This window comes from Thermoanaerobacter wiegelii Rt8.B1, from assembly GCF_000147695.2.
Taxonomy (GTDB): domain Bacteria; phylum Bacillota; class Thermoanaerobacteria; order Thermoanaerobacterales; family Thermoanaerobacteraceae; genus Thermoanaerobacter; species Thermoanaerobacter ethanolicus.
This window is the reverse complement of record NC_015958.1, coordinates 1-57,671: the sequence shown is the minus strand read 5'-3', so window position 1 is coordinate 57,671 and position 57,671 is coordinate 1. Positions and strand designations below refer to the sequence as shown.

52 protein-coding genes, 5 tRNA genes, 1 other RNA gene, 3 pseudogenes, 1 riboswitch and 2 other annotated features (1 of these 64 running past the window's edge) are annotated in these 57,671 nt (G+C 34.6%); of the genes and pseudogenes, 8 read left to right on the top strand and 53 right to left on the bottom strand.

Annotated elements, in window-relative coordinates:
• The 11 genes and pseudogenes from ffs to THEWI_RS00240 all read right to left on the bottom strand — a co-directional run.
• An RNA gene (gene ffs / locus THEWI_RS13705) (signal recognition particle sRNA large type) lies at window positions 1-115 on the bottom strand; it reaches 152 nt to the left of the window's first position.
• A 19-nt stretch (window positions 116-134) separates the two neighbouring features.
• A tRNA-Ser gene (locus THEWI_RS00280) sits at window positions 135-228 on the bottom strand.
• Window positions 229-283: 55 nt separating this feature from the next.
• Window positions 284-374 (bottom strand) — tRNA-Ser (locus THEWI_RS00275).
• 4 nt (window positions 375-378) lie between these two features.
• Window positions 379-825: a tRNA adenosine(34) deaminase TadA gene (gene tadA / locus THEWI_RS00270; RefSeq protein WP_004399459.1), complete on the bottom strand. Its 447-nt coding sequence runs from the start codon at window positions 823-825 to the stop codon at window positions 379-381.
• Between the two features lie 121 nt (window positions 826-946).
• Window positions 947-1,969 (bottom strand): DUF1646 domain-containing protein, encoded by a 1,023-nt coding sequence (locus THEWI_RS00265; protein ID WP_014062011.1) that lies wholly within the window; start codon window positions 1,967-1,969, stop codon window positions 947-949.
• Window positions 1,970-2,643: 674 nt separating this feature from the next.
• A pseudogene (locus THEWI_RS14505) lies at window positions 2,644-2,847 on the bottom strand (UPF0236 family transposase-like protein); the annotation flags it as partial.
• 187 nt (window positions 2,848-3,034) lie between these two features.
• A pseudogene (locus THEWI_RS00260) lies at window positions 3,035-4,080 on the bottom strand (IS30 family transposase).
• A gap of 126 nt (window positions 4,081-4,206) precedes the next feature.
• Window positions 4,207-4,470 (bottom strand): hypothetical protein, encoded by a 264-nt coding sequence (locus THEWI_RS00255; RefSeq protein ID WP_014062010.1) that lies wholly within the window; start codon window positions 4,468-4,470, stop codon window positions 4,207-4,209.
• A gap of 113 nt (window positions 4,471-4,583) precedes the next feature.
• A complete protein-coding gene (gene ltrA, locus THEWI_RS00250; RefSeq protein WP_014062009.1) occupies window positions 4,584-5,996 on the bottom strand; it encodes a group II intron reverse transcriptase/maturase in 1,413 nt (470 codons plus the stop codon).
• A 475-nt stretch (window positions 5,997-6,471) separates the two neighbouring features.
• Window positions 6,472-8,106: a carbon starvation CstA family protein gene (locus THEWI_RS00245; protein WP_014062008.1), complete on the bottom strand. Its 1,635-nt coding sequence runs from the start codon at window positions 8,104-8,106 to the stop codon at window positions 6,472-6,474.
• A 34-nt stretch (window positions 8,107-8,140) separates the two neighbouring features.
• Window positions 8,141-8,509, bottom strand: coding sequence for a hypothetical protein (locus THEWI_RS00240; RefSeq protein WP_006569865.1), 369 nt, complete (start codon window positions 8,507-8,509; stop codon window positions 8,141-8,143).
• Between the two features lie 267 nt (window positions 8,510-8,776).
• Between THEWI_RS00240 and THEWI_RS15195 the strand changes: the two genes are divergently transcribed.
• Entirely contained in the window at window positions 8,777-8,905 is a 129-nt protein-coding gene (locus tag THEWI_RS15195; protein WP_279624988.1) for a hypothetical protein, read from the top strand.
• A gap of 434 nt (window positions 8,906-9,339) precedes the next feature.
• Here THEWI_RS15195 and THEWI_RS00235 read toward each other — a convergent pair whose 3' ends face one another.
• From THEWI_RS00235 to THEWI_RS00155, 18 genes and pseudogenes are all read right to left on the bottom strand, one after another.
• Window positions 9,340-10,356, bottom strand: a complete 1,017-nt coding sequence (locus tag THEWI_RS00235; RefSeq protein WP_014062007.1) for a DUF1646 domain-containing protein — start codon at window positions 10,354-10,356, stop codon at window positions 9,340-9,342.
• Between the two features lie 55 nt (window positions 10,357-10,411).
• Window positions 10,412-10,900, bottom strand: coding sequence for a 4Fe-4S binding protein (locus tag THEWI_RS00230; RefSeq protein WP_014062006.1), 489 nt, complete (start codon window positions 10,898-10,900; stop codon window positions 10,412-10,414).
• Between the two features lie 15 nt (window positions 10,901-10,915).
• On the bottom strand, window positions 10,916-12,064 hold the full coding sequence (locus THEWI_RS00225; protein ID WP_003869954.1) for an NADH-quinone oxidoreductase subunit D: 1,149 nt from the start codon (window positions 12,062-12,064) through the stop codon (window positions 10,916-10,918).
• A 3-nt stretch (window positions 12,065-12,067) separates the two neighbouring features.
• Entirely contained in the window at window positions 12,068-12,544 is a 477-nt protein-coding gene (locus THEWI_RS00220) for an NADH-quinone oxidoreductase subunit C (protein ID WP_003869955.1), read from the bottom strand.
• Window positions 12,534-13,130: a NuoB/complex I 20 kDa subunit family protein gene (locus tag THEWI_RS00215; RefSeq protein WP_014062005.1), complete on the bottom strand. Its 597-nt coding sequence runs from the start codon at window positions 13,128-13,130 to the stop codon at window positions 12,534-12,536. Before THEWI_RS00215 ends, THEWI_RS00220 begins: the two co-directional genes overlap by 11 nt.
• A gap of 23 nt (window positions 13,131-13,153) precedes the next feature.
• A complete protein-coding gene (locus tag THEWI_RS00210; protein WP_014062004.1) occupies window positions 13,154-14,038 on the bottom strand; it encodes a respiratory chain complex I subunit 1 family protein in 885 nt (294 codons plus the stop codon).
• Window positions 14,035-15,909: an NADH-quinone oxidoreductase subunit M gene (locus THEWI_RS00205; RefSeq protein ID WP_014062003.1), complete on the bottom strand. Its 1,875-nt coding sequence runs from the start codon at window positions 15,907-15,909 to the stop codon at window positions 14,035-14,037. The genes THEWI_RS00210 and THEWI_RS00205 overlap by 4 nt, the downstream gene beginning before the upstream one ends.
• A gap of 10 nt (window positions 15,910-15,919) precedes the next feature.
• The gene (locus THEWI_RS00200) at window positions 15,920-17,383 is read right to left on the bottom strand and encodes a complex I subunit 5 family protein (RefSeq protein ID WP_014062002.1); all 1,464 of its coding nucleotides are present in this window, start codon (window positions 17,381-17,383) and stop codon (window positions 15,920-15,922) included.
• Entirely contained in the window at window positions 17,380-17,742 is a 363-nt protein-coding gene (locus tag THEWI_RS00195; RefSeq protein ID WP_014062001.1) for a sodium:proton antiporter, read from the bottom strand. Before THEWI_RS00195 ends, THEWI_RS00200 begins: the two co-directional genes overlap by 4 nt.
• Window positions 17,743-17,746: 4 nt before the next feature.
• The gene (locus THEWI_RS00190; RefSeq protein ID WP_014062000.1) at window positions 17,747-18,487 is read right to left on the bottom strand and encodes an MnhB domain-containing protein; all 741 of its coding nucleotides are present in this window, start codon (window positions 18,485-18,487) and stop codon (window positions 17,747-17,749) included.
• Entirely contained in the window at window positions 18,477-18,719 is a 243-nt protein-coding gene (locus tag THEWI_RS00185; RefSeq protein ID WP_003869962.1) for a Na(+)/H(+) antiporter subunit B, read from the bottom strand. Before THEWI_RS00185 ends, THEWI_RS00190 begins: the two co-directional genes overlap by 11 nt.
• 1 nt (window position 18,720) lies before the next feature.
• Window positions 18,721-19,035, bottom strand: coding sequence for a monovalent cation/H(+) antiporter subunit G (gene mnhG, locus THEWI_RS00180; RefSeq protein ID WP_004399470.1), 315 nt, complete (start codon window positions 19,033-19,035; stop codon window positions 18,721-18,723).
• Window positions 18,987-19,280: a monovalent cation/H+ antiporter complex subunit F gene (locus THEWI_RS00175; protein WP_014061999.1), complete on the bottom strand. Its 294-nt coding sequence runs from the start codon at window positions 19,278-19,280 to the stop codon at window positions 18,987-18,989. Before THEWI_RS00175 ends, mnhG begins: the two co-directional genes overlap by 49 nt.
• Window positions 19,277-19,558 carry a Na+/H+ antiporter subunit E gene (locus THEWI_RS14500; RefSeq protein ID WP_244262262.1) on the bottom strand — a complete coding sequence of 94 codons (282 nt, stop codon included), beginning with the start codon at window positions 19,556-19,558 and terminating at the stop codon, window positions 19,277-19,279. Before THEWI_RS14500 ends, THEWI_RS00175 begins: the two co-directional genes overlap by 4 nt.
• 14 nt (window positions 19,559-19,572) lie before the next feature.
• Window positions 19,573-19,749 (bottom strand): hypothetical protein, encoded by a 177-nt coding sequence (locus THEWI_RS14495; protein ID WP_244262261.1) that lies wholly within the window; start codon window positions 19,747-19,749, stop codon window positions 19,573-19,575.
• A 312-nt stretch (window positions 19,750-20,061) separates the two neighbouring features.
• Complete coding sequence (locus THEWI_RS00165) at window positions 20,062-20,787, bottom strand: SGNH/GDSL hydrolase family protein (RefSeq protein ID WP_004399473.1); 726 nt, start codon at window positions 20,785-20,787, stop codon at window positions 20,062-20,064.
• 591 nt (window positions 20,788-21,378) lie between these two features.
• Window positions 21,379-21,455: transfer RNA gene (locus THEWI_RS00160), tRNA-Arg, on the bottom strand.
• A 76-nt stretch (window positions 21,456-21,531) separates the two neighbouring features.
• A pseudogene (locus THEWI_RS00155) lies at window positions 21,532-24,259 on the bottom strand (UPF0182 family membrane protein).
• A gap of 206 nt (window positions 24,260-24,465) precedes the next feature.
• Between THEWI_RS00155 and THEWI_RS00150 the strand changes: the two are divergent.
• On the top strand, window positions 24,466-25,683 hold the full coding sequence (locus tag THEWI_RS00150) for an LCP family protein (protein WP_014061996.1): 1,218 nt from the start codon (window positions 24,466-24,468) through the stop codon (window positions 25,681-25,683).
• 61 nt (window positions 25,684-25,744) lie between these two features.
• On the opposite strand, the gene THEWI_RS00145 is transcribed toward THEWI_RS00150, so the two are convergent.
• From THEWI_RS00145 to lepB, 4 genes are all read right to left on the bottom strand, one after another.
• Window positions 25,745-25,838: transfer RNA gene (locus THEWI_RS00145), tRNA-Ser, on the bottom strand.
• 33 nt (window positions 25,839-25,871) lie between these two features.
• Window positions 25,872-25,961 (bottom strand) — tRNA-Ser (locus THEWI_RS00140).
• 82 nt (window positions 25,962-26,043) lie between these two features.
• Window positions 26,044-27,315 (bottom strand): serine--tRNA ligase, encoded by a 1,272-nt coding sequence (gene serS / locus THEWI_RS00135; protein WP_014061995.1) that lies wholly within the window; start codon window positions 27,313-27,315, stop codon window positions 26,044-26,046.
• A 36-nt stretch (window positions 27,316-27,351) separates the two neighbouring features.
• Window positions 27,352-27,542: a binding site (T-box leader), on the bottom strand.
• A 48-nt stretch (window positions 27,543-27,590) separates the two neighbouring features.
• Window positions 27,591-28,121 (bottom strand): signal peptidase I, encoded by a 531-nt coding sequence (gene lepB / locus THEWI_RS00130; protein WP_003869970.1) that lies wholly within the window; start codon window positions 28,119-28,121, stop codon window positions 27,591-27,593.
• Window positions 28,122-28,258: 137 nt separating this feature from the next.
• Here lepB and THEWI_RS14320 point away from each other — a divergent pair, with 137 nt between their 5' ends.
• A complete protein-coding gene (locus tag THEWI_RS14320) occupies window positions 28,259-28,429 on the top strand; it encodes a hypothetical protein (protein ID WP_003869971.1) in 171 nt (56 codons plus the stop codon).
• Between the two features lie 103 nt (window positions 28,430-28,532).
• On the top strand, window positions 28,533-29,597 hold the full coding sequence (gene ytvI / locus THEWI_RS00125; protein ID WP_003869972.1) for a sporulation integral membrane protein YtvI: 1,065 nt from the start codon (window positions 28,533-28,535) through the stop codon (window positions 29,595-29,597).
• Between the two features lie 18 nt (window positions 29,598-29,615).
• On the opposite strand, the gene ribH is transcribed toward ytvI, so the two are convergent.
• From ribH to ilvN, 12 genes are all read right to left on the bottom strand, one after another.
• The gene (gene ribH, locus THEWI_RS00120; protein WP_003869973.1) at window positions 29,616-30,080 is read right to left on the bottom strand and encodes a 6,7-dimethyl-8-ribityllumazine synthase; all 465 of its coding nucleotides are present in this window, start codon (window positions 30,078-30,080) and stop codon (window positions 29,616-29,618) included.
• 73 nt (window positions 30,081-30,153) lie between these two features.
• Window positions 30,154-31,344 (bottom strand): bifunctional 3,4-dihydroxy-2-butanone-4-phosphate synthase/GTP cyclohydrolase II, encoded by a 1,191-nt coding sequence (locus THEWI_RS00115; RefSeq protein ID WP_014061994.1) that lies wholly within the window; start codon window positions 31,342-31,344, stop codon window positions 30,154-30,156.
• A gap of 37 nt (window positions 31,345-31,381) precedes the next feature.
• Complete coding sequence (locus THEWI_RS00110; RefSeq protein WP_014061993.1) at window positions 31,382-32,005, bottom strand: riboflavin synthase; 624 nt, start codon at window positions 32,003-32,005, stop codon at window positions 31,382-31,384.
• A gap of 10 nt (window positions 32,006-32,015) precedes the next feature.
• On the bottom strand, window positions 32,016-33,098 hold the full coding sequence (ribD, locus tag THEWI_RS00105) for a bifunctional diaminohydroxyphosphoribosylaminopyrimidine deaminase/5-amino-6-(5-phosphoribosylamino)uracil reductase RibD (protein ID WP_014061992.1): 1,083 nt from the start codon (window positions 33,096-33,098) through the stop codon (window positions 32,016-32,018).
• Between the two features lie 84 nt (window positions 33,099-33,182).
• Window positions 33,183-33,297, bottom strand: a riboswitch (FMN riboswitch).
• Window positions 33,295-34,959 carry a biosynthetic-type acetolactate synthase large subunit gene (gene ilvB / locus THEWI_RS00100; protein ID WP_014061991.1) on the bottom strand — a complete coding sequence of 555 codons (1,665 nt, stop codon included), beginning with the start codon at window positions 34,957-34,959 and terminating at the stop codon, window positions 33,295-33,297. (Overlaps the previous riboswitch by 3 nt.)
• The gene (gene ilvD, locus THEWI_RS00095; protein ID WP_041589165.1) at window positions 34,956-36,626 is read right to left on the bottom strand and encodes a dihydroxy-acid dehydratase; all 1,671 of its coding nucleotides are present in this window, start codon (window positions 36,624-36,626) and stop codon (window positions 34,956-34,958) included. Before ilvD ends, ilvB begins: the two co-directional genes overlap by 4 nt.
• A 5-nt stretch (window positions 36,627-36,631) precedes the next feature.
• Entirely contained in the window at window positions 36,632-37,699 is a 1,068-nt protein-coding gene (leuB, locus tag THEWI_RS00090; protein WP_014061989.1) for a 3-isopropylmalate dehydrogenase, read from the bottom strand.
• A 2-nt stretch (window positions 37,700-37,701) separates the two neighbouring features.
• Window positions 37,702-38,184, bottom strand: a complete 483-nt coding sequence (gene leuD, locus THEWI_RS00085; RefSeq protein ID WP_014061988.1) for a 3-isopropylmalate dehydratase small subunit — start codon at window positions 38,182-38,184, stop codon at window positions 37,702-37,704.
• Window positions 38,184-39,440, bottom strand: coding sequence for a 3-isopropylmalate dehydratase large subunit (gene leuC, locus THEWI_RS00080; RefSeq protein ID WP_014061987.1), 1,257 nt, complete (start codon window positions 39,438-39,440; stop codon window positions 38,184-38,186). The genes leuD and leuC overlap by 1 nt, the downstream gene beginning before the upstream one ends.
• Entirely contained in the window at window positions 39,431-40,627 is a 1,197-nt protein-coding gene (locus tag THEWI_RS00075; protein ID WP_014061986.1) for a 2-isopropylmalate synthase, read from the bottom strand. The genes leuC and THEWI_RS00075 overlap by 10 nt, the downstream gene beginning before the upstream one ends.
• A 20-nt stretch (window positions 40,628-40,647) precedes the next feature.
• On the bottom strand, window positions 40,648-41,643 hold the full coding sequence (ilvC, locus tag THEWI_RS00070; protein ID WP_014061985.1) for a ketol-acid reductoisomerase: 996 nt from the start codon (window positions 41,641-41,643) through the stop codon (window positions 40,648-40,650).
• Window positions 41,643-42,146: an acetolactate synthase small subunit gene (ilvN, locus tag THEWI_RS00065; RefSeq protein ID WP_041589276.1), complete on the bottom strand. Its 504-nt coding sequence runs from the start codon at window positions 42,144-42,146 to the stop codon at window positions 41,643-41,645. The genes ilvC and ilvN overlap by 1 nt, the downstream gene beginning before the upstream one ends.
• Before the next feature lie 38 nt (window positions 42,147-42,184).
• Window positions 42,185-42,423 (bottom strand) — a binding site (T-box leader).
• 275 nt (window positions 42,424-42,698) lie between these two features.
• On the opposite strand from ilvN, the gene namA reads away from it, so the two are divergent.
• On the top strand, window positions 42,699-43,712 hold the full coding sequence (namA, locus tag THEWI_RS00060; RefSeq protein ID WP_014061983.1) for an NADPH dehydrogenase NamA: 1,014 nt from the start codon (window positions 42,699-42,701) through the stop codon (window positions 43,710-43,712).
• 25 nt (window positions 43,713-43,737) lie between these two features.
• Here namA and gyrA read toward each other — a convergent pair whose 3' ends face one another.
• Together gyrA and gyrB are read right to left on the bottom strand one after the other, a co-directional pair.
• On the bottom strand, window positions 43,738-46,161 hold the full coding sequence (gene gyrA, locus THEWI_RS00055; protein WP_004399495.1) for a DNA gyrase subunit A: 2,424 nt from the start codon (window positions 46,159-46,161) through the stop codon (window positions 43,738-43,740).
• Window positions 46,162-46,175: 14 nt separating this feature from the next.
• Window positions 46,176-48,077, bottom strand: coding sequence for a DNA topoisomerase (ATP-hydrolyzing) subunit B (gene gyrB / locus THEWI_RS00050; RefSeq protein WP_014061982.1), 1,902 nt, complete (start codon window positions 48,075-48,077; stop codon window positions 46,176-46,178).
• Between the two features lie 192 nt (window positions 48,078-48,269).
• Here gyrB and THEWI_RS00045 point away from each other — a divergent pair, with 192 nt between their 5' ends.
• The 3 genes from THEWI_RS00045 to THEWI_RS00035 are packed head-to-tail and all read left to right on the top strand — an operon-like array spanning window position 48,270 to window position 50,714.
• Entirely contained in the window at window positions 48,270-48,599 is a 330-nt protein-coding gene (locus THEWI_RS00045) for a tRNA-binding protein (RefSeq protein ID WP_014061981.1), read from the top strand.
• A gap of 31 nt (window positions 48,600-48,630) precedes the next feature.
• The gene (locus tag THEWI_RS00040; RefSeq protein WP_014061980.1) at window positions 48,631-49,986 is read left to right on the top strand and encodes a Mur ligase family protein; all 1,356 of its coding nucleotides are present in this window, start codon (window positions 48,631-48,633) and stop codon (window positions 49,984-49,986) included.
• Entirely contained in the window at window positions 49,983-50,714 is a 732-nt protein-coding gene (locus THEWI_RS00035) for a type 1 glutamine amidotransferase (RefSeq protein WP_014061979.1), read from the top strand. The genes THEWI_RS00040 and THEWI_RS00035 overlap by 4 nt, the downstream gene beginning before the upstream one ends.
• A gap of 298 nt (window positions 50,715-51,012) precedes the next feature.
• Here the strand turns inward: THEWI_RS00035 and THEWI_RS00030 are convergent, their stop codons facing one another.
• The 6 genes from THEWI_RS00030 to dnaA all read right to left on the bottom strand — a co-directional run bounded on the left by THEWI_RS00030 (window position 51,013) and on the right by dnaA (window position 57,558).
• The gene (locus THEWI_RS00030; RefSeq protein WP_014061978.1) at window positions 51,013-53,271 is read right to left on the bottom strand and encodes a glycoside hydrolase family 31 protein; all 2,259 of its coding nucleotides are present in this window, start codon (window positions 53,269-53,271) and stop codon (window positions 51,013-51,015) included.
• A 12-nt stretch (window positions 53,272-53,283) separates the two neighbouring features.
• Entirely contained in the window at window positions 53,284-53,541 is a 258-nt protein-coding gene (gene remB, locus THEWI_RS00025) for an extracellular matrix regulator RemB (RefSeq protein WP_003869991.1), read from the bottom strand.
• Window positions 53,542-53,552: 11 nt separating this feature from the next.
• Window positions 53,553-54,641: a DNA replication/repair protein RecF gene (gene recF, locus THEWI_RS00020; protein ID WP_014061977.1), complete on the bottom strand. Its 1,089-nt coding sequence runs from the start codon at window positions 54,639-54,641 to the stop codon at window positions 53,553-53,555.
• A 10-nt stretch (window positions 54,642-54,651) separates the two neighbouring features.
• Window positions 54,652-54,858: a S4 domain-containing protein YaaA gene (yaaA, locus tag THEWI_RS00015; protein WP_014061976.1), complete on the bottom strand. Its 207-nt coding sequence runs from the start codon at window positions 54,856-54,858 to the stop codon at window positions 54,652-54,654.
• 20 nt (window positions 54,859-54,878) lie between these two features.
• Window positions 54,879-55,991: a DNA polymerase III subunit beta gene (gene dnaN / locus THEWI_RS00010; RefSeq protein ID WP_014061975.1), complete on the bottom strand. Its 1,113-nt coding sequence runs from the start codon at window positions 55,989-55,991 to the stop codon at window positions 54,879-54,881.
• A 235-nt stretch (window positions 55,992-56,226) separates the two neighbouring features.
• Window positions 56,227-57,558: a chromosomal replication initiator protein DnaA gene (gene dnaA, locus THEWI_RS00005; RefSeq protein WP_014061974.1), complete on the bottom strand. Its 1,332-nt coding sequence runs from the start codon at window positions 57,556-57,558 to the stop codon at window positions 56,227-56,229.
• Window positions 57,559-57,671: the final 113 nt, after the last annotated feature.

Genomic DNA, 57,671 nt, shown 5'->3' with positions numbered 1-57,671 from the left:
TCAACGCCACTTACTTATGCCAGACCTTACAATGGTAAGGCCTCAGCCTGGGAATTCGACCCTGCTATAGCGGGTTGCAGGTTACAGGGCACCGCTACCTCCCCATCTAGTACGGCCAAGAATTACCTTTTTCATGGCGGAGAGAGAGGGATTCGAACCCTCGGTACCCCTTTTAAAGGGTACACACGATTTCCAGTCGTGCACCTTCGTCCACTCGGTCATCTCTCCACGTTTTACTGGACTTCAACCCATGTAATTACTCCACCTTTTTATTCAATTTTCATGGCGGAGAGAGTGAGATTCGAACTCACGAGGCGAAAAATTCGCCCACTCGCTTTCGAGGCGAGCGCTTTCGACCACTCAGCCATCTCTCCGCACTTATCCCCTTAAATTTTCAAAGAAATCTTTTAAAAGAGTTTTGCATTCCTCTTCCATTATTCCAAAATACACTTCTGTTTTACTTCCTAAATAGCTGTTATTTAAAATATCAACTACTGTACCTGCAGCACCTGTTCTTTCACTTTCCGCTCCTATATATACCCTCTTTATGCGGGATTCTAAAATAGCTCCAGCGCACATAGGGCAAGGCTCTAAAGTCACATACATGCTACAGTCATCAAGTCTCCAACTGCCAAGAGTTTTACAAGCTTCTTTTATCGCTAATATTTCCGCATGAGCTGTTGCATCATTTGATGATTCTTTTTGATTGAATCCTTTCCCAATTATTTGTCCGTCTTTTACAATAACAGCTCCAACAGGTACTTCTCCAAGTTGGTAACTTTTCTTCGCCTCTAAAATAGCAGCTTCCATGAATCTATTAATCATACAATCCACCGTAAATATGCATGCCCACAAAATAAACCTGTGGCTTTTTATTTGTACTCTGCATAAAGGTATTTTATCAGAGAATTATTTAAGTGTCAAGTATACTCCTACTTGAATTTATTTAGATCACAAACAATACAATATAATACACTATCAAAAGTATTGCACCTAGAGGAACAGCAGTTCGTGCCCATTCTGTACTTTTTATTTTTAATTTTCCCGCTGAAATGATGTTTGGAATATTACCTGGAATTAACATTCCTCCACTAATAAGCATTCCCATTAAAATAGCTCTTATCTGTTCCGGCGTCATTGATGGAGAAATTTCTGCTGCTGCTAGCGTAGCATTATCAACAATTGCGGAAATTGTATTTACCCAGTATAAAAGCTCACTTTTCATTTTAACAATATATAAATCAATTATAGGCTTAAAACCTGTTCCAAGTAGCTCTAATGCAAAAATAAAGACGAATACTTTAAAAGCTCTAATGAATACTTCTTTTGTATTCTCATCTGCCTCAACATCTTCTGTAGGCTCACCTATCCCACTTTCTCTTTTTGCAAAAAATGTTCCTATTAATCCAAGAGCTAAAATTGCAATTATTATATCAATACCTATTAATCGTGCAAGATAAAAAAAGTCAGCGTGTAATTTAGATACAACAATAGTAGCCAATGGCTCTCCTACAGGCGTTAAAACAGCACCAAGACCTATGGAGAAACAAGCAATGACAATCAAATTTATTTTGTTTTTTCTAGTAAGAGGCAAGTAGTTTACGACCTCAACCAAAACCAAAGAGGCAATTATTGCTGTAATAATGCTTGACATGAGCCCAAGTACCACGATTATAATGAATGCGAAAAGCCTCAAAGATATTTTTTCTGCAACTTTTTCAACACCTATTTTCAATTTTTCTTTTAACAATGTAAAAATTAACCCTGCAATCAAAACTGCCAAAGTAATATAGTAAATGAGTGGATTTTTAAAAATATGGAAAAACAATTCTGCACTAAATTGTTTTGACACAATTACAGATATAATTCCCATTGTAAATAAAAAATATTCCAAATTGTGTTCTACTTGTTTTACCACAAATGGCAATAACAGAATAAGTACTAAAATTACAACTAATGCTGTTACCATATATTATACCTCCTTGTAAGATATATTTAGATACAAAAGAGTATATAAACACGAACATTAACTTTTGAGGTGCCCCAGGGGTGTTGCAAAGAGTTTTTGTTGTATAATACTCATAGGATAGTGGCATCGACATAAATGCCTCCTGGGAAGCCTTCTACTAGCTTATTTCATCAAAATAGCACGTCGCCCATCCCTTGAGTATATACAATTGGGTTAGTTGAGGCCCCCTAGGGTATCCTCGCTTCATATGCAAGGCTGTATACTCAAGTAATGTAGGGAGGAACTTATGAAGTCTTTCTAAAAGCATTAAATGAGGTGATTTTTTATGATAAACAATAATATTGTTGTGGGAATTGACGTTTCAAAGGATTTTAGCTATTTTTGCATGATAGGTCTTTAAACATCCTTTGCCGTCAATATTTTAGGTTGTCAGATGATTTTGCAAAGTATAAAAATCACCTCTCTGCTTTCGTAAGTCAGCTCTTTCCCGGTTATGATAAGGTATTTTCTGATATTACTTCTGAGTCCCCTTTGTATATTCTTGAAAATTTTTTTATGGCAAGTTTTTAGATGCTGATAAGAAGATTTTAGTGCAAACTATTGCTAAGCTTGCCCGCAAGGGCTACAATTGGGCTTTGAAGAAATATAATGCCTTGATTGAAATGGCAAGAGAAACGTCTTTTATAAGTAAATTCACCAAAGACGCTCACTACTTGCTTTGCTCTAAATCCTATTACTTCCCACGTCTTATGGTCGCGTTCCTTCATTAGACACGTATCCAACTCTTCTTATGCCCATCCAAGAATCTGGTTGCACACCTTCTGAAAAAGCTCATGGATACCTTTTTCAAGTTCATAAAAATCTTTACTCTTATAAATTGCAATATTAAATGCAACACTTAATGAAAATCATGTAGATATAGGATTTGGGACAAATCATATATAACCTTAAGCCCATCTTAGTTAACAAATTGAGCGAAGGTCGTAATTTGTCAAGGGTTTAAGTCAGGCGAAGCCTGCCCCTTGACAAATCACGAGCGAGCTCTATACTTTATAAGAGATGGGCTTAACAGATTTTTGCCAGTTCCTCATAAAAGCATTCTTTAGGTGTTTTATAATTTAACAATTTTCGTGGAAGGTTATTAAGCCAATTTTCTACTCTCTTTATCGTATCTATAGATAAATCTTTAATACTTTTTCCTTTAGGGATAAAACGTCGTATAAGACCATTATGTCGTTCATTCGTAGCTCTTTCCCAAGATGAATATGGATGTGTATAATATACTTCTACCCCATATTCTAAAAGAGTACTTTCTAAAATCACTAAAACTCTGTACCATTATCAGATGTTATGGTTTTAAATACTTTGTTTAAATTATCACCAAATTATATCTTTTAATTTTGATAGTGCATCTTTAACAGATTTGCTGTCTTTTGCATCTAAAAGAAATATTATTTCATGGCGAGTCTTACGCTCTGTTAATGTTAAAAGGACCTTGTCATTAGACTTCTTGCCAATTAACGTATCTATTTCCCAATGTTCAAAAACTTCACGGCTTTCAACTTCTTTAGGCCTAAAATCAATACTTTTACCCATAATACGTTTATTTTACGGTTTTGCTTCTTCCTTGGTTTTAAACGTAGTTTTAAAGGTAAATCAATGTTTTTAACTTTTAATAATCCTCTATCTATATAGTTGTAGAGTGTTTTAGTACAAACAATGGTTTTATTATTCCAGCTTGGGTCCTTCTTACAATAACCTACAACTGCATCCGGCGACCATTTTTCATGTAATATTTTATTTTCAGCATATTTCAAAAAATCTTCTGCTTTAGCTGCTTTAAATTTAGCTCCACAATTTGAACGATTTTTTTCGTAGACAGCCTGACCAGTTTCAGGGAAATAGCTTGTATAAGAAGACAAATCACTTCTAAGTTGTGTAGTAGTTCCACGTTTAATTTCACGGCTTATGGTACTTGGAGATCGATTAAGTTTTTTAGCAATATACCGAATACTCCTTCCTTCCTTGAGTAATGCATAGATTTCTCCTCGTTCATAGCTACTTAAGTGTTTAAAAGAACGCTTTTTTGTGGTACAATTATTATGAACCATAGTGAAAATCCTCCTTGTATGATGTTGATTTGACACCTATATCATACATGATTTTCACTATGGTTTCTATTTTTTTATCTGTTGCATTTAATTATACAACTAACCAGAATCCCTTGAAATAATATTTTAATGCGCCTGCAAAATTTGTTCAAGTTGTTCAATGGTAGGTATACCTTCAAAAACTTTTTTGCCTTCCATTATCCAGGCAGTTTTACCACCTTTTATATTGTATTTGAGCAGATAAAGAAAAAAGAAAAAATTCCTCGAATCCACAACTTCAACCTCGATTTCGGGATGTTTTTCATAAAGATGTTTCAATACTACTGATAAATTTACAGGGTCATCCGCCGATGGGTGGACGCTAAAGTCTTTTATTTCTCTCAGATCCACGTTTACACATCCTGTAGTATTGTTAAAAAATTCAATCGAGTAGGAGCTGAATAATTATTTTATTCAGCGTCCTCTCACACCACCGTACGTACCGTTCGGTATACGGCGGTTCATTAGGAATTGTGTACAATTAGATATCTTTGGGATAAACTCTTATAACCTATGCTTTCAAAGTATTTATTTGTAAGAGTCTTATTTAGGATTGGGCTATTGGATATTCTCCAGTAGCCTTTCCTTGTATTGGCGTATTCCCAGGCTTTTTGTTCTTCTACTCCTAGTTTTACTAAGTTATCATGCTTCGTTTTTATCTTCTTCCATTGTTTCCATATACATGCCCTTAGTCTTCGCCTTATCCATTCGTCAAGGGTTTTCATTATGCTTTTCGCGTCTGCTAATCCAAAATAGTTGACCCATCCTGTTGTTATTTGATTTAGTCTTTTTATTCTGTTTTCCATGCTTATTCCCTTGTTCCGATTGGTTATTTCTCTTACTTTTTCCTTAAACCTTTTGATGGATTTTTCATGGATTCTTATTCTTACTTCGTTTTCTTTTGTATAGAATGAAAATCCAAGAAATTTTCTTCTCCATGGTCTATCTACAGCACTTTTTGCTTCGTTGACTTTTAGTTTTAATTTGCTTTCTATGAATTTCTTTATGCTCTTCATTACTCTGTTTCCTGCAGACCTGCTTTTTACGTATATGTTGCAGTCATCTGCATATCGGCAGAATTTATGCCCTCGTTTCTCAAGTTCTTTGTCTAGTTCGTCCAACATTATGTTTGCTAATAGGGGACTTAATGGCCCTCCTTGGGGTGTCCCTTCTTCTGTTGATACTTTGATTCCGTTTATCATTACTCCTGATTCTAGGTATCTTCGTATTAACTTTAGTACCCTTTTATCTCCTATCCGCTTTTCTAGTTTGGACATTATTATGTCGTGGTTTACTCTGTCAAAGAACTTTTCTAAGTCCATATCTACAACCCACGTGTATCCTTCATTTATGTATGCTTCTGCGGCTTTTATTGCGTCTTTTGCACTGCGTCCTGGTCTGAATCCATAACTGCTATCAGAAAATGTATGGTTGTAGACTTTATTTAGTATTTGGGCTATTGCTTGTTGTATTAGTCTGTCTAGTACTGTAGGTATTCCTAGTAGTCTTACTCCTCCATCAGGTTTGGGAATTTCTACTCTTCGCACTGGTTGTGGTTTGTATTTCCCCTCCAGCAGTTGTTGTTTTATGGTTGCCCAGTTTTCTTTGAGATACGGTAGAAGTTCATCTACTCCCATCCCATCGACTCCATGGCTTCCTTTATTTGCAACAACGTGCTTGTATGCTGCTTCCATGTTCCCTCGTTCTACTATCATTTCAAGCATCTTGCCGGTATATCTTTGTACCTCGTTTCTTCCATCTTCCGACGCCGATGATATACTATGCACTTCCGTTGTCTTTTGAAATTCCATTTCTCTATTCAACGGATAGCCTCTTTGTTGAGTTGTCTGCAGTCTCTGCATATCTTTCGAGTCCATAAGATTTCCAAAACCTCCTAACGTTCGGTCCTTCCTTATCTATTCATGACTAGATAAGTACTATGACCTCTGCTGACTTCTCAAGGTTCAGCCATACATCACTGCATGGGTTGTCACTTCAGATTTTACTTCCATGACTTATCCTTGAGACCTCCCCGGGTAAGAACGATAACTTTCATCTCATATATCTGCCAGATTTACTGTATGGGATTCGGGTAGTGTTGGACTTCGTTTTGTTACGCAAACTCATCCATCCCAATTCAGCCTCTTATCTGGTTCTTGTTCATCAGACCGAGATTTTGCCTTAAGCTTCCTTCAGATTCCACCTCACGATGGACACCCTTGCTCTTGGCTAGTGGTTCCCACTACCAAGCCCACAGCGGACTTTCACCGCCTAGTTATCGCCCATGCCGGGCGCACGCAAAGACCAAGAGGCGCCGTTTAGCGCCTCTTTTTTTAATATCATTCATACTACTTATGCCTTCTCCTCCTCTGTTTTTTTCTTAATTAACGCTAGGTAAGCTTCCACAACCAGCCAAACAGCCAACACAATAAGTATTATAGAAACAATTCCCAATGGAAGTGTAGGACCGCTAAGATTAGCCTTGATTAGCAGTATCAATGCTGCTAAAGTTGTCACAATCATAAACACCATGGGCAAACCAGTAAACCAGGCTGGTTTTTTCAATCCCTTCATTATGTAGGCTGTTATGCCTAATAATGCTAGACCTGCTGTTAATTGGTTAGCGGAACCAAATACCGGCCAAATGAGCTGCCAAACTGGAGTTTCACCACTTTTCATAAATACTAATACCAAAGCTGCCAAAACCGTAATGAGTGTTGCAGTATACTTATCAAGTTTACCTGAGGTTAACTCTTGAAGCTGATACCTGCCCAAACGCGTCGCAGTATCCAGTGTAGTAAGAATAAACGTATTGATAGTAAACATGCCAAAAGATATACCAACTTTTTCTGGCAAACCAAATAAACTCCAAAACTTAGCAAAACCGACGCCGTAAGTGTACTGTGGATTAGCTGGTAAACCTTCAGCAGGAGACAAAATTTTACCAGCCATTATTATCGTAATCAAAGCTATAACAGCAACTACCCCTTCTAATAACATGCCTCCATAACCAATAAACTTGGCATCTTTTTCATTTTTTAACTGTTTTGCCGTTGTTCCACTGCCCACCAAAGAGTGAAATCCACTAATGGCGCCACATGCAATGGTAATAAACAGGATAGGCCATAGGTAGTTACTGCCACCTGCATACCAACCTTTAAAAGCATCTAAGTTTACAGGATACTTGCTACCGCCAAACAAGATGCCTATCGTGCCGATAAACACACTCAAATACAAAAACCAGGAAGAAAGATAATCTCTGGGTTGGAGTAATAGCCAAACGGGAAGCACAGAAGCAACCGAAATATAGACAATTAATATCCACCGCCATGTATTAACATCCAGCTTGAACACAGATTGCACCAAAGGTGAATAGTTGCCCCAGAAAATTGCGCCTATCACAAATGGAAGCATAATAAGAGTAACCCAGCCCAAGGATAAATTGTACTTATACACCAACAAGCCGAAAATAACAGCTAATACAATATACAGAACTGCACTGAAAGCAACAGCAGGGTCCCCAGCAAAAGAAGTAACTGCCAGTTCCAAAAAAGCCGCCACCACCAGCACTAATGCAAACCAAGCAAATGCATTGAATAATACTTTGGCCCGTTTACCTATGTAGCGGTTTACCAGTTCTCCCACGCTAAGGCCTTTGTGCCGTATGGAACCTACAATAGCACCCATGTCATGAACACCGCCAAAAAAGATAGAACCAATCACAATCCATAAATAAGCAGGAAGCCAACCAAACATGGAAGCAGCTGTAATAGGTCCAACTATGGGACCTGCACCTGCAATACTGGAAAAATGGTGCCCTAAAAGAATCATTGGATGGGTTGGTACGTAATCGATGCCATCGTACAATTCGTAAGCGGGAGTTTTGTTGTTGTTATCCAAGTTATACAGCTTTTCTTGCCATCTCCCATACAACCAATAAGCTAAGACAAACAATAATACCGCCACTACAAATAACGTTAAAATCAATTCAAACCCTCCTCACTATATATTTCTAAAGCCCTTAGGGCTTTAGTGCTTGTTTAACCTCACTCCTCATATCGTCAAATAACTTTTCCTTGCCCTCCAAAAAACCAATGTATGCCCATCCCCTTAATCCAAACCAAAAGGATTTCTTGATTATTTTCCCTTGACCAGGTAACAAGAATCTCTCCACCATTACGTCGGGAATAGGCTTAATTAGTGGCAAAAGTTCCTCCGGCGTTAAATCTACTACAATGAAATCCAATAACTTGTAATCGGCAATTTTCCCTAGTATTCCACTCTTTTCCATAATAAAAACTCTTCTGTATAAGCGGTGTCCCCTAAACTCATGGGGTTCATAATAAAACTCTCTCAATTTGCTTTCATCTAAAGCCAGTTTGTATTGCATTTTTCCTTCCTCTCGCTTCCTTTCTTGCTTGATATAGTTTTATTATAGTAGTGTTAACGTATACATGAGTTATCTTAGAAAATTCCCCTATGCACTTCAAAATCCTTTTAATTAGTATTATACATCATATATATGTCCCTGTCAAGATTTCACAGGTAAATTATAGTGTAAAATTATCGTAGGATTTTTAGGTGATAAAAAACAAAAGGTAACCCCCGTGATAAAATAGAATTTGAAAACAAAATATCGCAGAAAGGGGTGTCTCTTGTGAAAAAAATTAGTTTTGAGGATATTATACTACAAAATGCAATAAATCTCACTCATGAAGTGACAGAAATTTTTAGGAAGTTATTAAGTAACACCAATATACAGAATTTTAAAAGCAATAAAATATGAAAGTGTGATATAAAAAACATAATGGATGGAAACCTTGATTTAATGAGATTTCAGGGGTTGTTTTTAAAAAATATCCTACAGTATCTTGACACTATCTAGGTAAATGTGTGGATATAACTCTGTAAATGGCTGACATTTTGCACAAAGGGCGGTACTTGACCGCCCGGCACTCAAGTAAATTTACTATTCCCTTGCTTTGCTTTTTGATAACATGTTCGCTTGAGTGCCGGGAAACTTAGCGAGACCGAAGAAGAAGGCAGGCCGAAAGCAAGAATGCCAGATGCTGGCTTAAGGCAAGGCTTAAAAGGGCAGGAACCCCACCGGAATCCGAGGTCTAGCGTTAGTTTAGTCTGCGAGGATACCAGAAAAATTTAAACAAAATTCCAACTATATTATTTTAATACTAAATTTTACACTATGTCTCCTTGACTTATTTAGATCACAAACAATACAATATAATACACTATCAAAAGTATTGCACCTAGAGGAACAGCGATTCGCGCCCATTCAGTACTTTTTATTTTTAATTTACCCGCAGAAATGATGTTTGGAATATTACCTGGAATTAACATTCCTCCACTAATAAGCATTCCCATTAAAATAGCTCTTATCTGTTCCGGCGTCATTGATGGAGAAATTTCTGCTGCTGCTAGTGTAGCATTATCAACAATTGCAGAAATTGTATTCACCCAGTATAAAAGCTCACTTTTCATTTTAACAATATATAAATCAATTACAGGCTTAAAACCCGTTCCAAGTAGCTCTAATGCAAAAATAAAGACGAATACTTTAAAAGCTCTAATGAATACTTCTTTTATATTCTCATCTGCCTCAACATCTTCGGTAGGCTCACCTATCCCACTTTCTCTTTTTGCAAAAAATGTTCCTATTAATCCTAGAACTAAAATTGCAATTATTATATCAACACCTATTAATCGTGCAAGATAAAAAAAGTCGGCATGTAATTTGGATACAACAATAGTAGCCAGTGGCTCTCCTACAGGCGTTAAAACAGCACCAAGGCCTATGGAGAAACAAGCAATAACAATCAAATTTATTTTGTTTTTTCTAGTAAGAGGCAAGTAGTTTACGACCTCAACCAAAACCAAAGAGGCAATTATTGCTGTAATAATGCTTGACATGAGCCCAAGTACCACGATTATAATGAATGCGAAAAGCCTCAAAGATACTGCAACTTTTTCAACACCTATTTTCAATTTTTCTTTTAACAATGTAAAAATTAACCCTGCAATCAAAACTGCCAAAGTAATATAGTAAATGAGTGGATTTTTGAAAATATGGAAAAACAATTCTACACTAAATTGTTTTGACACAATTACAGATATAATTCCCATTGTAAATAAAAAATATTCCAGATTGTGTTCTACTTGTTTTACCACAAATGGTAATAACAGAATAAGTACTAAAATTACAACTAATGCTGTTACCATATATATACCTCCTACTTTTGCATATGTTTATCAATATGATCACAAAGAGTAATTTTTATCCTAATATTTTCTTGGCTTTCCCAGTATTATACCCTATATCATCTCCCAAAGATTCATCCGGCATAAGCTTAAATTTTTGCTTTATATGCTCTACCTCTTCCTTTGCACTCATCGATTTTACTGTCTTTACTTTGTATATATAATGTCTTGACATCTTTAATGAGTTAGTTGGACAAACATCTACGCAAAATCCACAAAAACTACACCTTCCATAATCAACAACTGGTTTTTTAATAGCTCTGCCTTGCTCATTTTCGCCAATAACTTTCATTTCTATAGCATCGAAAGGACATATTCTCTGGCACATTCCACATCCAATACATTTGTTTAAATCATTGGTATGAAGCCCTCTATAAATAGGCGATACGCCATCTTTTGGAAACACTTTCAAAATTTCTTTAGGATATTTTACTGTCATAGGTTTTTTAAATAAATTTTTAAGGTTAGTAAGTGGGGAATATACACTCTTATCTCCCAGTGACATATCGTTACTTCCCTCCTATTTATCTATATCAGGCGGACAAATTGCAAGTGATGCCATCCACGCAGCTACATCGTCTATTTTCATTTTGGGAAGATGTTTTTGCGCAAGCAGTAATCCCGCAGGAAGAGAAGGCCCTCTAACTGCAACTCTGTATGGTTTCATTCCGCCGTCTGACACTACATAATATCCAAACTCTCCCTTTGACGATTCAACTTTTGCATATGCTTCTCCTTTTGGCACTTTAAGTGCGGAAAGATTTCCAAGATTTAGTCTAATCTCTCCTTCTGGCATGGTCTTAAGTGCCCGCCTTATAAGATTAATCGTTTCTTCAAACTCCAATCTTATTTGAATAGCCCTAGTTAATGCATCTCCACCTTCTTGTGTTATTACTCTAACGTCAAGGTAGGGGTAAGCTGCATATGGATCATCAACTCTTACATCATAGGGGTTACCTGATGCTCTAAGATTCGGGCCAGTAAGCCCATATTTTACTGCATCTTCTTTAGAGACATAACCTAATCCTTTTAATCTTTTGTGGATTATAGGATTTTCAAACAGTAATTTATCATATTCAATTAGCCTTTTTTCTAAATGGTCCAATACTTTATATAGTCTTTCTACAAAACCATCAGGCAAATCATTTCTAACGCCTCCTGGTATGCTAAACATGTGGTATACTCTTGCTCCTGTTAACCATTCGAATAAATCAAGTATTAAGTCCCTATCGGCGGTCATAATGTTCATAGCCGTATATAGACCTACAGCTGCAGCAAGGGCACCCATTCCCATTAAGAAAGAAGACAGCCTGCTCATTTCAAGAGTGATTGTTCTTAAAAATTTTGCTCTATCTGGGATGTCAACCCTTAGTATCTTTTCAATGGCTGTACAATAGGCTACTTCATTGGGGTCTGGATCAGCAACACATATTCTAGGAACAAGTGCTATATTTTGAACCCACAGCTTCTGTTCCATTAATTTTTCAAATCCTCTATGCAAATGTCCTGCATTGGGTCTAACTTTAACTATTTCTGTCCCTATCATTTCAAGTACATAGCCAAAATTACCATGCATTCCTGGATGATTAGGACCAAAAAAAAGCTCGTATACAGTTAAATTGTCTTTTTCAGCTATTTTGCTCAACATATATGATGGTGAATCCATCATATATCACCTCCTTATCTCGGCACCAAACAATCTTACAGAAAACTCTTTTGTATCAAAATCTTTTCTAAGCGGCGGTATATCTACCCAATTTTCCAAGAACAAAGGAGATAAATCTTTGTTTCCCTCAAAAATTATCCCAAAAAACTCGTGTATTTCTTGCTCATAAAACTGCGCTTGTTCCCAAAGATTTACTATCGTTGGTATAACAGGATTATTTCTGCTTATTCTTACTTTGTTTAAAACATGAATTTTATGGGTGTAAGACCAAACATGATAAACAAGTTCAAATTCACCTTCATCTATAAAATCAACTGCATTTATAAATGATAGATGATCAAAACCTATTGACCTTAAAAATACCAAATGGTTTAAGAGGTTATCTTTTTTAATATTTACACTTATTTGATTTGGATAAAGGTCTAAAACCTCTACTCCTTTTTGATTTAAAAGTTCTATTATGCTTTCTTTATCAAGTTTCATAATTCCCCTCCTTTTCTTGATAAATTGACTCTGTTTCGCTGCTTCCTAATATTGGGGCTGTTTTCCTTAAAACTCTATCCTGGTTCTTTTTATAGTATTCATAGTTTTCTTTGTATTTTTTGTACGCTCCTCCCTCGCCAGACTGTATCATCTCCATTAGCGTTTGCAATGCATCTATAACTGCTTCTGGCCTAGGCATACAGCCCGATACAGTAATATCAACAGGAATATATTCCGCAAGATTTGTTATGGTGTTATAAGAATCCCAGTAAATTCCTCCATTTACTGTACACGAACCAAATGCTAAAACCCATTTGGGTTCTGGCATTTGTTCATAAATCTTTATAATCCTCTTTAATGTCTTTAGTGAAACATATCCTGTTACTAAAAGGACATCTGCCTGTCTTGGTGTCGCCATTGGCACTATGCCAAATCTTTCAATATCCCACCTGGATGTCATTGAAGGTGGTAGTTCCACTGCTCCGCAACCTGTACAGTAATGAAGTATCCATATAGATCTTTTTCTGAAAAAATCTATCAAATTATCAATATAGCTTCTTTTATCATTAGCCTTTAAATCTTCCATTCAAATTGCCCCCTTCTATTATCTTACAATAATATTATCGCAAGCTGGACAACTGCAATGCTCATGGGAACAGTCCAGAGAAATTTAACTGCCTGCTCTATTCTAAATCTCGGGAATACGGCCTCAATAAGTACAGTAATTAAATATATTTCAAATTGTTTTAATACAAAAGTAAATACATTTGAAGCACCGCCCATAAATAAATTTACCATTATCCCTGTTTCAACAAAAATTGAAACTGCATGTGTCAAAAATGCAAGTCCCAGGTACTTACCACCAAGCTCCACCATAGGTCCTGAAGCTATCTCAGCAGGTGCTACCATTGCATCAAATGGTTTTTCTCCCATTATCGCTTGTAATGCAATTTCAGCTGCTAAAAATCCAAGCGGAAATTTAACCATATTCCAATTCAATATTCCACCTGCCTGACTTTGCGCAATAAGCTCAAGAGAAGAAGTCCCATTAAAAATTATTAATCCTAACATTACTGTAAAAAACGGAATTTCATATCCCAGCATCATTGTAAGTGCACGAGATACACCAATTGTTGCATTGGGATTTCCACTAGCAGAAGCTGCCATTGCCATTCCAAGATGTCCAATGGCCATGAGGTAAATTATTAGAATTAGATTAGAACTAGTCTTTATAGCCATATGTCCAGCTACTGGAACAAATAGCATAGTTGACAGTAGTCCCGCAAGCGACATTATCATTCCAAGATCCATCACAAAATTGTGTGTTATGGACTTTCTGGCAAAGAGTTTTCCTACATCTAAAAATGCCTGATAAAATGGTGGACCTAATCTCAGCTGAATTCTTGCAATAATCTTCCTCCCTATACCCATAAATAAGAGTCCAATAAATATTGCAAACAAGCTATAACCAAAAACTCTTATAGCTGCTATCATAAAATCCAACCCCCTAGTATAAATAAGAGAACACCAATGCTAAAAAGCAACACTGCTCCTTCTCCTCTTTTATATAGCCCTTGAATGGTTGGGCTTATATATTCAAAATTTTTACCTATACTTGAAAAAAATCTATCTATTGAAATTCTTTCAAAAAGCGGGTCAAACATCTCCTTAAATGGTTGGTAAAATGAATAAGAATAGTTAAACTTGTCTGCATCAACTCCCCATTCTATTGGGTTCTCTCCTGCTGTGTAATTATCATGCTGTGGTACAGTTTCGGATTTGTTTCCAAGCAAATACATCAAAGCTGCAACTACAATACCCATGGCAAACATGTAAAACACTATTCTTAAATCTACTGTTGAATTCCTAAAAGAAGAAGTAAGAGTAGTCCAACTTGCAATGTCGACTTGATATCCCATAGCCCTCATTGCTATAGTTAATGGTTTCATCACAACACCCGGTAACACACCAATTAAAAGCATCAAGCCCATCATTATAATCATGGGTATTGACATCGTATATGGTACCTCTTTTACATCCTTATATCTTTCGGGAAGTTGTCCTAAAAATATAGAAACAAGTGCCCTAAATAAATACATAAACGCTCCGGTTGATGCAAATACCATGGATATTACAAGAACAACCATCTTCTTCTCCATAAGCGCTTGTATTATCATCCACTTTGAGCCAAAGCCATTAAACGGTGGTATTCCTGCTGCTGCTATTATTCCAAAAAGAAATGTCAAAAAAGTAATAGGCATTTTATATACAAGTCCACCTAATTTGTGCATCTCACTCTCACCCGTCCTATACACTACAGCAGCAAGAGATAAAAATATCGCAGCTTTTAAAACAATATGATTAACAACATGGAAAAGCGAACCTTCAAAACCTACTATACTCATAGATGCGAAACCTAAAAGTATATATCCCATGTTTGCCACAGAGGAATACGCAAATAATTTTTTCATATCAGTCTGAAACATAGCAAGTAAAGTCCCTACAACAGCACTAAGCGCTCCAAGATAACCAATAAAATATTGCATCCAATTACCTGCATTAAATATCTTAGGAAGTTGTAAATTCCCAATTACAGGAACTATGAATATTGCCATAGGATAAATGCCATATTTTATCATTACTGAAGACATAAACGCAATGTAATCTTCAGGACCTACAGCATATACTTTTGAAGGCCACATGTAAAATGGAAATACTGCCGATTTTATAAAGAATGCCATAATAAACAAAAGTAATATTGTTGTAAAAACACCTTCTGCCAAATTAAAAAGTTGCACTAATCTATAGGCAGATGTAATTATAATAAAAGTTTTAGTGTATGCACCAAGCAGCAATATTGCAACTAACAGGGCTGATCCACCAAGAAGAGAAAGAGCCAAGTAATATTTTGCACCATCTAATGCTTTAGCATTTCCATTAGTTATTGCAAAAAATGACGTCCACCCCATAAGTTCCCACATCATAAAAAATGTTATCCAATCTGCCGCATAGAATATCCCAATATTGGCAAATATAATCAGCATCCATATAGGAGCTACATTTCCTTTAGAGTTTGTATTAAATCCTATAGAAAATATAGCAATTACTAAGGTAACAACAGCGGAGAAAAAGGCAAAATACCATCCTAAAGGATTGTTTGAAAGTCCTAAACTTAGCTTTACACCAAATATTTGGTAATCAGTGTTTAATATATAAGATAAATCCCACTTTCCATACAATGAGTAAAGTTTATATAATATATAGCCATTAGAAATCAGAAAAAGAAACCATACAAGCCGCTTGTTTTTGATAAAAATAGCCGATATAAATGCTGTTATAAGAGGAACCAGTAAAATTTCTATCATATTCTCACCCTCACTTTAAAGACAAAATTACTTGTATATATTTTTCTGGTGTATTCTGTATTTCATTTATCATCGTCCATATTATATTCTCAATTGAATGTGGATATATACCTATAATCAAAATAACCGCCGCTAAAACTATTGGTAGCACGCAATTAATCCTTGATAATTCAGTACCTTGAATATTCCTATCACTAAAAAATGTGTGAGATATTCTAAGATAATAAACACCTTCAATTACAGATGAAATCAGTATTATTATTACACCTGTAATAGCAATTTTGCCCATCAAAAGTGCATTTCCAACTATGGAAAGTTTACCCCAAAATCCTGCGAAAAAAGGCATTCCCATAAGACTTAGAGCTGATATTGTAAAAGCTATCGCAAGTATAGGATATTTTCTCCCTAATCCTTTCATGTCGTCGTAATTTCTGCTTCCTGCAATAACAGAATAATTTTTTGCAACAATAAACATAACAAGTTTCGCAAAATAATTTGATATAACTATATAAAATGCTCCTTTTAGTGCTTCATAATTGCCTAAACTTATTCCGAACAGAAATATACCAAGTTGCGCCATGGAGGAAAATGCCAAAACTTTAATTAAATTTTTTTCTGTCAAAGCTCCAATTTCACTTATTATTACTGTTATAAAAGCTAACAATATTAAAATGTTTGCTATGTTGCTACTTTGACTTAACATTATACCATTTTTTGAAAATACCATAAGAAGTATTCTTATTGCCCCATATACACCGGCAGTACTAACCATCCCATGAAGAAAAAGATTTACTGCTGGAATAGAAGCATCATAAGCCTTTACAACCCAAATGTTAAATGGAAAAATCTTTAGTTCAACTAGCATACTAGAAATAAAGAGTATTAAAATTAAAGATAATGATGCTTTGTTTAAATTAGAAATTTTGCTGGCTATGTCTGCAAAATTAAGAGTCCCTAAAGTCTTGTATATGAGGCCTATTGCTGCTAAGCTAAAAGTAGATGCAGTTGATGATAATATTAAATATTTTAGTGATGCACCTGTAGCTAATCTATCTCTTTTGTACGCCACAAGTCCTCCAATTGCAAAGGTAGTAAGCTCTGTAAAAAGATAAAAGTTAAATATATCACCTGTCAAAACCATACCATTAGTCGCAGCAAGTAGTATAAAATAGAAAGCATAGAATTGGTACTCCATATGTTCCTTTATTGTTGTCAGTGAAAGAACTGCTGCTACATTAATAAGTAGTAAAAAGAAAATTGTGATATCAGTAACAACAAAGTTTATTCCATATGGAGCCCTCCAACCTCCAATTGCAACATTAAAGGGTATTTTCCCACTTACAAGGACAACTACAGAAAAAGATAAGTTAAAAATTGTAACTATATATGCAATTAATTTATTCACCTTGCCTAAAAATAAAGATAAAAACGCCGCAATAATTGGTATTACAACTAAAAAAACTATGCTATTCATATACCTCTTCCTTCTTCCTCTTCAGATGCATTTATCGAAATAGAATTATGAGTAATTTTGTATCGTATTGCCAATGCTAAAGCAAATGCAGTTGTTCCCAAGCCTATAACTATTGATGTAAGAACAAGCGCCTGTGGAACTGGATCTACCATTTTATTTAGGTTAAGTATACTCTCCTGTGAAGTTAAAATAGGTGTTATTCCATGATCAATGTATCCAAAGGAAACCAAAAGTAAGTTGATACCTGTTTCTATAATATTTAGCGCTATAATTATTTTTAGTAAATTTTTTCTCGTCAAAACCCCATATAGACCTATAAACATAAGAGAAAGGGAGGACAGTATAAAAACTTGCGTCATAACATCACTCCTCATAAAATTCAAAATAGATATTTGAAAGCTCAGCAGCAACTTTAAATGCTATAAGACCATAAAATATAGGTATCAATCCACCTGAAAATAGATCTCCTATCTTGTCATTTAATATAAAATTCTGAAAGAAGCTACCAGTTAGAAAATAACTTATGATTCCGATGGAAAATATTGATATACCTGTTATTGCCTCTATTATTTTAAGGGATTTTTGACTTATTGTTCTCCTTCCAGTCAAAACACCCGTCAAAATAGCCGTCGATATAATAGCACCTGCCGGGAAACCCCCTCCAGGAGATAAGTGTCCATTAATAAATGTGTATCCCCCTATCATAAGCATAAGCAGCATCAGAATTGGCGCCCACCTGTTAAGTATAGTAGTAGGTTTAATTATCTTTCTCTTGTCTTTAGGAATAACAAAGCCAAAACCTAATATTGTAATAAATAAAACTATTACCTCAAGAGTTGTATCAAATAATCTATAATCAACAACAACCGAAGTTACAATATTAGCAGCTGTATCTTCAGCTGTACCTCCCCATTGATATGTGCTACTATCATCTAACACGTTCTTGTTTAGATATTTATCGGCCACCCTCATGGTAGGAGTTATATTATCCGTTATTTTTATTCCTGCTCCTGTATCAATAGCTACACTATATATATAAATTCCTATCACAAAGAGAATTAAAAAAGCAATAATATTTACTAATACAGATGTTTCATCTTTCATCTTTTTCCTCCTCCACTTTTTTGTATGTGAAAATAAATAGCGCAGTAGTTATGCCCGAGCCTATAGCCGCTTCCGTTATAGCAACATCTGGCGCCTGCATAAGTAAAAACATTATAGAAGAAGAAAGGGATACTATTGCAAATATAACAATAGCTTTAAATAAATCTTCAGTTACAATTGTCCACATAGCACCAAATATCATAATAACCGCAATAATTACTGATAAAAACATATTACTCACCTTCTTTTGAAAAAGCATTTTCTTTTAATATAAGTTTTGCTTTATTTCTCTTTATCGCTGCCTTACATATTGCATGTGAAGCAATCGGCGAAGTAAAAAGAAAAAACAATGCCATAAGAATTAACTTGGGTGCCCACAATGGCTTGAGAAAAGCAAAACCAACAAACAATCCAACAATCCCCATAGTTGATGCTTTAGTCCCCGCTTGAGATTGATTTAATACATCCGGCATCCTATATATTCCGAGACCTGCTAGCGCTAAAAAAACAGCTCCAATAAGCAAGAAAAAGTATCCAATATACTGCATACTAAATTCCTCCTTCTAAATAACGAGCTATTGCTACAACCCCAATAAATACCATATACCAGCGCCACATCTAAAAATAACCCGTTATCGCTTATAAAAGCAAAAATCACTATTAGTCCCGAAGAAATAGTTGTCATAATGTCAATAGCAACCACTTTGCTTTCAATTGAACTGCTCCTTACCAACCTTATAAAGCTTAATAAAAGACCGAAAATCACTAATCCTAAAATAACATTTATTATCATTCAAAAGCCTCCCTTAAAATCTTTTCAAAGGGTCCTTTTAAATCTTCAACGTTTTCTACTTTATCACCCTCAACCACATGAATGTATAATGTATCCCCATCAAGTTCTACAGATATTGTTCCTGGAGTTAAAGTTATAGAATTTGCAAGTAATGTTCTTGCTATTGGAGACTTAAGGCTTGTTGTAACCTTGAAAATCTTAGGCGAAATAGGTAAAGAAGGAGTCAAAACTATTCTTGCCATATTCAAATTAGCTTTGACAAGTTCTTTTAAAAACACGACGAAATATTTAATCAAATAAAAAAAGTTTTTAATTTAAATTTTTTTTGCTCTTTATCATATACATTAGCAATTACTGCAATCAAAAATGATAAAATAATTCCAAAAATAGTTTTTTGGGCTGATAGTGGCGCATTCAATGCAGTCCATACCAAAAACATCGCTACCCAAATAAATAACAAATTGGTCAATTAGTCACACCTCCATTTTCATTAGTATCACGTATAACGCTCCGCTGTATCGTCGTTTATTACCGCCTTACTCTAGGGAGGTATATATTATTTCCACTTGAAATTATATCACACAAAACATTCATAGTAAACATTCTCAACAAAATTTTTTTAATTTTGTTCAACTTTTATAATAGTTGTAGCAAAATTATTATTTAATACAAAAATAGATTGTCACAGATTCCTTACTTCCTTGATAAAAATAAAAGGATATCGTTACAACATAAGTCTTTGCTATCTTTTTTGTTAAATTTTGGATTAATCTTTATATGTTTACTCTTTCAAAAGATATGTATAATTTCTCTGCAGATACTCATATATCTTATGTGCTATTATTTTATGGCCTTTTTCATTAGGATGAATACCATCTGCACAAATAAATTGCCTAAAATCTGGGTAATCCAAAAAAGCGCTCCTTATATCAATAAGCCTTGTTTTTGTTTCTTCAGCTATACTCAATATAGCTGAGTTATACTTTTCCTGCCACCAATATATTTTAGTCACACTGCCTAACCACTTTAAAATGTTTTTGCCCATCTCTTCACTGTTTTTACTTATCCATTTAAAATATCTGTCAGCATCCAAAGGAGGTAATGTCATTAACACAGGAATTATGTTTGCATCATCTAAGGATTTTATCAATTCTTTAAGCTTTTCTTTAAAAATATAAAAATCTGTTTTGGGTCTATGCTCATCATAAGGATTCTTTGCAATTTCTTCCCAGTCGAAATCACAGTCATTTCCTCCAAATTCTATTACAACTATATCAGGTTTATCTTTTGACAAGTACCTCTTCAAAGTGTCAATACCTTTTAAAAGAGTGTTCCCAAACTTAGCAATATTTTTTACTGTTCCTTTTATGTTATTCTTTAGTAAATTTACATAATTTACATCTGATATAACATATTTATTTTTTTCTTCGCTGTATACTACACCCCTTGAAATAGAGTCCCCTGCTATAACAATGTCATAATAATTTTGCAATGTCACACTGGCCATTTTTACCACCCCACCATAAAATTTTTATTTGCCAAAACATCAACTGACATCAACCATTTTGTAACAAAAGTTAACTTTTTAGCAATTTCCATTATCATTATACCACTAATAACCACTTACACCAATGGAGGAAATTTGGCACTTTTGTACAAAATAATGTCGCTTAAGTCCAAATAATCGGAATTTCTAACACCAGGTGAAATAGTTAAGAAAATTAGAAAAATGCTAAAAATGAAGCAAAGAGGATTACAGGTTTGTATAGATACCTAAATATAAAAAGAAAATATTGGATGTTAATATTGCAAAAGTGCCTACTTACTTGCTTCGTAAAAAGGTGAAAAATATGAATAAAAATAGAAATACTGGTTTTTTATATCATTGCAGATAATTTCGGATATAGGAAATTGGTAGATAGAATTGCTGTTTTAATGTTAGTATACAATATTAATAAGTCACCTGTAGACATGTCATTTCTATCTATTATGATGTTATTGCCTTCAATAATATTTGGAACTTTTGCTGGGAATGCATGAAAAATATAAAAATCAAAAAAGGTATCGGCGCAATTCCGATACCTTCAATCTCTCAAAATGGTGCGCCCGGAGGGAGTCGAACCCCCAGCCTTTTGATCCGTAGTCAAACGCTCTATCCAATTGAGCTACGGGCGCTTAAGCTATAATATATAATAACACATTTTAATTTCAATTTCAATTGCAATTGTAACTTTGCTTTATTTCCCTTATATTATTTTTTCACACTTTTATTTAATTCATCTAATATCTTCCTTAATTCCTCCATATATTTTCCAAAATCAGACCAATTTCCTTTCTGAACTGCTTCCATAGCGTTTTGATATGTTTCATGAGCCTTCTCTATAAGCTGCTTTTGTGTATCATTTGCTGTATTTGAAGGTACATTTTGCTGAGATATTTGCTGAGTATTCAGGTTAAACAATTTATTTAAAGCATTTTTTAAAGTATCTTCCATTACAATCTGGTCTTTATAAGCTACAATAACTCTCTTTACTTCTGGCAATGCATTCTGATTTTGCGACTGTATATACAAAGGCTCTACATAAAGCATAGAATCATCAATCGGAATCGAAAGGAGATTTCCTCTGCTGACTGTTGAGCCCTGTTGGTTCCACAAACTTAACTCTTTAGAAATATTAGGGTCCTGGTCAATCATGTTTTCTATTTGCAAAGGTCCATAAATAATGGTATTTTTGGGAAATTTATATACAATAAGTTTGCCATAATTTTCTCCGTCCATTCTCGCTGCCATCCAAGCCACCATGTTAGCTTTTGTAGCAGGAGTATAAGGTATCATCAAAATGAATTCTTCCTTGCTTTCCCCAGGTAACCTCATTATCATATATTGAGATTCTTGGTACTCTATTTTATCTTCAAATTTTTCTTTTGCAATATCCCATGCGTCTTCTTTATTGTAAAACACTTGTGGGTCAGTCATGTGATAATTTTTATAAACCTCTGCTTGAATGTCAAATAGAAATTGAGGATACCTTATATGTCGTTTCAAACCATGAGGCATTTCTTTTATATCTCTAAATAATGTAGGGAAGATTTTGCTATATACTTTTATTAAAGGATCATTATTGTCTGAAATATAGTACTTAACATCTCCATTATAAGCATCTACTACTACTTTCACAGAATTTCTTATATAATTGATTCCCATACTCCCATAAGGCTGAGAATATGGATAATTGGCAGAATAAGTGTAAGCGTCTATTATCCAATATAATTTACCATTATCTATTACAATGTAAGGGTCATCGTCATAGAGCAAAAAAGGAGCTATTTTAGAAACCCTTTGCTCTATATTGCGATATATGAGTATCTTACTGTCTTTTGTTATATCAGTAGACAATAAAATTCTTGCATCCCCTGTATATATGCTAAAAAGTATCCTGTTTATAAATGTCATAGGTATACCTGTAGTTCCTTTATAATTTGTCTGGACATTTTTGTCTCCAGAAGGATAATCAAATTCTCCAGTTTTTGTATTTACAATTGCATAATCGTTAGTAAGTTCTCCAAAGTAAATTTCAGGCCTATCAATTTTTATATCAGTATTAGTAGAAGGTGGTATGTTTTTTATTATCATAGCCGGTTGGCCTGTTGGTGTAACATCATTGACTAGAGACATTACTACACCGTAGCCATGGGTATATTTTAAATGCAAATTTATCCATGTTTTTGCTTGAGGAGATAAACTCTCATGGTCTATCTCTCTTGCTGCTAAAAATACTTGCCTGTACTTTCCACTTATTGTATACCTATCTATGTCAATGTCATTAAACTTGTAATAAAGCCTTATCGCTTGTAATTGATTATACGCCTGTTTAACTGGTCTATAGTCGTTAATCATTATATTATCAATAGTAGCCTTATTTTCTTCCAAAACTTTAGGAGTTAACTCTTTTTTCATATCATAATTTTTTCTGTTACTCTATCTAACCCAAAAGCCTTTTTTGTGTATTCTATGTTATAGCTTATATATTTTTTTCTTTGTCTAACTCATTAGGAGAAACAATTAAATTCTGAACGGCTGTTTCAGTGATCACCATTATGGCTGCTAAAATTATTATAATAGCCGGAGCAGCAACTATATATTTTATATTTTTCTTATAAAATCCTATCAAAAGTAAAATAGCTGCTACAAAAGAAATTATTGCAAGTGCCCTGTAAAACTGCAGTGAAACGTGAATATCAGTATAAGTCGCTCCAAAAACTATACCTTTGGTAGAATACAAAAGTTTAAAAGCTTTTAAATAATACCCTATGCCCATGAGTACAAAAAAGATAAATCCTAAGAGGACAACTTCTTTAAATGCTTTTATTAAAATGTCTTTGTTATAAATGGCTTTAAATAAATTTCCGTCTCTGTCTGAAATCTCATAAAACCTTGTTTTATCAGACAAGTACATTAGTCCATACGCGATTATTACGACAACTATCATCACAGGTATAAACACAATTAAAAGATTATAAATATCATAAAAAAGCGGTAACTTAAACATATAGAAGCTAATGTCTTTATGAAATATGGGGTCAGTTTCATTAAAATCTACAGAATTTACAAAAAACAATAAATCATTCCACCAATTTGTCGCTGCATATAGCGTTATAAATAGTGCAATTAATAGAGAAACAGCAATACCTAATCTTCTATATATGTTAATATTCTTTTTAACGATTATATCCTGTGCAAAGTTAACATAATCTCTTATTATCTTGTTTGTATAAAAATACAACACCATAAATACAAGAATGAAAATCGGCACACCCATTGTAAGCTGAGTCAAAAATTTTTTAAAAAATACATTAAGATAATGCAAATCAGAAAACCATTGAAAATCCACGAGGATGTTTATAAAACTCACAATAATTCCCAAAATCACAAAAATTAAAATGATAAAAGAAATTAAAAAAATATTAGGTCTTTTCAAACTCAGCACCCCTTTTTCATAGCTTTTCTTTTTATTAATTATATCATAATCTTGATATGTAGTCTTTAAATAGAGAAAGAAGGAGAATAAACTTAATAAATATTTAATAACTTGTAACATTCTATTAATTGACTTTTAATTTTTAAAATGCTATATATTCATTATATAAACAAAATAATGGTACGGTAGTTATAGGAGGAAAAACCATGAAAAGAATATTAAAAATAATAATTCTTATTATAATAGGTATTGTCCTTTCCCTTGGTGTGGGAACTTATATATTTTATAAAAATATTCATGTCCCTGCTTCAAATGAAAAAAATACTTCTACCGTTAGTAGAAATGAGTCTCAAAATAAAGAGCAAGCTATAGAAAGGAAAAACATTCTTTTTGTAGGCAGTGATGAAAACAATTTATCAGATACTATTTTTGTAATAAACTATGACGCTGTAAACAAAAAAATAAATATATTATCAATTCCAAGAGATACATACTATCCAAGGCCAGGATTTAACGCTCCAGAAGAGAAAAAAATAAATGCTGCCTTTTCTGAAGGAAAAATTGAAGGGTTAGAAAAAGCAGTAGAAGATTTATTAGGTATCAAAATTGATAATTATGTAATTTTAAATTATGAAGGTTTCAAAAAAATAATAGATACAATCGGGGGAGTAGAAATTGATGTACCCTTTAACATGAAATACGATGACAACAGTGCAAATCCCCCTCTTCATATAGATTTAAAAAAAGGTAGGCAAGTATTAGATGGAGAAAAGGCAATTCAGTTTGTAAGATATAGACATGGTTATGTAGACGGTGACCTTGGAAGAATAAAGGCACAGCATCAATTTCTCGAAGCTTTCTTAAAAAAAATGCTGCAACCCTCAATATTACCAAAAGTACCTTCTTTAGCAATAACAGTCAGTCAATATTTGAAAACAGACTTAACCGCCTCTGAGATAACTCAATACGCTTATCAATTTATAAAAGACAAGCCTTCGACTATAAATGCAATGGCTCTTCCCGGAGAAGGCCGATATGAAGGAAATACCAGCTATTTCTTTGTAGACAATATAAAAGTTCAAGAAATAGTAAAAGAACTTTTTAGCGATGAGGTTTCAACCTCAAATACTTCAACAACATCTTTTGCAGAAAACAAAAACATAAAAGTAGAAGTGTTAAACGGTGCAGGAATACCAGGGCTTGCCACAAAGTACGCTGAAGTTTTAAAAAATGAGGGTTTTGACGTTGTGAAAATCGGAAACGTCATTGGCATGACTTTTACTTCTTCCCATGTATATGCAAGAACAGATGAAGAAAGGGCTGAAAAAGTCGCAAAAACTCTTTTTATAACCAATGTAGAAAACGATATCTCTCCTGATGCAAATGTAGATGTGACAGTTATATTAGGCAAAGACAAAGAATAAAAGTAGGCAAAAGCCTACTTTGTATTTTTTCTATGAAAAATAGAGCAGCACTATAATAAAATGGCGGAGAAGGAGGGACTCGAACCCTCGCGCCGGGTTATCCCCGACCTACAGTCTTAGCAGGACCGCCCCTTCACCATCTTGGGTACTTCTCCACGTTAGTTGCTCATAAAAAAATATTAACTTTCTGGCGGAGAGGGTGGGATTCGAACCCACGGCTCCGTGAAGGAGTCACTGGTTTTCAAGACCAGCTCCTTAAACCACTCGGACACCTCTCCCAGCTGGGACGATATAAAGTATATCATACCCCAGCTTTATTGTCAATATGCTTATATAGTATAATATTGGAAAACAATATATTTATTTCTTTATCACATCTACTTTCATGTAGGGCCTTAAAACTTCTGGTATTACAACAGATCCATCTTCTTGTTGATAATTTTCTAATATTGCAGCAAAAGTTCTTCCTACAGCAACTCCAGAGCCATTTAAAGTATGGACATATTGAGCCTTTCCACCGTCTTTAGGCCTATACTTTATATTAGCTCTTCTTGCTTGAAAGTCTTCACAATTGCTACAAGAAGAAATTTCTACATATCGTCCATAGCTTGGCATCCACACTTCTATATCGTATTTTTTAGAAGCAGTAAAGCCTAAATCTCCTGTGCATATGGCCACTACTCTGTAAGGAAGTCCTAAAGCCTGCAATACTTCTTCAGCATCTCTAGTCATTTTTTCTAACTCTTCATAGGATTTGTCTGGCTCTGTAAATTTGACAAGTTCAACTTTATTAAACTGGTGCTGCCTTATAAGCCCTCTCGTATCTCTTCCTGCAGAACCTGCCTCTTGTCTAAAACAAGCGCTATAAGCACAGTGGTATATTGGAAGCTTATCGCCGTCTATTATTGTGTCTCTGTACATATTAGTAACAGGCACTTCTGCCGTTGGTATCAAAAAATAGTCTGTACCGTAAACTTTAAAAGCATCCTCTTCAAACTTAGGAAGTTGACCTGTGCCAAACATGCTTCTTCTATGTGCCATAAAGGGAGGAAACACTTCAGTATAGCCATGTCTTTCAATGTGTAAATCTAACATAAAGTTTATAAGTGCTCTTTCTAGTCGTGCACCCAAACCTTTATAAAAAGTAAATCTAGAACCTGTAACTCTTGCAGCCGCTTCAAAATCTAATATACCTAATTCCTCCCCTATTTCCCAATGAGGTTTTGGTTCAAAGTCAAATTTCCTCGGTTCTCCCCATCTCCTTATTTCAACATTATCTTCATCACTATCGCCAATTGGAACACTCTCATGAGGTATATTAGGGATTGTCCATAAAATTCGCTCCAATTCTTCTTCTACTTCTTTTACCTCTTGTTCCATTTCTTTAATCTTATCCGATAATTCTTTCATTTCAGCAATCAAATCGCTAGCATCTTTGCCTTCTCTTTTAAGTTTTGCAATATTGTCTGATTCCATATTTCTACGATTTTTTAATGTTTCCAACTCCACTAGCATTTGTCTTCTTTTTTCGTCTAATTCTAAAAACCTATCTATATCTGCTTTTTCTCCTTTAAGCTCTACAGCTCTTCTTACAGCCTCTGGATTATTTCTTATCCTCTTTACGTCTAACACTTTACCATACCTCCCTTAAAAATAATTCCCGTCCCATAAAGGGACGGGAATGCCGTGTTGCCACCCTCTTTTGGCTTAAGTAAGCCCTCCACATGATTTAACGGTCGCCCGAAGGTCATTACACCTTAGCTCCGGGATGGAATTCATAAGTAAAACTTACTGGTTCGCACCCACCACCAGCTCTCTTAAAAGTTTATACTTACTACTCGTCCCTTCATTGCCGACAATATTATGTTTTCTAATATTATACTACTTTATAACACTACTTTCAATAACTATTTTCCAGACATAGAACCAATTCGATCAGGAGGCCAAATTCTAAAAACTATTTTACCCAAAATTTGGTCTTTTGATACATACTTGTGCTGCCAAAATCTACTATCCATAGACTCATTTCTATTATCACCTAACATAAAATAATGACCAGGTGGGACGACATATGGTCCAAAATTGCCTTTCATAGGTTCTTTTATATAGGGCTCCTTAACTACTTTTCCATTTCTTATTAACTGACCATTTTTTATTTCAATTACATCTCCACCAATGCCAATAACTCTTTTTACAAAATTAACTTTTGGGTCGTCAGGAAAACGAAATACTACAATATCTCCTCGTTTTACAGGTTCAAACCTGTATATAAACTTGTTTACAATAAATTTATCATTTATTTGAATAGTATTTAACATTGAACCTGTGGGTACATCTACCAATTCAAAAACATAAGTTCTTATAAACATTGCAATTAAAAAAGCAAGAGCTATAGTAAATATCCAGCTTAATATTTCTTTTTGTACATTTTTGCCCATATTTTCTCTCCTCACTTAAAAGTACAGTGATATTATAGCATAAACTTCAAACAAATTCTAATTTTTTTATTTTGTATGCATATTTTTCTAATATATGTCAATAATAAAATTAAAGAATTATTTGGGAGAGATGTAAAATGAGAGAAATAGAATATCTTCTAGATTTAGCCGAAATAAAAGACACAGAGTACAAAAATTTATTGGCTTTACTTTCCCTCATAGATTTACTAGTAGAAAAAGGAATTATAACGCGAAGCGAACTTGCCCAAAAATCAAAAGAAATAGCAAAAATAAAAACCGCCCTTTAAAAAATCCGTTTCGGCGGATTTTTTTATTATAGTCAATAATTACTCTTAATGATAGACTTTCATCAATTCTCATATTATAATAAAGAAAAAGGAGGTCAAAACGGTGAATAATTTTCTATTGAGATACGGTGATATAATAAAAAAAACACTGCTCATTGTTGCTGTCTTTATTATATTTTACTTAATCATATTTAAAATTATTCCTTTCTTAATGCCATTTGTAGTGGCTTTGCTTTTTGCTGTAATAATTGATCCTGGTGTAAATTTCTTAGAAAAAAAATTAAAGGTGCCGAGAGGATTAGCATCCTTTATTTTACTTTTGATATTAATAGGCGTGATAGGATCACTTATTGCAATATCAATAACACAACTTATATATGAACTAAGTTCTCTTGCGGAAATAAGTACAAATTATGCAAATACTATTAATGACATAATTTTAAATCTCGTTGATAGAATAAGAATGTATTACGTAACATTACCCCCAAATATTACATCCCTTATTGAAAACAACATGCAATCAATTTTAAACTATATATCATTATTTGCAAAAAATCTTGCTACATGGCTTTTGAATTTTGCAACAAAATTGCCTAATTTTTTCTTTATGACTTTGATAACACTCGTTGCTACTTTTTTTATAAGCAAAGATAAACAGCTTATACTAGATTTTATAAAAAGGCAGATTCCATCTCATTGGGCACAGCATGCAAAAAATATTCAGGTAGACCTTTTAAAGACATTTTTCGGTTATCTGCGAGCAGTAGCAACAATAATGCTTATAACCTTTTTGGAAGTCTCCATAGGCCTTGCAATGATAGGTTTTGACTATCCATTTCTATTGGGTCTTCTTGTAACCATTGTAGATGCATTGCCCGTACTTGGTTCTGGTGCTGTCATGGTACCATGGGCGCTTTATAACATCATAATGAAAAACTACATGGTAGGGATATATCTTTTAATACTGTACGGCTTGGTGGTAGTTGTAAGACAAATGATAGAGCCTAAGATTGTAGGTCAGAGTATCGGACTTCATCCTCTTGTTACGCTTTTATCTATGTTTATAGGTGCAAAACTTTTCGGTGCTTTAGGGCTTGTAATAGGGCCTGTATTTGTAGTAGTATTTAAAGCTCTTCAAAAAGCAGAAATTATTCCTCCTTGGAAATAAAATAAGGGCATTTTGCCCTTATTTTATTTCATCTATTAGATTTGCCATCTCTATTGCTGTAACGGCTGCCTCAAAACCTTTATTCCCACCTTTTGTTCCCGCCCTTACAATAGCTTGCTCAATTGTATCTGTGGTAAGAACGCCAAATATAACTGGAACTTCTGTATCAAGAGATATTTTTGCAATACCTTTTGATACCTCATTTGCAACGTAATCAAAATGGGGTGTCTCTCCTCTTATTACTGCTCCAAGTGCAATTACTGCATTATATCTTTTAGATTCAGCCATCTTTTTAGCTATAAGTGGTATTTCAAATGCTCCAGGTACCCATGCAATTTCAATATCCTCATTTAAAGCACCATGCCTTTTTAGGGCATCAAGTGCTCCTTCGAGAAGTTTGTTCGTTATAAATTCATTGAATCTGCTTACCACAATTCCAAATTTCTTTCCTTCTACCGTAAGTTTTCCTTCGTATATTTTCATAGCTATACACTCCCCTTACTAGTGTTCTTCACTGTGCTTATAATTACATTCAATTCACTTTTTGCATAGCATTTCACACTTCCAAAATTAGATGTCCCATTTTTTCTTTTTTTGTTTTGAGATATTTTTCATTATAATAATTTGGACAAATTTCTATAGGAATCCTTTCTACAACCTCAAGACCATAGTCTGATAATTCCATAATTTTTTGCGGATTATTTGTCATAATCCTTATCTTTTTAACTCCTATATCTTTCAAAATCTGGGCAGCTATGCTGTATTCTCTTAAATCAGGTGGAAAACCAAGCTTAATATTCGCTTCAACAGTATCAAACCCTTGATCCTGCAAATGATACGCCTTAATCTTGTTTAAAAGTCCTATACCCCTTCCTTCCTGTCTCAGATAGACTAGTACTCCTCCTTCCTGTCCTATTCTTTCCATTGCCGCATGAAGCTGGTCACCACAGTCACATCTTAATGACCCCAATATATCCCCCGTCAGGCACTCTGAATGTATCCTCACAAGTACAGGGTCCCTATTTATGTCTCCTTTAATCAGAGCTACATGCTGTTTTCCTGTTAATATTTCTTCATACCCGACAATTTCAAAATTCCCATATTTTGTTGGAAGTTTCGCCTGTGCTACCCTTCTCACAAGTATTTCATTTTTCATTCTGTACTCTATTAAATCTTCAATAGATATAATCCTCAACCCAAATTTTTTTGCAAACTCCAAAAGGTCAGGCAGCCTTGCCATATTTCCATCATCTTTTATGATTTCGCATATTACTCCAGCAGGTTTGAGTCCCGCAAGAACTGCAAAGTCTACAGCTGCTTCTGTATGTCCTGCTCTTACTAAGACACCACCATCTTTTGCTCTTAAAGGAAAGATATGCCCCGGTTTTGTAAAATCTTCTGGCTTTGAATTATCATCTACTAATTTATTCACCGTCAGCGCTCTTTCAAATGCAGAAATACCGGTAGTACATTCTTTGTAATCAACAGATACAGTAAAAGCAGTTTCTTTATGGTCAGTGTTATTCTCAACCATCTGGTAAATGCCAAGGTCATTAAGTCTCTTTTCTGTCATTGGAACACATACAAGACCCCGTCCATACTTTATCATAAAGTTGATATGTTCTCCTGTAACTTTTTCTGCTGCCATGACTAAGTCGCCTTCATTCTCCCTATTTTCATTATCCACAACAATAATCATTTTTCCTTGCTTTATATCCTCTATTGCATCTTCTATCCTATCAAACATTGGTCTTTCCTCCTTAACTTAGAAAAGTCATCTAAATCTATATAAATCCATTTTCTTTCAATAAATCTTTTATATCCTTTTGCGCTATTAGTTTCTCTACATACTTAGAAAGTATATCAACTTCGATATTCACACTATCTCCTACACTTTTATAACCCAATGTCGTCTTAAGCATTGTATGTGGAATAATTGAAACAGTAAAATAATCATCTCCATCTTCAACAACCGTTAAACTTATACCATCTACCGCAATGCTTCCCTTACGTACAATGTATTTTGTAAATTCTTTATTGATAGCTATCTTAAATATAAAAGCATTTTTTTCCTGCCTTTTGTCTATGATTTTTCCAACGCAATCTATATGACCAGTTACGATATGCCCACCCATTCTCCTTCCAACTTGAAGTGCTCTTTCAAGATTGACAATGCTTCCAGTTTTTAAATCTTTTAAATTGCTTGCTCTCATGGTTTCAGGCATAACGTCAGCTGCAAAACTTTCGTCTGATATATTAGTAACAGTTAAACATACACCGTTGACTGCTATACTATCACCTATTTTTGTCCCCTCAAGGACTTTACTACATTTTATAACAATTTTTGTAAAAGTACCATGTATAATATTTTTAACAGTTCCTGTTTCCTCTATAATTCCAGTAAACATACGCCATAACCTACTTTCTTACATATGCTGTTATTAGTATATCATCATCTATTCTATCAATCTCCACATCTTTTAATTCTATTGAATTTTCTATATTTGAAAAGCCTATACCTTCTACAGGTGTTAAAGCATTTTTACCTCCTATTATTCTAGGTGATATAAAAAACATAACTTTATCAACAATTCTCTCTTTAAGTGCAGACCAATTTAATGTCCCACCACCTTCAATCAATACACTATCAATCCCCCTCTCTCCAAGTTTTATCATTAGCTCTTTTAAAGGTACTTTTCTATTGTCGTTCTTTAATATAATAACTTCAATATCCATATCTTCAAGCTTCTTTCTCACATTGTTTGGCATAAGTTCTGTTGTAGCAATTATCGTTTTTGCCGTTTTGTCTCTTATTACATTTGAGTCAAGTGGAATTCTACCTCTACTATCCACAATAATCCTTACAGGATTTTTATACCCCTCCAACCTTGTTGTAAGCATTGGGTTATCATTAATTACTGTATTTACCCCAACCATAATGGCGGATACACGTCCTCTTATTTTATGAGCAAATTTTCTTGATTTCTCATTTGTAATCCATTTAGAATTTCCATTATAACAAGCAATCTTACCATCAATACTCATAGCAGATTTTAATATCACAAAGGGAAATTTTGTCGTGATATATTTAACAAATATTTCGTTGAGTTTCCTCGCGTCTTTCTCCATCATCCCAACGTGTACTTCTATCCCAGCTTCTTTTAATCTTTTTATACCATTTCCGCTAACTTTAGGATTTGGATCTTCCATTGCTATATATACCCTCTTAATGCCAGATTTAATTATTTCTTCAACACAAGGAGGTGTTTTGCCATAATGGCTGCAAGGTTCAAGTGTTACAAACATAGTAGAACCTTTGACATCTTCAACTGCATTTTTTAATGCATTTACTTCAGCATGGGGACCTCCAAAATATTCATGATAACCCTCTCCTATTATTTTTCCATTTTTAACTATTACAGCACCCACAAGCGGATTAGGATTTGTGTATCCCCATCCTTTTTCAGCCAGTGTTAAAGCTCTTTTCATATATTCTTCCAATTCAATCCCTCCTATACTAAAAAATCCTGAAGGCTAAACCTTCAGGGTTAAAAAATCCCCAGAGAACATATTCCCTGGGGAATATTTCTCCTTCTCCCATCCAGACTTTAACTGTCGGCCTCGGAATTTCACCGAGTCTGCCAAAAGGCTCGCGGGCTATACCGCCGGTACGGAATTTCACCGATCCCCGAAGGTTTTATCCAATTGTATTTTCAACAGTTCCACCTGCAGGAATAAATGGAAGCACCATTTCGTCCTTATCTATAATACATTCTATCATAAAAGGTCTTTTTTCGCCATAGGCTTTTTTAAAAGCTTTTTCAAATTCTTCTTTTGTTGTAGCTCTTATTCCTTCCACTCCAAAGTCGCTTGCAAGCTTAGCAAAATTCAAATTTGCATTCAAATCTGTGTGGGAAAATCTCTTGTCATACAAAAGGTTTTGCCATTGTCTTACCATGCCTAAAGTTTGGTTGTTGAGTAGTACTGTTATAACCGGAATATTATATACAGCGGCTGTTTCTAAGGCATGTATATTCATTCTTAAACTTCCATCACCTGCAATGTTTACAACCCTTTTATCTGGCCTTCCTACCTGCGCTCCTATTGCAGCTGGAAGTCCAAAGCCCATTGTCCCTAATCCTCCTGAGGTGACAAAGGTCCTGGGCTGTTTAAATTTATAAAACTGGGCAGCCCACATTTGATTTTGTCCCACTTCAGTAGCTATTATAAGGTCATCGCTTGAAAGCTGTTGAATTTTTTCTACTATCCATTGAGGCCTCAAAACTTCATCTTTTTTATACTTTAATCCGTGCTTTTCTCTCAAGAAAGAAATTTCCTCTAACCATTCTTTTCTCTCAATGAATGGAAGTTTATTCGTTAAAAGTTTCAATACTTCTTTTACTTTGCCTATAACTGCTACCTCTACTTCTACATTTTTCCCTAATTCTGCAGGGTCTATATCAATATGGATTATTTTAGCATTGGGAGCAAGTCCCCCTGCTTTGCCAGCAACTCTGTCGCTAAATCTCGTCCCTATCGCTATCACAAGGTCTGATTTATACACAGCCAAATTTGCAAATCTACTTCCATGCATGCCTATAAGACCTAATGACAGAGGATGATCCTCAGGAAAGCACCCTAATCCCATCAAAGAAGTAGCAACAGGTATGTTGGTCTTCTCTGCAAATTCTATGAGTTCGGCTGAAGCTTCCCCCCAAATCACTCCTCCTCCTGCAAAGATTACAGGTTTTTTACTTTGCAAAATAAGTTCTATAGCTTTGTCTAACTCTTTTTGTGAAACTATTCCATTGACATTGTTTTTTATATCAATGCTATCTCCCATTCCCTTAACATATTCTATGTCGGCATTCTGTATATCTTTTGGGATATCTACTAATACAGGACCAGGTCTTCCACTTTTGGCGATCGCAAACGCCTGCCTTATAGTATCTGCCAGTTTATCAGGGGATTTTACAATAAAATTGTGTTTGGTTATAGGCATTGTAATACCTGTTATATCTACTTCTTGAAATGCATCTTTTCCTATGAGGTTTGTCGGCACCTGTCCTGTTATCGCCACAACAGGTACGGAATCCATATAAGCATTGGCTATACCTGTCACAAGATTGGTAGAACCGGGGCCAGAGGTAGCAAAGCAAACCCCTACTCTTCCGGTAGCTCTTGCATAACCATCTGCCATATGGGCTGCCATTTGCTCATGGGTTGCTAATATGTGTCTTATATCAGAGTCATACAGTGCATCATAGATAGGGATAACTGCTCCTCCAGGTATGCCAAATATGGTGTCAACACCCACTTCTTTTAAAACCTCTATTACAATTTGTGCACCTTTTAATGTCACAAGGCTCCCCCCTTAAAAACTGCACCTGTATTTGCAGAAGTCACCTCTTTAGCATATCTTGCCATATAACCAGTTTTAATCTTCGGTTCAGGTCTTACCCATTTTTTTAGTCTTTCTTTGATTTCTTCATCTCTCAACTTGACATTAATTTTCCTCGCTGGTATGTCTATCTCAATTATGTCTCCATCCTGAAGTATAGCTATTTCTCCTCCTTCCATAGCTTCCGGAGAGACATGTCCTATTGAAGCCCCTCTTGTTGCACCTGAAAATCTACCGTCTGTTATAAGTGCCACATCTTTATCAAGTCCCATACCTGCAAGGGCTGAAGTAGGACTTAACATTTCTCTCATTCCCGGTCCACCTTTTGGCCCTTCGTATCTTATTACAACTACATCTCCTTTTTGTATTTTCCCTCCATATATTGCAGCTATGGCTTCTTCCTCAGAATTAAACACCTTTGCTGGTCCTTCGTGTCTTAACATCTCTTTTGCTACAGCAGATGCTTTTACAACAGCTCCTTCCCTTGCAATGTTACCGTAAAGTATCACAAGGCCTCCAGTACTGCTGTAAGGGTTGTCTATTGGTCTTATCACATCATGATTTAAAACTTTCGCGTCTTTTATATTCTCTCCCAATGTCTTTCCTGTAACTGTTAACACTTCAGTATTTATAAGATTAGCTTTCGTCAGCTCTTTTAAAACAGCCGAAATTCCTCCTGCAAAATAAAGGTCCTCTATGTGATATTTCCCTGCAGGGCTTAATTTACATAAATTAGGTACTCTTGCACTAATCTCATTAATCTCATTTAAAGGTATATCTACACCTGCCTCATGAGCTATAGCTTTTAAGTGCAATACTGTATTAGTAGAACCACCTAAAGCCATGTCTAAGCTAAAAGCGTTTATGAATGCCTCTTTCGTGAGTATATCAGAAGGCTTAATTCCTCTCTCTACAAGCTCCATGATTTTCATTCCTGCTTGTTTTGCAAGTCTTATCCTTTCAGAATAAACAGCCGGAATCGTACCATTTCCTGGAAGTCCCATTCCTAAAGCTTCTGTCAAGCAATTCATAGTATTTGCGGTAAACATTCCCGAGCAAGACCCACAAGTAGGACAAGCATTAAGTTCTATTTTATAAAGGTCTTCATCTGAGATTTTCCCAATTTTATGTGCTCCTACAGCTTCAAAAACGCTGCTTAAATCGCACACATCTCCATTACACTTTCCTGCAAGCATTGGGCCTCCGCTTACAACTATTGCAGGAATATTAAGTCGTGCTGCTGCCATAAGCATCCCCGGCACTATTTTGTCGCAATTAGGTATAAGCACAAGCCCATCAAATCCGTGGGCCATTGCCATGATTTCAATGCTATCTGCAATAAGTTCTCTACTCCCTAAAGAGTATTTCATACCTTTATGGTTCATGGCAATGCCATCACAAACACCAATAGTGGAAAACTCTATAGGAGTTCCTCCTGCCATTCTGATGCCTGCTTTTACAGCTTCAGCTATTTTGTCTAAATGCATATGACCTGGTATAATTTCATTTTTTGAGTTTGCAACTCCTATAATAGGCCTTTTTATCTCTTCATAAGTCAAGCCTAAAGCATATAAAAGTGACCTATGCGGCGCCTTTTCAACTCCCTTTTTTATGCTATCGCTTATCAATCTCCTCACCCCTTTACATACTCTACCACTTTATCTCCCATCTCCTGAGTATTTAAAATTATTCCTTTTCCTAAATCAAAAGTCCTATAACCTGCTTCTAAAACTTTATTTACTGCATCCTTTATGTCATTAGCAGCATCTATAAGGTCAAAAGAATATTCCAGCATCATAGCAACTGACAATATTGTAGCTAAAGGATTGGCCTTCTTTGTTCCAGCAATATCTGGAGCAGAACCGTGTATAGGTTCATAAAGTCCCACTTTATCTTCTCTTAAGCTAGCAGAGGGAAGCATCCCTATAGAACCTGTAAGTTGTGAAGCTTCATCGCTTAAAATATCACCAAACATATTAGAAGTGAGAATTACATCAAATTGAGAAGGATTTTTAATTAGTTGCATAGCACAATTATCTACATACATATGGTTTAACTCAACATCAGGATATCTCTTACTTATTTCTTCTACCGTTTTTCTCCATAATCTGGAAGAATCCAAAATGTTTGCCTTGTCTACAGAAGTGACTTTCTTTTTCCTCTTTAAAGCCACTTCAAAGGCAATGACCGCTATCCTTTCTATTTCTGAGGTCTGGTACACTTCTGTATCATAAGCCTTAAAACCATAATCTATAGCAACTGTTCCTCTTGGTCCAAAATAAATTCCACCAGTAAGTTCTCTTACCACAAGAATATCTAAACCCTCTTGTAATAACTCGTTTTTTAAAGGAGAAGCTACTTTTAAAGGAGAATAAAGAACAGCCGGCCTTAGATTTGCATAAACCCCTAGACTTTTTCTTAAAGCCAGAAGTCCTGCTTCTGGCCTTTTATCCCCCTCAAGGTTATCCCATTTGGGACCTCCCACTGCTCCCAAAAGTACAGCATCACTGGAAAGACACGCATTTTTTGTCTCTTCCGGATAGGGAACACCGTATTTGTCTATAGCTTCTCCCCCAAAAGGATACTTTTTTACATCAAATTTAAGTTTGTACTTATCTTCTATAGCATACAAAACTTTTAACCCTTCTTCTATGACTTCCGGTCCAATTCCATCTCCAGGCAAAACAGCAATTTTAAACAATTTTACACCTTCTCTCTGACATAATTTATAAGTCCACCGTATTTCATTATTTCTTTTATGAAGTCAGGAAAGGGTTGAGCTTTAAATTGCGTTCCCTTACTCAAATTTTTTATGATTCCATTATCTGTATCAACCAAAACAATATCACCTTCTTCAATCCCATCTACCGCTTCCTTGCATTCTAATATCGGAAGCCCTATATTTATCGCATTTCTGAAAAAAATTCTTGCAAACGACTTAGCAATTATACAGGATATACCCGATGCTTTAATAGCAATTGGCGCATGCTCTCTGGAAGATCCACTACCAAAATTTTCGCCTACAACCAGTATATCTCCTTCTTGAACTTTGTTTTTAAACTCTTTGTCTAAATCTTCCATACAATGCTGTGCCAATTCTTGTGGATCTGATGTGTTTAAATACCTTGCTGGTATTATAACATCTGTATCTATATTGTCCCCGTATTTTATGGCTTTCCCCTGCATCATTCTACCTCCTCTGGACTTACGATATATCCTGCAATAGCTGAAGCGGCTGCAACAGCTGGACTTGAAAGATACACTTCACTCTCAGGATGTCCCATTCTTCCTACAAAATTTCTGTTAGTAGTAGCCAGTGCCCTTTCTCCTTTAGCCAGAATTCCCATATGTCCGCCAAGGCAAGGTCCACAAGTAGGAGTAGATACTGCCGCACCTGCTTTTATAAACTCTTCGATGTAACCTCTTTTAACACATTCAAGGTATATTTCCTGTGTTGCGGGGAAAATTAAAAGTCTTACATCAGGATGGACCTTTTTGCCTTTCAATATCTTATAAGCTATCTCCATGTCTGACATGCGTCCATTGGTGCAAGAGCCAATAACTACTTGGTCTATTTTAACTTTTCCAATTTCATCAATATTTCTAGTGTTTTCAGGCAAATGAGGAAATGCTACTTGAGGCCTTATCTCATCCAAATTTATCTCATAAACCTCACTGTACTCAGCATCTTCATCCCTTTCAAATACCTTATACTCTCTTTTTGCTCTCCCTTTAACATATGCTTCGGTAATTTCGTCAAAATCGAAAATACCGTTTTTAGCCCCTGCTTCTATTGCCATATTGGCAATTGTGAATCTATCGTCCATTGACAAAGCTTTTATATTCCCTGTAAATTCCATAGATTTATATAAAGCTCCGTCAACCCCTATTTTCCCGATTATATACAAGATAACATCTTTTCCACTTACCCATTTTTGCAAATTGCCTTTTAACACAAATTTTATTGCTTCTGGCACTTTAAACCACGCTTTGCCTGTCGCCATTGCTGCCGCCATGTCAGTGCTTCCTACTCCTGTAGAAAAACAGGTAAGAGCGCCATAAGTGCAAGTATGAGAATCAGCACCTATGACAACATCCCCCGGAAGTACAAGTCCTTTTTCGGGTAAAAGTGCGTGCTCTATTCCCATTTGCCCTACTTCAAAGAAGTTTACTATTCCATGTTTTTTTGCAAATTTTCTCATTATATTTACTTGCTCCGCCGATTTTATGTCCTTATTAGGAACAAAATGGTCGGGTACAAGGGCAATTTTAGTTTTGTCAAATACCTCTTCTTTTCCTATCTTTTCAAACTCCTTTATAGCAACAGGAGCAGTAACGTCATTGCCTAACACCATATCCACATCTACTTCTATTAACTCTCCTGGTTTTACTTCTCTACCGACTTTTGCTGACAATATCTTTTGTGTCAATGTTAAGCCCAAGCTTCTCCCTCCTTAAAACTTCTAAACTCTTCCAAAGTCTCTTCAACAACAAATCTTATATCCTCATCTACAATTATCTTTTTTCTGTCCGCCAAATCTTTAAACCTTCTAAAAGCATCACTTAATTCTCCTGGTGAAAGATTATTGTACCCCAATTGTCTGACTTTCAATTCAAAAGCATTTCTTCCTGAAAGCTTACCTAATGCAAAAGTATCTGGAACTATTCCAATATCCTCTGGTTTCATTATTTCATAGGTAGCTCTGTTGTTTATAACTCCATGTTGGTGAATTCCCGCTTGATGCCTAAAAGCATTAGCACCTACAATTGCCTTATTAGGTTGGAGGTTAATTCCTGTAAGTTTGCTTACTAATTTACTGGTATTGTATATCTCTTTAATGTTTATTCCGTGAACAAGGCCAAAATAATCTTTTCTCGTATTCAGTGCCATTATTACTTCTTCCATAGCTGCATTTCCTGCCCTTTCCCCTATTCCGTTCACTGTTACTTCTACTTGAGTTGCTCCGTTTTCTATGGCAGACAAAGAATTTGCTACAGCAAGCCCTAAATCGTTATGGCAATGGGCACTTATCATTACTCCATCGATGTTAGGAATATTATTTCTGATGTATTTTATTAGTTCGCCAAATTCTCTCGGCATAGCATATCCTACGGTATCCGGCACATTTATCACATTTGCTCCCGCTTCTATTACCTCGCTAAAAACTTTTACTAAAAAATCCCAATCAGTTCTTGAAGCATCTTCTGCTGAAAATTCAATCTCATCAAATTTTCCTTTTGCGTATTTCACCATTTCAATGGCTCTTTTAAGCATTTCTTCCCTTGACATCTTAAGTTTGTATTTAAGATGTATATCAGAAGTTGCGATAAAAACGTGTAATCTAGACCTTTCAGCATTTTTCAAAGCACTGCTGGCTCTGTCTATATCCTCTTTTACAGACCTTGCCATTGCAGCAATAGTAACACCTTTTAATTTATCAGCAATATTTTTGACTGCTTCAAAATCTCCATTAGAAGCAGCTGGAAATCCTGCTTCTATGACATCCACTCCTAAAGATACCAACTGTTTTGCTATTTCAAATTTATCGTTAATGTTAAAGTTGACGCCAGGAGTCTGCTCCCCATCTCTTAACGTAGTGTCAAAAACAATGACTCTTTTGACCCCCATCGCATATCTACCTCCTTAAATTATTCTTTTTTAATCCAAGCCATCATTTCTCTCAAACCTTTGCCAACTTTTTCAATAAGATGATTTGCCTCTTTATCTTTCATAGCATTATACTGTGGTCTTCCTACCTGATTTTCTAAAAGCCACTCTTTTGCAAATTTTCCTGATTGTATTTCTGACAAAACTTTTTTCATCTCTTTTCGAGTCTCTTCTGTTATTATCCTCTTACCTGTCATATAGTCTCCAAATTCTGCAGTATCCGAAATAGAATATCTCATATAACTAAAACCGCCTTCATATATGAGGTCAACTATAAGTTTCATTTCATGCACACATTCGAAATAAGCTATTTCTGGCTGATAACCAGCTTCTACTAATGTTTCAAAACCAGCCTTCATAAGTTCAGTAACTCCACCGCAAAGGACAGCCTGCTCCCCAAAGAGGTCTGTTTCTGTCTCCTCTTTAAAAGTAGTCTCAATGACACCTGCTCTTGTACCTCCTATTCCCTTTGCATAGGCTAAAGCTATTTCAAAAGCTTTCCCTGTATAATCCTGGTATACTGCTACAAGATTTGGAACTCCTTTCCCTTCCTGGTATACTCTCCGAACTAAATGTCCCGGACCTTTTGGAGCTACCATAAACACATCCACATTTTTTGGAGGAACAATCTGTTTAAAGTGAATATTAAACCCATGAGCAAAAGCGAGAGCTTTACCTTCTGTAAGATTTTTTTCTATGCTTTCTTTATAGACTTTTGCTTGCTTTTCATCCGGTATCAGCATCATTATGATATCTGCTACTTTTGCCGCTTCCTCAACTGTATAAACTCGCAGCCCCTCTTTTTCTGCTCTTTCTTTTGATTTACTTCCCTCGTAAAGGCCAACTACTACATCAAGTCCAGAATCTTTCAAATTTAATGCATGAGCATGACCTTGACTTCCAAAACCTATTATTGCGATTTTTTTGTTTTTAAGTAAATTTAAATCTGCATCTTTGTCATAATACATCTTTGCCATTACAATTCCCCCTCATATTCTTTTAATGATTTATTACCTCTTTCTAAAGCTACAAGGCCTGTTCTTACCAGCTCTTTTACTTCAAATTTGCTTATGAGATTTATAAAAGCATTAATCTTTTCACTATCTCCGGTAATTTCTATAATCAATGAGTCCATTGAAATATCTATAACTTTTGCTCTAAAAGTATCTACAATGTGCATTATGTCATCCCTTGTATTTGAATCATAACCTACTTTAACTAACAGCAATTCTCGAGAAACATTATCCCTTGCTCCTATGTTTTGTACTTTCAACACATCTATAAGTTTATTAAGTTGCCTTATCACCTGGGTAACTGTATAATCATCTCCTTCCACTGTCAAAGTTATCCTTGAGATGTCTTCTTTTTCTGTCGTACCTACTGCAAGGCTTTCAATGTTATAGCCTCTCCTTGAAAAAAGACCTACTACCCTTGACAAGACTCCTGGATAATTGTTAACAAGGACAGATATAATGTGCAAATTATCACCCCCTATAAAAATCATTCCCCGCCCTGAAAGCACAGGGCGGGGATTTCCTCCACGCGGTACCACCTGTTTTCGCTATTACCTCACGGCAATAGCCTCACCAAGTTATACAACTTGACCTGTAACGGGTAATCCCGGTATAGCCTAATAAGCTTACCGCCGTTCAGCTATACAGCTCCAGAGCGATCTAATATGCGCCTCGGCACCGGTTTGCACCAACCACCGGCTCTCTTAAGCCTACGCACATACCCCTCACCTTCATCGCTTTTATACTTTATCATTTTAAAAATACAAATCCAAATAAAGTTACTTGTTATTTTAGCAGCATCTTTTACTTTAGTCAACTAAATTATTTGTAAATTTTCAATAATCTATCGTTTACATTTACTAAAAAATTTTAAATATCTCCCAAAAAAATTACTCTTTTTTTAACTATCATTAAAAATTGCTTTAATCGCATGCAGCTTAAACATTTTTGTCAAATTTGGTTTTTAAAAAGATATGTATTATGATTAAAATTAGAAAGTTCAAGAAGGGAGAGTGTTTATGAGTATTTTACATATGCCTTTAAAGATAAAGGATATTACAATAAAAAATAGAATCATGATGTCTCCTATGTGTATGTACTCAGCTTCTACAGATGGGATGCCAAATGACTGGCATATAGTTCATTACGCCACAAGGGCTATTGGTGGAGTAGGACTTATTATGCAAGAAGCCACAGCTGTTGAGAGCAGAGGAAGAATAACTGATCATGACCTTGGCATATGGAATGATGAACAAGTTAAAGAATTAAAAAAAATTGTAGACATTTGTAAAGCAAATGGCGCTGTGATGGGAATACAGCTTGCTCATGCAGGAAGAAAATGTAATATATCCTACGAGGATGTCGTAGGACCTTCCCCTATTAAAGCAGGAGACCGCTACAAACTTCCAAGAGAATTAACAATTGACGAAATAAAATCTATAGTAAAAGCTTTTGGGGAAGCTGCTAAAAGGGCTAACTTAGCAGGTTATGATGTAGTTGAAATACATGCAGCTCACGGCTATTTAATCCACGAATTTCTTTCTCCTCTTTCAAATAAACGAAAAGATGAATACGGCAATAGCATTGAAAATAGAGCAAGATTTTTAATTGAAGTGATAGATGAAGTTAGAAAAAATTGGCCTGAAAATAAACCTATTTTCGTGCGGGTATCTGCAAATGATTACATGGAAGGCGGAATAAACATAGATATGATGGTAGAATATATCAACATGATAAAAGACAAAGTTGATTTAATTGATGTAAGCAGTGGAGGACTTTTAAATGTTGATATAAATCTATATCCTGGATATCAAGTTAAATACGCTGAAACAATTAAAAAGCGCTGTAATATAAAAACTTCTGCGGTAGGATTAATAACGACACAAGAGCTTGCAGAAGAAATTCTTTCAAATGAAAGGGCTGACTTAGTTGCACTTGGAAGAGAACTTTTAAGAAATCCCTATTGGGTTCTGCATACCTACACTTCAAAGGAAGACTGGCCAAAACAATATGAAAGAGCTTTTAAAAAATAAGCCCCCAAAAATTGAGGGCTTATTTTTATTCTTCATTTTCTATTCTTGCAGTAGAAACAACCCTGTCACCATCATCAAGCTTCATAAGGGTTACTCCTCTTGTATCTCTGTGCATCTTAGAAATATCGGACACCTTCATTCTTATAAGAATCCCATTTGCAGAAATTATCATAAATTCATCTTCTGGATTTACTGACCGTATAGACACCAATTTACCAGTCTTTTCGCTAAGCCTTATCGCAATTATTCCCTTTCCTGCTCTTGTTTGAAGCCTGTATTCCTCTAAGTCCGTTCTCTTCCCAAATCCATTTTCTGTTACTACTAAAATTTCGCTATTGGGATGAACAAGGTCCATTTCTACCACTTCATCATCTTCTCTCAAGGAAATAGCTATTACACCTTTTGCCACTCTTCCCATAGGTCTTATGTCTTTTTCATTAAATCTTATAGCATAGCCTCTGGCAGTCCCTATTATTATTTCTCTTTCTCCATTTGTTAATTTTACATTTATAAGCTCATCACTTTCTTCCAACGTGATAGCAATTATACCATTTCTCTTAATTGACCTGAACTCTTCTATAGAAGTCTTTTTAATTATGCCTTTTTTAGTGCACATCACAATATACTTAATATCTTCTGACTTTTTAAGAGGAATAACCGCTGTGACTTTCTCTCCTTGAGCTATCTGTATGAGATTGACAATAGCCGTGCCTTTTGCTTGTCTTCCTGTCTCAGGAATGTCTATTGTCCTTAAACTATATACTTTCCCTTTGTTTGTAAAGAACAACAGTCTGTCATGAGTTGTAGTGATAAATATATCCTCTACAAAGTCATCTTCTCTTGTAGATATACCTAATATGCCTTTCCCTCCACGTTTTTGAGCCTTATAAGTATCAAGAGGCATTCTCTTTATATATCCATAGTGTGTCATTGTCACTACAACATCTTCCAATTGAACCAAATCCTCTAAATCTAACTCTTCTTCTTTTGCCACAATGCTTGTCTTTCTCGGAGTAGCATATTTATCTTTTATTTCCAAAAGCTCTTTTTTGATTATTTCCAGCACTTTTCTTTCATCTGCCAAAATTTCCTTCAATTCTTTTATCTTTTCAATTAACTCTTTAAGCTCATCTTCTACTTTTTGCCTTTCAAGCCCAGTCAACCTTCCTAATCTCATGTCAACTATCGCTTGTGCTTGTTTTTCGCTTAACCCAAACTTGTCCATTAAATTTTGTTTAGCAATTGCTTCTGTCCTTGAACTTCTTATTATGTTTATCACTTCATCAATGTGGTCAAGGGCGATTTTTAACCCTTCTAAAATATGGGCTCTTTCTTCTGCTTTTCTTAAGTCAAACTTGGTCCTTCTCGTTACAACATCCGCTTGATGATCTACATACTTTTCTATAATCTGCTTTAAATTTAGTATTTTTGGCTCTCCATCTACAAGAGCTAACATTATAGCTCCAAAGGTCTGCTGCATTTGTGTGTGCATGTAAAGTTTATTAAGTATCACCTTTGGATTGACATCTCTTTTTAGCTCTATTACAATTTTCATTCCATTCCTATCAGATTCATCTCTCAAATCAGAAATCCCTTCTATGTGCTTGTCACGGACTAACTCAGCTATTTTTTCAATTAACTTAGCTTTTAAAACCATATAAGGAATCTCAGTAATTACAATTCTCGTCTTACCGTGGTGTTCTTCAATTTCTGCCTTTGCCCTAACGACAATTTTACCTCTTCCTGTCTCATAAGTCTCTTTTATACCGTCTCTTCCTAGAATTATTCCTCCTGTAGGAAAGTCAGGTCCTTTTATATATTTCATCAGTTCATCTACTGAAATATAAGGATTGTCTATATAAGCGACAATTCCATCTATGACTTCTCCTAAATTGTGAGGAGGAATATTCGTAGCCATACCTACAGCAATTCCTTGAGAGCCGTTGACTAAAAGATTAGGAAATCGAGAGGGAAGTACAACTGGTTCCTTTAAAGTCTCATCAAAGTTTGGCACAAAATCTACTGTCTCTTTGTTGATATCTGTAAGCATCTCAAGGGCAATTTTTGAAAGCCTCGCCTCTGTGTACCTCATGGCAGCCGGAGGGTCTCCATCTATGCTTCCAAAGTTTCCGTGCCCATCTATCAAAGTTTCTCTCATTGAAAAATCCTGTGCTAGTCTCACTAAAGTATCGTAAACAGCTGCATCACCGTGAGGATGGTATTTTCCTAAAACTTCACCAACAACTGCAACGCTCTTTTTATATGGCTTGTCAGGGGTTAATCCCAACTCATTCATAGCATAGAGAATCCTTCTATGAACTGGTTTTAAACCATCTCTCACATCTGGCAATGCCCTTCCAACAATTACACTCATCGCATAATCTATATAAGATTTTTTCATTTCATCTTCAATGTCTACAGGGATTACTTTCTCTTTTTCTTCACTCATCTATTTCACCTCTTTTATATGTCCAAGTTTCTAACTGTTTTTGCATATTTTTCTATAAATTCCCTTCTTGGTTCGACTTTATCCCCCATCAAAATGGTGAAAATTTCATCTGCAGCTATCGCATCCTCTAATGTAACTTTAAGCATCGTCCTCTTCTCTGGATCCATAGTTGTATCCCATAACTGGTCAGCATTCATTTCTCCAAGACCTTTATACCTTTGAACAGTATAATTTTCCCTTCCAATTTCATTTAAGATCTTGTCTAATTCTCTATCCGAGTAAGCATAATATACCTTTTTGCCCTTTGTAATTTTATATAAAGGTGGTTGAGCAATGTACACATTTCCATTTTCAATTAAAGGTCTCATAAACCTATAGAAAAATGTTAAAAGTAATGTCCTAATATGGCTTCCATCTACGTCTGCATCTGTCATTATAACTATTTTGTGGTACCTTAACTTACTTATATCAAAATCATTCCCTACGCCAGTACCTAAAGCAGTTATCATTGCTCTTATCTCTTCATTAGACAATATCTTGTCAAGTCTTGCCTTCTCTACATTTAAAATTTTTCCTCGGAGTGGAAGTATCGCTTGAAATCTACTGTTTCTACCTGATTTAGCAGAACCTCCTGCAGAGTCACCCTCTACCAAGAAAAGCTCACATTTGGAAGGGTCTTTCTCCGAACAGTCGGCAAGTTTACCCGGCAAAGTAGTATTTTCAAGAGCAGACTTTCTTCTGGTAAGCTCTCTGGCTTTTCTCGCAGCTTCCCTTGCTCTTGCTGCTTGAGTAGCTTTTTCTACTATAACTTTTGCAACTGAGGGATTTTCTTCTAAAAAAGCCGAGAGTTTTTCTGTTACTACATTTTCTACAATAGACCTCATTTCAGAATTTCCTAATTTTGTTTTAGTCTGTCCTTCAAACTGTGGATTTTTTAATTTTACACTTACAATAGCTGTAAGTCCTTCTCTTACATCTTCACCCTGTAAATTTTTCTCGTTATCTTTTATAATCCCGTATTTTCTTGCGTAATCATTAATGACTTTAGTCAAAGCTGCTTTAAAGCCTACTAGATGGGTACCGCCTTCTCTAGTATCAATATTATTAGCAAAACTAAAGATATTTTCAGTATAACTGTCATTATACTGCATGCAAACCTCTACTTCATAGTCGCTATTTTTCGCTTCCATGTATATAGGCTCTTCATGGAGGACTTCTTTATTTCTATTTAAATACTTTACAAAAGATATAATTCCACCTTCGTAGTTAAAGACCTCTTCTTTTCCGTGTCTTTCGTCTATAAGCTTAATATTTATACCCTTATTTAAAAACGCTAATTCTCTCAATCTTTGAGCTAATACATCATAGTCGAATACAGTTTCTTCAAAAATCTCCTTATCCGGCTTAAAAGTAATAGTTGTACCTGTCTCTTCTGTCTCTCCAATAACCTCTAAATCCGTTTTTGGAACTCCTCTTTCATATATTTGCCTATAAATTTTCCCATGTTGTTTTACAATAACTTCTAATTTTTCAGATAATGCATTTACAACAGAAACACCTACTCCATGCAATCCTCCAGATACTTTGTAAGCGTCATTATTAAATTTTCCACCTGCATGTAACATCGTTAAAGCTACTTCTACAGCCGGTTTTCCAACTTTTGGGTGAATATCTGTAGGTATACCTCTTCCGTCGTCTTCAACCGTTATAGAATTATCTTTGTGTATAGTAACTACTATATTTTTGCAATAACCGGCCAATGCTTCATCTATACTATTATCGACTACCTCGTATACAAGGTGATGCAGTCCTCTGCTACCAGTAGAACCTATATACATTCCTGGCCTTTTTCTCACAGCTTCTAAACCCTCTAATATTTGTATTTGACTCGCAGTATAAGTTTCATCCTTTGCCATATTCACAACCTCCGCAAATTTATCCAACAGTTTTATTTTATCATTCTTTTAAGAATTGCTCAATTCAAAACATTTCCCGAAAAATTTCCCGGGAAATGAAGAGGAAATAATTTTATTTTTATTATTGCCTATAATATAATATACTTAACAAGTATACCTATAATATAATATACTTAAATTGAGGTGAATTCAATGGCTACTTATGAAGATTTTTTAAAACTTGACATACGTGCAGGAAGAATAATTGAGGTAGAAGACTTTCCAAAAGCAAAAAAACCTGCTTATAAGTTAAAAATTGACTTTGGCGAATTAGGAATCAAAAAGTCCAGCGCTCAAATAACAAAATTGTACAAAAAAGAAGAGTTGTATAATAAATTGGTGGTCTGCGTAGTTAATTTTCCTCCAAAGCAAGTAGTAGATTTTATATCTGAAGTATTGTTGCTTGGAGTTGATGACGAAGATGGGAATGTCGTCTTGCTTCAACTAGAAAGAGAAGTAAAAATAGGCAATAAAATCTATTAATGGTTTTATTTTTTATGGAAGGTGGTAAATAGTGAAATTTTTAGGCGTCAACATAGGTAAACTCATCAACATATCCTGCAAAATCACAGGAAAAGGTGGAACATCTCTTCCCGGAAAAATCGCACTAAAGTACGATTCTAAATTAATTGAAAAACTAATAGGGCCCATAAAAAACAACAAAGTACTAATAACAGGTACAAATGGCAAAACTACAACTTCCGGATTAATAGCCTCTATTTTGACCACTGCTGGGAAAAGTGTTGTACACAACAAAGAAGGAGCAAATATGAAAACGGGAATTGCGACTGCTTTAATAAAAAGCAGCAATTTTTTGGGAAATTTACAAAAAGATGCGACCGTTTTTGAAGTAGATGAAGCAAACATGCCCATTGTGATAGAAGATGTAAAACCCAATATAGTAGTAATAACCAACTTTTTTAGAGACCAATTAGACAGATATGGAGAACTAGATACAACAGTAGAAAAAGTAAAAAAAGCCCTTTTAAACCTGCCACAAGATTCTATAGTATTACTAAACGCTGATGAACCTTTTACAGCTTCAATAGGAGATGAAATAAAATCGAAAGTTTTTTACTATGGAATTGAAGACAACATTGAAGGAATTAACTCCTCTTCTTTTGAACAAAAATACTGTCCAATTTGTGCCCACAAATACGAATATAAAAAAATATATTACGGGCAACTGGGAGACTATTACTGCCCCAATTGTGGCAAAAAGCGACCAAACCCTCATTTTAAAGCCACTAATATATTTTTAAATGAAGATGGAATAAATTTTAATCTATACTATAAAGATAAAATTTTTACAGTTAAAAGTAGATTAATAGGCTTATACAATGTGTATAATTTATTAGCAGCTATATCTGCTGGCATTTTGTTGAACATAGACTTTAGCACTATATTAAAAGCAATAGAAAGCTATTGGCCAATAGAAGGAAGATTACAAAAAACTAAAATAAAAAGCAAAAGGACAATAATAAATTTAATCAAAAACCCCATCGGTTTTGAAAGCACTTTAAATATGCTATCTCAATTTAATAAACCCTTAAACCTTTTAATTTCTATAAATGATAATTACGCTGATGGAAGGGATGTGTCTTGGCTGTGGGATGTAAACTTAGAAAGCTTTTTATCAAAGACAAAAGTAAACTATATAGTAACTTCAGGTTTAAGGGCAGAAGACATGGCAGTAAGATTAAAATATGCCGGCTTTGATATTAAAAAAATAAAAATAATAAATTCTATAGAAAAAGCTCTTGACACTATAGCTGATTTAACAGAAGAAGAATTAATAGCTGTACTTCCCAACTATACTTCTTTGTATGATGTAAGCAAATATTTAAAATTACAGGAGGCAAAAAAATGAAATTAGTCGTTGGCCACATGTATCCTGATTTATTAAACTTATATGGAGATATAGGAAATATTGTAGCTTTAAAAAAAAGATGTGAATGGAGAAAAATTGAAATAGAGATAAAGCCAATAACTTTAGATTACACTGAAGAATTTACTGACATAGACCTTCTATTCTTAGGAGGAGGGTCAGATAGAGAGCAAAAAATTGTAAGTGATGATTTAAAAAATAAAAAAGGTAAAAATTTGAAAACAGCTATTGAAGATGGTTTGACAGTATTAGCTATATGTGGAGGATATCAATTACTTGGAGAATACTATCAAACTCTGGCTGGTAGCAAATTAGAAGGTTTAGGAATTTTAAAAGCCTGGACAATAGCTGGTAATAGGAGATTGATAGGAAATATAGTTATAGAGACAAATATAGCCGATAAAAATTTTAAAATGGTAGGTTTTGAGAATCACTCAGGAAAAACTTTTTTTGAAAAAATAGAGCCTTTAGGTAAAGTAATAATTGGAAATGGAAATAATGGAGAAGATAAAACAGAAGGATGTATCTATAAAAATGTGTATGGAACATATCTCCACGGTCCAGTACTACCCAAAAATCCTGAATTTGCAGATATTTTAATTGAAACTGCTTTAAAGAGAAAATATGGAATAGTAGAATTAACTCCTTTGGATGACTCTTTAGAACAACAAGCTAAACAATCTTTGATAGAAAGATTTGTAAAAAAATAGAGGATTACGGCCTTTATCAGCTTGTTGACAAAGTATAATTTTGATTGGCATTTTGCAAGTTTGCTCCAGCGACAAAGCAGGCTAAACTAACGCTCGCTCTCAGACTCCAGCGGGGTTCCGGCCACATTCGACATCCTGTCTCAGGTGGCCGCTTCCGCCATCCGTGGCTCCAGCCCCGCCTCCGTCTTTCGAGCTTGCTAAGTTTAGTTACTGCTTTGTCGCGAGTCGCATTACTTCACAAAATGCCAATCTTACAAAATAGTTTGTCTACAGTCTGATAGAGGCTTTTGCCTCTATTTTACAATTCAATTTCACAACTTTCCTTCTCAACTTTTTCACCATTTATCTTAATCTCTTTGATGTCGTCAAAATTTTTAAATATAAATTTATACTTTTTAACTCCTTTGTGATAGCCAAAGTGAATTTTATCAAATTTTATATCCATTCTTCCTTCTTTATAACAAAAACTTATATCGAAGAGGTTATAAACCCCTTTAGTATAATCGAAAGATTTTCCATCATCTTCATAATGGAGATAATGTCCCTCTTTCCCTTTGTATATCTCCACTGTTAATTCTTCCAGCTTCTTTTCCCCTATAAAAGACTGAGGCTGCTGTTTTAACAGTATTCCTCCTTCTTTTACAAAAAGAGGTATTACTTCTATAGGAGCATCCACAAGGTAATAGTTTTTTCCTTTGAATCCTTTTCCCGTCCAGTAATCATACCAGATTCCTTCAGGTAAATAAACTTCTCTTCGTTCTTTTGAAGGAAGATATACAGGAGCAACTAAGAGACCTTCTCCAAACATAAATTCATCATATATCTTATGAGTATTTTCATCTTTTTGATATTCAAAAACCAAAGGTCTCATAATAGGATAGCCTTTTTGAGATGCAATGTAAAACAAATCATATAAGTAAGGCAAAAGTTCATATCTCATTTTTATATATTTTCGAGAAATATCTTCTGCTCTTTTACCAAAAGACCATGGCTCTTGGTCTTTTGTTCCTATTGCAGAATGAACTCTTAAAAACGGAGTAAATACCGCAGCCTCTATCCACCTTATAAAAAGTTCTTCATGGCAATCTCCTTCAAATCCTCCAACATCTGCTCCTGCAAACGGTTGTCCAGATAAACCTATGTTCATTAACATTGGCATCATCATAAGAAGATGCTCATACAAGCTTCTGTTGTCTCCTGTCCACATTGCAGCATACCTTTGTATCCCTGAAAAAGCGGCTCTTGTCAAAACAAAAGGCCTTTCATTAGGTCTTATCCTTAGAAAACCATCTCTTGTGGCCATTGCCATGTAATTTGCATAGACATTGTGAGCCTCTTTGTGAAGTACCTTTTCTCCATCTAAAATATGAATATTATCCTCTGGCATTGTTTTTGTAGGTGTTTCAAAAACTGCTGGTTCATTCATATCATTCCATATACCATCAATGCCATCATTTATAAATTCTCTGTGCTTTTCACCCCACCAATATCTCACTTCTTCTTGTAAAAAGTCAGGAAAACAAGCTTCCCCTGGCCATACTTTTCCAACGTAGGTTATACCGTACTTATCCTTTACAAAATAACCCTTTTCAATTCCTTCTCTGTAAACATGGTAGTCGTAATCTCTCTTAACTCCTGGATCTACAATTGTCACTACTTTAAATCCCATTTCTTTAAGCTGTTTTAACATTTCTTTGTGGTTTTTAAACGTTTCTTTATTCCATGTAAAAACTCTATACCCTTCCATGTAATCTATATCGAGATATATCACATCACAAGGAATATCTTTTTCTCTAAAAGTTTTTGCAACCTCCAGTACTCTCTCTTGTGGGGTGTAACTATATCTGCTTTGTTGATTACCTAATACCCATAATGGCGGAAGACTTATCCTTCCTGTAAGATATGTATAATTTTCCACAACCTCTTTTATGTCTTCTCCGTATATAAAATAGTAGTTCATTTGGCCGCCATATGCTCCAAAAAAATAATATTCTTGACTTTCTTGACCCATATCAAAAAAAGACCTAAAACTGTTGTCCAAAAATATTCCATAAGTGTGATAATCGTTCATTCCTATGAAAAAAGGGTAAGACTCATATAAAAGTTTTGTAGTCTGGTTGTGAGTCATAAATTCATCTGTATTCCACATCTCCAGCCTTTCGCCTTTTTTGTCGAGATATCCTGCTTTTTCTCCAAAACCGTAAAAATGGTCTTCTCTTAACTTTTTATAGCATCTTACATCTGTTTCACTAAATTTTACTCCTCCATTGTAATCCTCATTAATTATATTTCCATTTTTATCTAGGAAACTCACAGAAAGGTCATTTTTATTTATTTTTACTTTCAATGAATTAGTCTCAATTAATATGCTTTCTAATTCATCACTTATACTAAACTCAGGAATATCGTATTCTTTCCTTTCTATCGCAATTGTATCCTTTCTTTTTTCCTCTTTATTACTTACAAAAACGTTAATAATTTTATCACCTAATACTCTAAGCTCTAACTTCTTTACTTCATTTCTCACAACAATTTTTTCCGATGTTTTTTGATACAATTCAATACCTCCCTATTCCTCTATTTTTTGTGTCCTTCTTATAAGAGTAAAGGCAGAAATTGGTGATAAATAAATAATACTCCTCTTATCCCTTTCTGTGATTATAAAAGACTTTGGCTTTTCGTCAGAAATTCTGACCACAAATCCTTCTTCTTCCGCTACTCTCAGAAACTGAATAGTAGCTTCAGAAGTGGTTACAATATTCATATCAAAAATGCCTATAATTTCTTTATCAGGTACTACCACGTTGCCGCCTAAATGGACATACATTTTTTGACCCCCTATTCCTTAATGACAACCCCATTAGATATCTTAAAATAACAATCTCCTTTTAAATCTCTTTTTGTAGTATGGGTTATAAAAGTCTGAAAACCTTGTAATCTTTCTAAGATATATTTCTTTCTATTTTCATCTAACTCTGACATTACATCATCCAAAAGCAGTATGGGTTTTTCACTAGTCTCCTTTTTTAAAATTTCAAACTCTGATAATTTAAGGCATAAAGCCACTGTTCGCTGTTGGCCTTGAGAAGAATATACTCTTGAATCATAGCCGTTTATAATAATCTTAAAATCTTCCCTATGAGGTCCTACTTGTGTTGTAAGATACTTTAAATCTAAATCTATATTCTTTAATAGTTTTTCTTTTAATCTTTTTTTAACTATTTCTTCATCTGAAGCATCTTTAAGTCCAACACTATTTAGGTAGACAATTTCTGCTGTCTCATTGGAAATTTCAAGTAAAAATTTTTTTATATTAATTTCTACATTTTTTAAGTAACTTTGTCTCACCACAATTATTTTTGCACCGTATTCTACTAATTGGTCATCAAAAATTTCTAGTATACTTCTACTTTTTCCTTCTTTTATAGTCTTTAATAGTTTATTTCTATTTATTAGTATTTTGTTATATTGCATGAGATTATAAAGATAATTCTTTTCAACCACAGATATACAAGAATCTAAATATTTCCTGCGATGGGAAGGTCCTTCTTTTATTATGTTTAAATCTTCAGGAGAAAAAATGACTGTCAAAAGCTGACCTAAAAGTTCGGAAGTTGACTTTATTTTATTGCCATTTACTTTAATGACTTTATTTTCATTTTTCTTGTATCCAAATTCTATTTTTTTATCGTTATTTTCTTGACAAATTATTGCTTTTACATAAAAATAATCTTCTCCAAATTTTATTAGTTCTGTAGTTTTGCTCCCTCTAAAAGACCTTCCCATACTTAAAAGCCTAATACTTTCTAATAAATTGCTCTTTCCTTGTGCATTTAAACCATAAAATATATTTATTCCTTCGCAAAATTCTATTTTTTGCTTTTGTAAATTTCTAAAATTGTCGACAAATAGCTCCTTCACATACAAGTTAAATTCCTCACTTTATGATATAAGTTTTACCCTCTACCTCAATTATATCATTTTTGTGAAGTTTTTTACCTCTTTTTAATTCTATTGCGCCATTTACTTTAACTTTTCCTTCTAAAATAAATTTCTTTGCTTGTCCTCCAGTTTGACATATTTTCATATACTTTAAAAATTGCCCTAAGGTAATATATTCCGTCTCTATAGGCACTTCTATCATTTAAAAAACACCTCTTATTTTTAATTGAGTTTTACAGGAAGTATCATATAAAGATAATCTTTACTTCCTATAGGTTTTATTATTAACGGATTTATACTATTTATGAAATAAAGCGTTATTTCCTCTTCATCGATGGCTCTTAAAGAATCTAATAAATATCTTGAGTTAAAAGCGATCTCAAGAAACATTCCTTTTACATCGACTTCTATCTTTTCTACCATTTTACCCTTTTCAGAATTAGAAGAAACAGTAATAAATTTATCACCAATCTCAAACTTAATCAAATTATTTTTGCTTTCTGCAATTAGTGAAGCTCTTTCAATACTTTCAGTTAAAACTTCTCTTTTGACTACCACTTCAGTCTTATAATCCTTTGGTAAAACAGCATTGTAGTTTATAAAGCTTCCTTCTAAAAGCCTCGATATTACCTTTGTATTTTCAATTTGGAATAACACTTGATTAGCAGTGTGGTATATCTCTATCTCTGTTTCCTTATCTTCTAAGATTCTGTATATCTCTTCTAAAGTTTTACCTGGAATTACTATAGAATATTTTTCTATATCCTCGTCAAAGAATTTTTCCTCACTCTGATAAGAATATATAGCCATTCTAAATCCATCTAAAGCTACTGCTTTAACTTCATTTTGAAACACTTCGAATAGAACACCTGTCAAAATAGGTCTTGTTTGCTCCTGGGCAATACAAAAGACTGTTTTTCTTATTAGGTCTTTTAGAATATTTTGCGTCAACTTAAAAGAATTTTCTCTAGATACTTGAGGGATTTCAGGAAATTCTACAGCGTCGCTTCCTGCAATAGTGAAATTTATGCTATCGCAAACTACATTTACCGTGTTTTGAGAATCACTTTCTACCTTTACTTCTCCCTCTGGCAATTTTCGAACTAATTCTGAAAAAATTTTTGCAGGTACAACTATTTCTCCCTCTTCTTCTACCACTGCAGGAATTTGACACTCTATCCCTATGTCCAAATCAGTTCCTGAAAATTTGACTTGACCTTTCAAAGCTGAAATTTTGATACCTTGAAGAATAGGAAGAGTAGTTCGGGAAGATACCCCCCTTATTGCAATATTTACTCCTTCAAATAATGAATTTTTATCACACACAAATTTCATTTTTTTCACTCCTGTTTTTGAGAATATTTTTTTGAATCAAATCATATAATAAATAAGATAAGCATTTAGTAGTCGTAGTAATAGAAAGTGTTAGTTTGTTAGTAATGGTTTGTGAAGCAGAGAAAAAGTCGATAATTGTCTGTGAATAACTTTTGGACAATTATTTAAAATTATTAACAATATTCACAGACAAAAAATTTTAAAACATATAAACAGGGTTATCCCTGTTTATATGTTAAAAACCTTTTATTCTCTTTTTAAGTTCCTCAATCTGCCTTGAGAGAAGTTCGTCTTGTTTTATTTCATTAGAGATTTTTTCATAGGCATGTATTACAGTAGTATGGTCTTTTCCAAATTCTTCTCCTATCTTTGGAAGAGATAAATCTGTCAATTCTCTTGCTAAGTACATGGCAATTTGTCGAGGATAAGCTATGTTTTTTGTTCTCTTGCGGGACCTGAAGTCTTCTAGTTTTATGTTATAGTACTTGCAAACTTCTTCTTGTATGAGTTTTACAGTTATTTCCCTTGTTTTATTAGATACAATTTCCTTTAGGGCATGCTTAGTTAATTCTAAGTCTATATTAGATTTTGTAAGATTTGAAAAAGCTACGATTCTTATTAGTGCTCCTTCTAACTCTCTTATGTTTGATTGGATTTTTTCTGCCACATAAGCTAAAACTTCGTCGGGGATATTGAGATTTTCTGTTTGAGCTTTCTTTTTAAGTATTGCTATTCTTGTCTCATAATCTGGTGGCTGTATATCCGCGATTAAGCCCCACTCAAACCTTGACCTTAGCCTTTCTTCTAAAGTTGGAATTTCTTTTGGTGGTCTGTCACTAGAGATAACTATTTGCTTGTTTGCTTCGTAAAGGGTGTTAAAAGTATGGAAAAATTCTTCTTGAGTTCGTTCTTTTTTGGCTATAAATTGAATATCATCTATTAGAAGGACATCAATATTTCTGTACTTGTTTCTAAATTCTTCATTTTTATCGTCTTTTATGGAGTTAACTAACTCGTTTGTAAACGTTTCTGACGTAACGTACATTATTTTGTAGCCACTTTGATGTTTATTGATAAAGTGCCCTATTGCATGCATTAAATGGGTTTTGCCTAAACCTACTCCTCCATAAATAAATAAAGGGTTATAAGCTTTTGCTGGAGCTTGAGCTACTGCAAGACATGCAGCATGAGCAAGTTTATTGCTGTTTCCAACTACAAAAGTATCAAAAGTATATTTTGGATTTAGAGTGGAAAGAGTGGTGGATTCAGTTAGGTTTTCTTTTTCTAAGGATTCTCTGATTTCTCTATATTCTTCTTCGTCTTCTGATAATATTTTTATCTCGTATAGTTTATTTGTAGCTTTTGAAGCAGCGTCGTAGATAATATTTATATATCTTCCATTTATTATATTTTTTGTAAAAGTATTAGGAGTGCTTAAAAATAATACATCATCAATGATTGCTAAGGGTTTTATGTGAACTAACCAGGTGTTGTAGCTGGTGGGGGTAAGCTCACTCTTTATGACCTCCACTATCCTCTCCCATATTTGACGATGATCTCCATACATTGTATGACCTCCTAAGCCCATCAATAAAATGTGGATAACTTATTTAAAAGGGTGGCATAATATATTATCGGTATAAGTTAGTTGTTAATAAGTTAAATTTAGTTTTGTGAATT

Excerpts from the sequence above, each read along its gene's own strand:
- tadA (WP_004399459.1), bottom strand. The coding sequence starts at position 825 with ATGATTAATAGATTCATGGAAGCTGCTATTTTAGAGGCGAAGAAAAGT.
- THEWI_RS00265 (WP_014062011.1), bottom strand. The coding sequence starts at position 1,969 with ATGGTAACAGCATTAGTTGTAATTTTAGTACTTATTCTGTTATTGCCA.
- ltrA (WP_014062009.1), bottom strand. The coding sequence starts at position 5,996 with ATGGACTCGAAAGATATGCAGAGACTGCAGACAACTCAACAAAGAGGC.
- THEWI_RS00240 (WP_006569865.1), bottom strand. The coding sequence starts at position 8,509 with ATGCAATACAAACTGGCTTTAGATGAAAGCAAATTGAGAGAGTTTTAT.
- THEWI_RS00235 (WP_014062007.1), bottom strand. The coding sequence starts at position 10,356 with ATGGTAACAGCATTAGTTGTAATTTTAGTACTTATTCTGTTATTACCA.
- THEWI_RS00230 (WP_014062006.1), bottom strand. The coding sequence starts at position 10,900 with ATGTCACTGGGAGATAAGAGTGTATATTCCCCACTTACTAACCTTAAA.
- THEWI_RS00225 (WP_003869954.1), bottom strand. The coding sequence starts at position 12,064 with ATGATGGATTCACCATCATATATGTTGAGCAAAATAGCTGAAAAAGAC.
- THEWI_RS00220 (WP_003869955.1), bottom strand. The coding sequence starts at position 12,544 with ATGAAACTTGATAAAGAAAGCATAATAGAACTTTTAAATCAAAAAGGA.
- THEWI_RS00215 (WP_014062005.1), bottom strand. The coding sequence starts at position 13,130 with ATGGAAGATTTAAAGGCTAATGATAAAAGAAGCTATATTGATAATTTG.
- THEWI_RS00210 (WP_014062004.1), bottom strand. The coding sequence starts at position 14,038 with ATGATAGCAGCTATAAGAGTTTTTGGTTATAGCTTGTTTGCAATATTT.
- THEWI_RS00205 (WP_014062003.1), bottom strand. The coding sequence starts at position 15,909 with ATGATAGAAATTTTACTGGTTCCTCTTATAACAGCATTTATATCGGCT.
- THEWI_RS00200 (WP_014062002.1), bottom strand. The coding sequence starts at position 17,383 with ATGAATAGCATAGTTTTTTTAGTTGTAATACCAATTATTGCGGCGTTT.
- THEWI_RS00195 (WP_014062001.1), bottom strand. The coding sequence starts at position 17,742 with ATGACGCAAGTTTTTATACTGTCCTCCCTTTCTCTTATGTTTATAGGT.
- THEWI_RS00190 (WP_014062000.1), bottom strand. The coding sequence starts at position 18,487 with ATGAAAGATGAAACATCTGTATTAGTAAATATTATTGCTTTTTTAATT.
- THEWI_RS00185 (WP_003869962.1), bottom strand. The coding sequence starts at position 18,719 with ATGTTTTTATCAGTAATTATTGCGGTTATTATGATATTTGGTGCTATG.
- mnhG (WP_004399470.1), bottom strand. The coding sequence starts at position 19,035 with ATGCAGTATATTGGATACTTTTTCTTGCTTATTGGAGCTGTTTTTTTA.
- THEWI_RS00175 (WP_014061999.1), bottom strand. The coding sequence starts at position 19,280 with ATGATAATAAATGTTATTTTAGGATTAGTGATTTTCGGTCTTTTATTA.
- THEWI_RS00165 (WP_004399473.1), bottom strand. The coding sequence starts at position 20,787 with ATGGCCAGTGTGACATTGCAAAATTATTATGACATTGTTATAGCAGGG.
- THEWI_RS00150 (WP_014061996.1), top strand. The coding sequence starts at position 24,466 with ATGAAAAGAATATTAAAAATAATAATTCTTATTATAATAGGTATTGTC.
- lepB (WP_003869970.1), bottom strand. The coding sequence starts at position 28,121 with ATGGGCAAAAATGTACAAAAAGAAATATTAAGCTGGATATTTACTATA.
- THEWI_RS14320 (WP_003869971.1), top strand. The coding sequence starts at position 28,259 with ATGAGAGAAATAGAATATCTTCTAGATTTAGCCGAAATAAAAGACACA.
- ribH (WP_003869973.1), bottom strand. The coding sequence starts at position 30,080 with ATGAAAATATACGAAGGAAAACTTACGGTAGAAGGAAAGAAATTTGGA.
- THEWI_RS00115 (WP_014061994.1), bottom strand. The coding sequence starts at position 31,344 with ATGTTTGATAGGATAGAAGATGCAATAGAGGATATAAAGCAAGGAAAA.
- THEWI_RS00110 (WP_014061993.1), bottom strand. The coding sequence starts at position 32,005 with ATGTTTACTGGAATTATAGAGGAAACAGGAACTGTTAAAAATATTATA.
- leuD (WP_014061988.1), bottom strand. The coding sequence starts at position 38,184 with ATGCAGGGGAAAGCCATAAAATACGGGGACAATATAGATACAGATGTT.
- THEWI_RS00075 (WP_014061986.1), bottom strand. The coding sequence starts at position 40,627 with ATGGGGGTCAAAAGAGTCATTGTTTTTGACACTACGTTAAGAGATGGG.
- ilvC (WP_014061985.1), bottom strand. The coding sequence starts at position 41,643 with ATGGCAAAGATGTATTATGACAAAGATGCAGATTTAAATTTACTTAAA.
- namA (WP_014061983.1), top strand. The coding sequence starts at position 42,699 with ATGAGTATTTTACATATGCCTTTAAAGATAAAGGATATTACAATAAAA.
- gyrA (WP_004399495.1), bottom strand. The coding sequence starts at position 46,161 with ATGAGTGAAGAAAAAGAGAAAGTAATCCCTGTAGACATTGAAGATGAA.
- gyrB (WP_014061982.1), bottom strand. The coding sequence starts at position 48,077 with ATGGCAAAGGATGAAACTTATACTGCGAGTCAAATACAAATATTAGAG.
- THEWI_RS00045 (WP_014061981.1), top strand. The coding sequence starts at position 48,270 with ATGGCTACTTATGAAGATTTTTTAAAACTTGACATACGTGCAGGAAGA.
- THEWI_RS00035 (WP_014061979.1), top strand. The coding sequence starts at position 49,983 with ATGAAATTAGTCGTTGGCCACATGTATCCTGATTTATTAAACTTATAT.
- remB (WP_003869991.1), bottom strand. The coding sequence starts at position 53,541 with ATGTATGTCCATTTAGGCGGCAACGTGGTAGTACCTGATAAAGAAATT.
- yaaA (WP_014061976.1), bottom strand. The coding sequence starts at position 54,858 with ATGATAGAAGTGCCTATAGAGACGGAATATATTACCTTAGGGCAATTT.
- dnaN (WP_014061975.1), bottom strand. The coding sequence starts at position 55,991 with ATGAAATTTGTGTGTGATAAAAATTCATTATTTGAAGGAGTAAATATT.
- dnaA (WP_014061974.1), bottom strand. The coding sequence starts at position 57,558 with ATGTATGGAGATCATCGTCAAATATGGGAGAGGATAGTGGAGGTCATA.